A 55,723-nucleotide genomic window follows, 5' to 3' on the forward strand; every position below is an offset into this window, starting at 1 on the left:
GATCGACCTCCTCGTCCGGCGCCACCCCGAAGAGGAGCTCAACCCGGCACTCGCCGCGGCTCACCTCGCGACGGTCCTGCGCCTGCTTTTCCAGGAGGTCTTCGACCGGACCCTGGAAAACGGGGAAGCCATCGTCGACGAGCTGTGGCCCATCGCGGAACAGGCCTTCGACCAGCTGGAACCGGTCTTCGGGAGGTACTAGCGCGCGGCGCCGGCCGGCCGCGAAGTCCGCAGTTCCGGCTCCGGCGCGCCCTGCACCTTCAGCACGCGCATCTCGCGCACGTCCCGGGCGTCCGACGGCGCCAGCAGCGCGGAGAACCGCCGTACCAGCAAGGCCGTCAGCACGGCCAGCGCGACCGCCGACAGGTCGGTCAGCGCGACCAGGACGACGCTGTCCGCCATCGACTGCACGTCGTCACGGAAACGCCAGGCGATCGACACGCCCAGCAGGATCCAGTTCAGCAGCCAGGCACCCCACCACACGAGCACCTGCCGCGACGGCTTCGGCCGGACGTCCCGCGCGCGGCCCAGCACCGCGTGCTCCAGCTCGCCGACGACCGACAATGCCAGCGGCAGGTTCGCCACCGGCACGAGCACGCCGACCAGCACCTGCCACAGCGGCCGCGGCGGGTCGTCGCCCGACACTTCCGCCGCCGCCTGGCGCGCGACCAGCAGCCACCACAGCGACAGCCCCGCGGGCAGCAGCGCGAGGATCGAGGCGAGCAGGCCCGCGGCCAGCACGAAGCCGTCGGAGAACGCCACCACCGAGCGGGACAGCGCGGAATCACGGCCCTGGACCAGCAGCACGTACCGCCAGATCTCCGCACCGGCCGCGGCCAGGGCGAGCACCGCGAACGCGAAGAGGACGACAACCACGCTGCGGCTGAGCACCGGCACCCGGTCGATCGGGCGGATCTCGTCGGACGCCGTGCCGGGCACCGACGTCGGGCGCCGCCAGACGAGGTTCGGGAACCCCCAGCGCGGCGGCACCGGGTACGACGGCGGGCCGAGGTACGGCTCGGGCGCGACGACGCGGCGGCGTGGCCACGCACCGGGCGGCGGGGTCGCCACCCAGCGCAGCTTCGGCCGGTACGCCGGACGGCGGTGGTAGGGGTAGGGCTCCGGCTGGGCGGCCAGTGTCCGGCCCTGCAGCTGCTGGGCGGACGGCGGCGGCGCCTGGCGCGGCCAGTACCCGGGCGGGTACGGCTGCCCGGCGGGAGGCTGCCCCGGGTGCAAGGCTAGATCACTTCGGGTTCGATGCCGGGGTGCTCGCCGACCATCGGACGGCCTTCGCGCTGCCACGCGCCCATGCCGCCGGCCACGTTCACCGCGTCCCAGCCGCTCTGGTTCAGCCACGCGGCCGCGCGCGCGGACCGGCCGCCGCTGCGGCAGATCACGTGGATCGGCTGGTCGTCGGGCAGGTCGGCCAGCTCGCCGACGCGGGCGGGCAGCTCCCCCATCGGGATGTGCACCGCGCCGGGCGCGTGCCCGGCGGCCCATTCGTCGTCTTCGCGGACGTCGAGCAGCACGAGGCCGTCCTTGGGCAGGTCGCGGACCTCGGCGGTCGGCAGTTCAGCAGGGCTCACCACGATTCCCATGCTGCCATGCGGAGGCGTTGCCCGCGCGTGAGGTAGCCGATCACCCGTGCGGTTCCGGGCCGCACGCGTGATTGGGAGGCCATCACGCGTGATTGGAGGGGCGACACGCGTGATGGGGAGGGCGACACGGGTTACTTGCGGTGGCGGCCGCGGCCGGCGACGCGGGTTTTCTCCTCGGCTTGGCCGAACCGGGCGACGGCCCGGTCGCGCATGAAGCCGAGCGGGTCCGGGGCGTGCAGCCGGAGCATGATGTCGTGGACGTGCTCCGGGCGGCCGTACCCGGTCACGCGGCTGACCAGGTACGTCGTCACGAAGGCGGCCGGCACGGTGATCAGCGCGGGCTGGTTGACGAACCAGGGCGCCCAGCCGCCGGTGTAGCCGCTCACCACGTTGACCACCAGCGCGGCCAGCACCAGGCCGCCGCCGACGAACATCCCGGCCAGCGCGCCCGGCCAGGACAGCTTGCGCCACCAGATGCCCAGCACCAGCAGCGGGCTGAACGTCGACGCGGCGAGGGCGAACGTCAGCCCGATCGACAGCGAGATGTCATCCGGCCGCAGCGCGACCGCCAGCCCGATCGGGAACAGCGCGACCAGCCCGGCCGCCACCCGGAAGTCCCGCACCCGGCCGGGCAGCAGGTCGGTCGAGACCACCCCGGCCACGCTCACCAGCAGCCCGGACGTGCTGGACAGGAACGCGGCGAACGCGCCGGCCGCGGTGACCGCGCCGAGGATCTGGCCGCCGACCCCGGGCAGGATCGCCGAGGGCAGCCGCAGGATCGCCGCGTCCGTCTTGCCGGTCACCAGCAGCTCGGGGACGTACATCCGCGACAGCGCGCCCAGCAGCGTCGGGAACAGGTAGAACAGCCCGAGCAGCAGCAGGACGTGCACGGTCGTGCGGCGGGCGGCCTTGCCGTCCGGGTTGGTGTAGAAGCGCACCAGCACGTGCGGCAGGCCCATCGTGCCGAGGAACGTCGCGAACATCAGCGAGTACGTCTGGAGCAGGTCGGTGAGGCTGCCGGAGGCCGGGTGCAGCCAGTCCGCGTTGTCGGCGACGGAGTCGGCGACCACCGGGACCGGCGTGCCGGCCATGAACTTCAGCTTGGTGCCCTCGGACACCGTGTGCGGCGCCAGCGGGGTCCAGTGCGTCGGCCCGGCCGCCGGGCCGTTGTCGGTGCGGCCGTAGGCGTAGAGGTAGGTGTCCGCGGTGACGCGCAGGGTGACGTCGGTCTGCACGTCGACCGTGGTGTCGGTGACGAACACCGGCGGCGCGGGGGCGCCGAGCGGCCGGAACCCGTCCGGGCTGCCGCCGGTGAAGAAGACCACGCACAGCACGAACGCCGGCACCGCGATGGCGAACAGCTTGAGCCAGTACTGGAACGCCTGGACCACGGTGATCGCGCGCATCCCGCCGGAGATCACGTTGACCGTGACCACGACCATCACCGCGATCGCGCCCGCCCAGGCCGGCACCGGCAGCACCGTCGCCAGGGTCAGGCCGGCGCCCTGCAGCTGCGGGGCCATGTACAGGATCCCGATGAAGACGACGAACGCCGTGGAGAACCGGCGCAGGCCCTGCGAACCGAGCCGCATTTCGACGAAGTCGGGCAGCGTGTAGGCCCCGGACCGGCGCAGCGGGGCCGCCACGAACAGCATCAGCGCCAGGTAGCCCGCGGTGAAGCCGATCGGGAACCACAACGCGTCGGCGCCGTCCTTGAGCACGATTCCGGCGATGCCGAGGAACGAGGCCGCCGACAGGTATTCGCCGGAGATCGCGGCGGCGTTGCGGCGGGAGCGCACGGTGCGCCGCGCGACCAGGAAATCGTGCGTGCTCGTCGCCGACCGCGAGGAGCGGAGACCGAGGTAGGGCGTCACCACGGCGACCAGCACGATGCCGGTCAAGGCCCACGGGTTCAACTGCACGGGAGGAATCCTCGCACGAGCGGGCGCGAAACTAGTTTTCGATCATGTCCACGAACGCGCGTTCGTTGCGTTCGGCGAGCCGGTTGTACCAGATTCCGACACCGAACAGGAATGGGAACGGCAGCACGCCGAGAATCAGCCAGGCCACCGGGATGCCCAGCAGGCTGGCCCTGGAGAACCCGGGCACCAGGTAGAACAGCACGGGCAGGGAACCGAAGACGCCGACGACGAGCAGGGCGAGCAGCAACGCCGTGCGCAGCTGCACCTTCACCAGGTGGTCGCGGACGAGCAGCTTCCCCCAGCTGGTCTGCTCCTCCAGCTCGACCCGGGCGCGCAGGGTGCCCGCCCCGCGGCGCGGGTCGGCGAGGATCACCCGCTCCCGCTTGGGTTTCGCGTGGTGTTCCGGCTTCGGCGGCGGCTCGTTCTCCGGCGCGGGCGGCAGGTGCTCGACGACGGCACGCTCCGCCGGCTGCGGCAGCGGCCGGGGACCGCGCCTGCCGAGGGTCGGGTCCGGCTCTCGGACGCCGTTGGCGCGGCGCTCGTAGAAGTCGTCGGTCATGGGCCGGTCCCGGCTCAGCCGTTCCGGCCCGAACCGACCAGCCGGTCCTTCAGCGCGCGGGTGTGCCGACGGCTGACCGGCAGCACCTTCTCCTCGTTGCCGATCACGACCTGGTAGCCGCCCTGGCCCATGCGCAGCTCGGTGATCAGCGGCAGGGCGACCAGGAAAGACCGGTGGATGCGGACGAACCCGGCCTTCTCCCAGCGCTCCTCGAGCTGGGCGAGCGGGATGCGGACCAGGTGGCTGCCTTCGGTGGTGAACAGCCGCGCGTAGTCACCCTGCGCCTCGACCCAGCGGACCGACGAGCGCGGGATGAGCTTGGTCGTCCCGGCCAGCTCGACCGGGATGACCTCGTCGTCGTTCTTGACCGGCTCGCCGCCCAGCGCGCCGGGCGGGGGCGCCGCGGCCGCGGCGAGCTTGTCGATCACGCGCGTGATCGCGCGGTCGAGGCGGTCCTGCTGGTAGGGCTTGAGCACGTAGTCGAGGGCGCCGAGGTCGAAGGCGTTGACCGCTTCTTCGGCGTGCCCGGTGACGAACACCAGCGCGGGCGAGGGCCGCAGCGCGGCGAACACGCGCGACATCTCCATGCCGGACAGGCCGGGCATGTCGATGTCGGCGAAGACGGCGTCGACGATCGGCAGGCCGCGGTCCTTGCGCTCGCGCAGCCGCGGGTCGTCGGTGGACAGCAACCGCAGCGCCTCGGAGGCGTCGATCGCCGGGAACACCTTGGCCACGTGCGGGCTGTTGCGCAGGCAGTGGACGAGTTCGTCAAGACCGTTCGGCTCGTCGTCCACGGCCAGGACCACGAGCTTCCGGGTGTCATCGTGAGCACTCACAGTGAAACGCATCCTGCCCATTGCCGAGTGCAATGTCCAGCCCCCGTCTGCCTGATGTGGGAAGACCCGCGGCCGGGGCCGCGGGCCCCCTCCACTCAATGCACGAAGGTGAACCAGTTCAGGTTCACGAAATCCGCGGGCTGACCACTGGTGAACGTCAGATACACGTTGTGCACGCCGGTCACCGCGCTGATGTTCGCCGGCACGGTCCGCCAGCTCTGCCAGCCGCCGGTGTTGCCGACCGCGAAGCTGCCGATCGGCGCGTTGGACCGGCTGTCGAGCCGCACCTCGACGAGCCCGCTGACGCCGGCCGCCGCCCCGGACGCGACGCGGGCCTGGAAGTTGGTCGCCGCGCTGCTGCCGAAGTCCACGTTCGGGTAGAGCGCCCAGTCGCCGTTGGCCACCGCGCCGATGTTCTGGCCGCCACCGCTGTCGGAGGTGGCCTCGGTGATCACCCCGGACTGCTGGCTGAACGACTCGGCCTGGATGGTGCTGTAGGCGCTGCCGCCGCCGGAGGGCGGCGTGGTCGTGGTCGGCGGGGTCGTCGTGCCGCCACCGCCGCCGCGGGTGGTCACCGTGACGTAGTCGACGACCATCGGGTGGCCCGGCACGATGCCCGGCCCCGGCGTCGTGGTGCCGGAGTTGTTGTTCGGGAACGCGCCGCCGATGGCGAGGTTGAGCAGCACGAAGTAGCCCTGGTGGGACGTCATGTTGGCCCACGTCGTCGCGTCGAGCTGGTTCTGGCTCACCGAGTGGAACTGCTGGCCGTCGACGAACCAGCGCAGCACCTGCGGGCTGGTGCTCGCGTCCCATTCGAAGCGGTAGGTGTGGAAGGCCGACTGGCAGCTGCTGCCCGGGCAGGCGCGGTTCGCCGGGAGCCCGGTCGTCTCGTTGCACGGGCCGCCCGGGTTGACGCCGCAGTGCAGGACGCCCCAGACGGAGTTGATCCCGTTGACGTTCTCCATGATGTCGAACTCGCCGATGGCCGGCCAGTTCCACCAGTTGCCGCGGTAGGGGCCGCCGAGCGCCCAGAACGCGGGCCAGTAGCCGAGCGCGGCCGCGCCGGTGACGTTCGGCATCTGGATCCGGCTTTCGATCCGCATGACCCCGCCGGACGGCGGCTTGAAGTCGGTGCGCTGGGTTTCGATCCGCGCCGACGTCCAGTTGCCCGCGCTGTCGCGCAACGGCGTGATGCGGAGGTTGCCGGCACCGTCCTGCGAGAGGTTGCTGGTGCTGGCCGTGTAGTTCTGGATCTCCCCGGTGCCCCAGTTGGCGGGGCCGCCTGGGTAGCTGTGGCCGGTGTCGACGATCCAGTTGGCGCTCGAGGGGAGCGTGCCGGCCCCGCCGGTGAAGTCGTCGGCGAAGACCGTGGTCCAGCCCGATTCGGGCGGCGGGATGGACGCCGCGGCGGGCAGCGTGAGGGGGATGGCGATGAGCGCGGCGCCGAGCACCGCACCGAGGGCGAGTCTGCGGGAGTGGGGCATCGGGGACGACCTCCTTGTCGACCGGATTTGTTGCCGTTCACAACAAAGCCCGTCGACAAGGAGACCTGACACCCCACGGTGATTCCAGAGGCGTTACCGGGGTTGAGTGATTCAGGTCACAAACTCTGCCCGGAAGTACTCGAATCGGACATCGACGTCAGAGGCCGAACCGGGACCACGCCGCCTTCTGCGTCACCGCGTCCAGGACCGCCGACGCGGCGGCCGGGGCACCGAGGCCCAGGCGGGCCAGCAGGGGCTTCTTCGGCTCGGCCACCGAGATTTCCGCGTCCGGGTAGCGCTCGGTGATGATCTGGCGGAGGCTGCCCAGCCCGTCGACCAGGCCGAGTTCGGCCGCCTTCGCGCCGAGCCAGACGTCGCCGGTGAACAGGTCTTCGGTGTCCGTCAGGCGGTCGCCGCGGCGTTCCTTGACCCAGTTCACGAACAGCTCGTGGAGCTGGGCGTGCATCTTCTTCAGCCACTCGACGTCTTCGGGCTTCTCCGGCGAGAACGGGTCCAGCCGCGACTTGTTCGCGCCCGCCGTGTGCAGGCGGCGCTCGATGCCGAAGCGCTCCAGCAGGCCCGTGAAGCCGAAGCCGCCGCTGATCACGCCGATCGAGCCGACCATCGACGTGCGGTGGGCGTAGATCTCGTCGGCCGCGCAGGCCAGCCAGTAGCCACCGGAGGCGGCGACGTCCTCGCAGAACGCCAGCACCGGCACGCCCTTCTCGTCGGCCAGCTGGCGGATCCGCTCGGCGACCAGCCCCGACTGCGTCGGCGCACCGCCCGGGGAGTTCACCAGCAGCGCGACCGCCTTCAGCCGCTCGTGCCCGAACGCCCTGGTCAGCGCCGACTCGACGGCGGCCAGGTTGATCGCGCCCCTGGCCAGCGGTGACGGCGACGGCGTGATCACGCCGTGCAGCTTCACCACGGCCACGACGTCCTTGCGCTCGACCCGGTCGGCGAGCACCGGGATCCGCGAAGCCAGTTTGTCCGTAACGCTCATACCGCCAGGCTAGCCGGATTTTTCGGGGGTCCGGGTGGCGAAGCCCCCGGCCCGTGGCGGAGCCCCGGATGTCACAGCCGGGATTCAGCCCATGGGGAGGATGCCGGAGCGGGTGCCGTTGACGCCGTTCACCTCGGCGCCGTTCAGCTGGGCGGGACCGCCCTGGGCCGGCACGTCGGCGTCGCCCGTGTCGTTGTCGGCGCTGTAGTCCGGCATGTTCGGCCGGACGCCCGGGACGAACTTCGGGACCCGCAGCGTCACCTTCATGCCTGCCCCGGGCGCGGTCTCGACCATCACCGCGTAGTCGCTGCCGAAGACCTGCTGCATGCGCTGGCTGATGTTGCCGAGCCCGACGTGCGCGCCGGTGCTGTGCGCGTTCTTGACGTCACGCAGCCGCCGCGGGTCCATGCCGATGCCGTCGTCCTCGACGCTGATCAGCGCCTCCGTGCCGTAGTCCTGCGCGATCACCGTGACGCAGCCGCCGCTGGGCTTGCTGGCCAGTCCGTGCTTGACCGCGTTCTCCACCAGCGGCTGGATGATCAGGAACGGCACGACGACGCTGAGCACCTCGGGCGCGATCTTCATCCGCACCTCGAGCCGGCCGCCGAAGCGGGCGTTCTCGATGGTGAGGTAGCGGTCGATGTTGCGCAGCTCCTCGGCGAGCGAGGTGAACATGCCCGACGTCCGGAACGAGTAGCGCGTGAAGTCGGCGAAGTCCTGAAGCAGCTCTCGCGCCTCTTCGGGGTCCGTGCGGATCAGCGCGGAGATGGTGTTCAGCGCGTTGTAGACGAAGTGCGGCGAGATCTGGGCCCGCAGCGCCTTGATCTCGGCCTGCTGGAGCTGGTGCTTCGACTCGTCGAGCCGGGCCAGCTCGAACTGGGTGCAGACGAACTGGGCGACGGCGTCGGCCATCTGCACCAGCCGGCCGCGGGTCCGGCCGACGACGATCAGCGCCGCCTCGGTCTCGCCCTCCACCAGCAGCGGCACGATCACCGCGGTCTTCATCCGGCAGGTGCCGCGGTGGTTGCACGGCATCCGGTCGTGCGCGACGACCTCGCGGCGGTGCTTGCGGATGGCCGCGCCGATGGCGTCGACGAGGTCGACGTAGTGCTCGTTCGCCTCGCCGTCCCAGGACAGCAGCGTGCCTTCGCTGTCGGTGATGCCGACGGCAACGCAGTCGAGCATCTGCAGCAGCTGGGTGGTGATCTTGTCGGCGGCGTCCTCGTCCAGGCCCGAGCGGAGGTTCGGGGCCGCCTTCGACATCCGGTGGACCGCCTGCAGCATGGCGTCCTCGACTTCACTGCCCGGTTTGCGCAGTTTTACGACAAGGACGATCACCGTGACGCCGAGCAGCGCCACAAGGACCCACGGGACGATCTGCGCAAGCGGGAACCCGGACACGGCGTCCATGCTCTGCGCTCGACCGACCGGGTGCAAGGCCTGATCCCACTTTCTGTCCAACAGCGATGACCGAGAGTTGACGAGACCCTACCGAGCGTCCGGAAGCGGCTACTTCAGCAGGCGCGACATCCGGCGGTCGGCCAGCGGCTTGCCGCCGGTCTGGCAGGTCGGGCAGTACTGGAACGACTTGTCGGCGAAGGATATTTCGCGGATCGTGTCGCCGCAGACCGGACACGGCAGCCCGGTCCGCGCGTGGACCCGCAGGCCCGACCGCTTCTCGCCCTTCAGCCGGGCCGCCTTCTGCCCCACCGACCGCTCGACGGCGTCGGACTCGATCTCGTGGATCGCCTCGGCGAGCGTCTCCAGCGCGCCGTCGTCGAGCTTGCCGATCGTGGCGTACGGCGAGAGCTTCGCACGGTGCATGATCTCGTCGGAGTAGGCGTTGCCGATCCCGGCGAGCAGCGACTGGTCGGTCAGCGCCCACTTCAGCCGGGTGTTCTTGCTGGCGAAGAGCTCACGCAGCTGCGCGGCGTCCACGGCCAGCGCGTCCGGCCCCAGCCTCGCCACGCTCGCGATCTCCTGCGGGTCCTTGACGATCCACACCGCCAGGCCCTTCTTCGTGCCCGCTTCGGTGAGGTCGAAGCCGGGCCCGGTGGCGGACTCGAGGTGCACCCGCAGCGAGATCGGGCCCTTCCCCGGCTTCAGCGGCGCCGCGGCGAGGCCGTCGGACCAGCGCAGCCAGCCCGCGCGGGCCAGGTGGACGACCAGGTGCAGGTCGCCGGCCACGACGTCGAGGTGCTTGCCGTGGCGGGTCGCGCCGGTGATCTCGCGGCCGTGCAGCGCGGTGTACGGCGGGGTCGCCGTCTTGAGCACGCTCAGCGATGCGACATCGATGCGGAAGATCGTCCGGCCCACGGCGTTCTCGCGCAGGTGGTGAGCCAGTGCTTCGACCTCGGGTAGCTCGGGCATGGCTCCATTGTCCTACTCGACCGGGTGAAGCGGCCCGTCGAAGTCCGGCAGCGAGTGCCGCTGGATGGTCTTCGAGATCTTCTTGACCTCGCCCTGGACGGTGAACATGCCACGGATGGTGCCGACCCAGCGCTCGGACGGCCGGTCGCCCGTCACGTCGCCTTCGGTCTCCGCGACCACGGTCCACGGGCGGCGCAGGATCCACCGCAGTGGGAAGAACAGCACCACGAGCAGCAGCGCCAGCAGCACCCACGCGGGCACGTTGACCTGGTCGGGTGTCCACACGATGAGGATCACCGCCAGCAGGGCCGTGACGACGATCATCGCGATCCCGGGCCCGTAGCTGCCCGCGACGTCGTGCTCGAAGTCGTCGGCCGTCGCCGGTGCGCGCCATTCCATCTGGGCACGGACCACCCAGTCGCGGCCGTCTTCGCCGCGTACCAGCCGGTTCATTCAGTTGCCTCCCGGGGCGCCCGCAGGGTGAGCGCCTCAACGGTACCGTGCCGGGGCTCACCCGCGCGAGGGAGGAACCGGACATCTCGCCCGGCGGAGGACATCACCGCTGATCAGGAACCCGACGGCGCGGCCGCAGCCGGATCCGCCGGTTCGCCCGACCCGGTGACGGCCGATGCGCCGGCCGGGCACGGCTTCTCCGAAGTCGGCGTCACGGTAGTCGGTGTCTCCGCGGTGGGTGTCTCGGTGGGCGGCGTTTCCGTGGTCGGCGTTTCCGTGGTCGGCGGCTCGGTCTTCCCGGTCTCGTCGTCCTTCGGTGCGGGCTTGTCCGCCGCGTCCGACGACGGCCCCGGTTTCCCGGTCGGCGACACCTCGGGCGCTTCGGCGTCCTCCGGCACGGGCTCTTCGGTGGACTCGGTCGTCATCGTCACGTCGGGCCTGGACGTCGTGTCCAGCCGCGGCGACGTCGCCGGGTGGTCGGTCGCCATGAACGTCGACGACGTGAGGTCCTCGCGCGGGACCGGCTGCTCGCCGTCTCCGGCCACCTCGCCGACCGGGACGTCCCCGGCCACCGGCAGCTGCGGCACCTCGTTCGCGGCGGCCTGCCGCTCCCCGCCACGCGCCCGCGGCGGCACCGCGCCACCGGTGCCCCGGCCGTTCAGCACGCCGATGCCGATCCGCGGCTCCGGCGGCACCTGCGGCGGCGGCTGGTGGTGCGTCTCCGACGGCGGCACCACGATCAGCTCGGGCGCCCCGCCGGGCAACCCGATGTCCTGCACCGGCCCGGACCCGAACAGCACCGGCCCGGCCGCGACGCCGACGGCACCGACCGCGGCGGTCGACGCCAGCGCCAGCCCGATCTTGACCTTCGAACCGACCAGCACGCCCTTGACCGCGGCACCCAGGCCGGCCAGCACCCCGCTGCCGCCCGCCGACGCGGCGGCCGGCACCAGCAGCACCAGCACCCCGGCGTGCGCCCGCAGCGACGAACAGACGTCACGCAGCTCGTCCTGGGTCGCGCGGCACGACGAGCAGCCGACCAGGTGCGCCTTGATCCGCTCGGCCTCGGCACCGGTGACGCTGCCCGCGGTGAACCCGCCGAGCTTCTCGACCACGGCCCGGCACGAATCCGGCCCGCGGCTCACCGAAAGGTGCGCCTGCAGGTACGCCGCACGCAGCCCCTGGCGGGCCCGGCGGGCCAGCGCGGCGGTCGCGTTCGCGCTCAACCCGAAGTGGGGAGCGACCATCGCGGGCTGCTCGCCCTCGACCTCGGTCTGCCACAACACCGTCCGCCAGCGCTCCGGCAGGCTGGTGAACGCCGTCGTGATCAACGTGTGCTCGGCCGTGCGGGCGTGCGTGTCGGCACCCGCCCCGGCCCGGAAGGTCAGTTCGTCGTCGGAGACCGGGACGTCCCGGCGCGCACCGTGCCACTCCCACGACACCCGGCGGGCCACGGTGAGCAGGTAGGCGCGGACGTAGTCACGGGGACCGGCACCCCGGCGGAGCGCCTGCAGCACGCGGAAGAACGTCTCCGCGGTGATGTCCTCGGCTTCGGACCGGTCGGCGGCCAGGCTCTGCGCCAGCCGGCGGACCGCGGCGGCGTGCAGCTCGAACAGCTCCCCGAACGCGGCGTCCTCGCCGTTGCGCAGCCGTTGCAGCAGTGCCTGCTCGTCGGATTCCGAGGCCGCTGGTGGCGGCACCGTGCCCAGCTCGGTCATCCGGCCCGGCACCTCCTCCCCGAAGGTCTCCCCATTCGGTCGAATGGAGACACCATACGGAGCGAATCAGCCGTCGTCACCCCTTGTACGCCAGCTGTGACACCGAAGCACCGGTCCGACGGGAGGGGACCCCGGTGACAGACCCCTCACGCCGACGGTATAGAGTTCTCCCCATCAGCAAGACAACGCGGATGTAGCGCAGCTGGTAGCGCATCACCTTGCCAAGGTGAGGGTCGCGGGTTCGAATCCCGTCATCCGCTCGCAAGCAAGAGGGCTGTATCGGAAAACACACCGGTACAGCCCTCTTGCTATTTCACCCAAGGGGCTGAGGCCGGACCCCACGGTGTTCGCGGGGCCGGATCAGAGTTCGTAGGTGTCCAGGACCGTGGGGGCCACCGGGGTCAGGTGGGGGTCTTCGCGCTCGGTCACCTGGCCTCGGGCCATCCGGTAGACGCGGAAGTTGTTGTCGTTCTCCGTGTCCTGGTCGTCCCACGTGTAGAGCAGGCCGTAGGAGCCAGGGGCCAATTCGCCCGCGCGGGTGAACAGCGTGAGCAGTTCGGCGGCCTGGCCGCCGTGCTTGTCGAAGCCGCCGAAGTGGAGCATGGGGATCCCCGCGCTCCAGCGGAGGTCGACCAGGTCGAGTTCGGCCGCGTCGCGGATCGCGCGGTGCACGCGGTCGACCAGGCGCTCCAGGAGCGCCGCGTCGTCGTCTCCGCTCGCGGTCGCCTGGATGGTCACCCAGCCGTGATATTCGAACACCCGCAGAACGGTAGCAAGAGATCGGCAGCGGGTTCAGCGGGCCAGCGCCGACGGCTTCCCGTCTCGGCGCAGCACGTTCTCCAGCACGCCTTCACCCAGCCGCTCGAACGCCGGCACCAGCTTCTCGCCGAACACGCAGAGCGTCCGCTCCCACGGGTGGCCGAGCGTGCCGAAGGAGAAGTCCGACGCCAGGAACAGGTGGTAGTCCGCGCGCGGGAACACCGGCACCGGCCAGCGGGCGCTCCCGGACATCAGGTGCGGCCGGATCCGGTAGGACTGGTGCTGCCAGTGCAGCGCCCACATCCAGTCATCCGGGCCGCACACCTCGCGGAACGCCGCCAGCGCGATGCCCGCGAGCAGGTGCTCTTCGACCGCGTACGGGCCGAGGCGGAACTCGGCCGAGGCGCGGTCCAGGTCCCCCGGCGAAAGGTCCCAGGTCCGCGACGGCACCGGCTCGCGGAAACCCGGCCAGGCGTTGGCGTAGGTGCTCGGCCAGAACGCCAGCTTGTCGTAGACCCAGTACCAGGCGGGCTCGTCGACGACGCGGGAGACGGCTTCCCAAGCAGCATTCACGGTTGAGACCTTCGAGTCGGCCAGGCGCGGAAGAACACGCGAAAGCTTCGTGTTCGGCCTCCGCTTTGTCCAGTCCCCGTCCGCCCGCCGCGAACTGTGTCACTCGTCCGGGTGGGTTCTGCCAAGTTGTCACCATGCGGGTCCTCTTCGTCCACGGCGCGTTCGTCCGCGACGGCGCCTGGTGGTGGCAGCCGACGGCCGACGTACTCGCCCGGCACGGTCTGCGCAGCTCAGCGGCAGTGCTGCCGAGTTGCGAGGCCGAGCCGCGGGGCGATCTCCACGACGACGCGGCGGCCGTCCGGGCCCTGCTCGACGGCTCCGACGAACCCGCCCTGCTCGTCGGTCACTCGTACGGCGGCATGGTGATCACCACAGTGGGCGATCACCCCGCGGTCCACCGGCTCGTCTACGTGACGTCGTTCCTGCCGGACGTCGGCGAGGCACTCGCGGACTTCGGGACGGGCGAGCCGTCGCCGTGGCACCTCAGCCACGGCGACGGCACCGCGAGCGTCCGGGAAGAGTTCGTCCGGCCGCTGTTCGCCCAGGACTTCGACGACGCCACCTACGCCGCGGCCGCCGGCCGGCTCACCGCCCAGAACGAGGCGGTGTTCGGCCAGCCGGCGACCCGGGCGGCGTGGCGGACCGTCCCGTCGACCTACCTCCTCTGCGGCGAAGACCGCGCGACGCTGCCCGGGACCCAGCGGGCCCAGGCGGCGCGCGCCACCGACGTCGTCGAGCTGCCGGTGGCGCACCACCCCTTCGTCACCCGGCCGGACCTGGTGGCCGAGGTGCTGCTCAGGCCGCGTCCCACAGGGTGAGGAACGCCGACGCCTCGCTGCGGGCCCAGGGCCGCAGCCGGGCCCGGTCACGCGCCGAGAGCTGGTACTCCTTCGCCCGCCGGACGTCGATCACCAGTGCCTCCCCACCGGGCAGGATGTCGGGCATCGCCTGCTCCAGCACCCACAGCGCGAGCTGCGCCGAGTCCTTCGCCAGCGGCTCCTCCTTGAAGTAGAGCCAGGTCGCGTAGCGGCGGCCGTCGCTCTTGCGCAGCCCCATCTGCGGGCTGACGCCGATTTCGAGCTCCCCGATCCGGCACCGCCCGCGGCCGACGTCGACCAGCTTCGGCGACTTCCGGCCGAGGTACCGCAGCCAGCCGTCGGCGATCGCCGCGTAGTGCGGTTTCGTCCGCTCGTCGGCGGCGTTGACGAGGGCGCGCAGCGCGACTTCGTCCTGGTTCGCCGCCCGCCCGGACCGGACCGCGTTGGCCGCCCGCCGGTAGTAGTTGAACGCCGCCCGCGCCGGATCTTCGTACTGACGGCGCTGCCGCCGGACGAACGACGACCGCGACGGCCCGGAACTCGCGCTGTAGCCCACGAACGTGGACAGGGTGATGTAGGCCATGGCCCTGCCTTCCTCCATCACGCCACCCGCGGACGCGGGCGGCATCTCCCCTGGACAACGCCAATTTTAGAACATATGTACGACAGTTTTCGGGGTCCTGAAGGGTGACGCGGCGGAAGTCTCCCCAAATCGGCGGTCGTGCGCTAAGTTGCCGATCAACCTCAAACCGCAACCTTGCCGGTCGGCAGGACGTGCCAGACTGATGCCCCGAACGGTGGATGGGGGTCCCAAAGGATGAGCTGGCAGGACGAGCTGCGCCGTCTCGACGCGGATCTTGCCGCGGGGCGCATCGGCGCCGCTGACCACCGCAAACAGCGGGACGAGCTGCTCGCCCAGGCGTCCGGGGCCACCGTGGCGTCACCAGTGCCCTCGCCGTTGCGCCGTCCGGGTGAAGGCTGGCGGAGCACCAACCCGGCGAACCACCCCGCGCCGTCCCAGCCCGCGCCGCCGCCGCAGCGCATCGAGTCGCCGCGGTACGCGCCGGCCACGCCCCCGCCACCCCCCGCGCCGCCTCCGCCGTGGCAGCGCACCGGACTGCCGAAGACGCTGTCCGCGGCCCAGGTGCAGGCGATCCCCGACCACATGACGACCGCGCCGAGCCCCGCCGACATCGTCCCGACCCGCTACCTGCAGGTCGACGGCCCCGGCGAGCAGGAGTTCGGCCGCCGGTTCCCGCCGATCACGCCCCCGGGGGGCGAGTCCGCGCCGCGGCCGCGCGACGCCGAGCCGGCGACGCCGGCCGGCAAGCACCGGTTCCTCTCCGGCGACGGCGAAGAGGACGGCTCCTCCCGGCGGACGTGGCCGTTCATCGCCCTCGGCGTGCTGGTCGTGCTCGCGCTGATCGGCGGCGCGACGGTGTGGCTCGGTGACGACGAACCGAAGTCCGACGCCCTGTCCACCCTCGTGCCCACGCTGCCGCAGCCGCCGGCCGCCGCCGCCCAGCCGCAGCTGGAGGACCAGGTGCCGCCGCTGCCCGGCATGCAGTACGCCGGCAGCTCGACGCTGTCACTGGCCAAGGGGCTCGACCTCAACCTGTACCCGAAGGAAACCGCGCAGATCTTCTCGCAGCACGGCGTCACGCAGCTGGTCTACCGCGGCTCGTCCACCGGGGACCTGGGCTACCTGGCCTTCGCGGTCCCGACCAATTCGCCCGAGGACGCGAAGGCCGTCGTCGACTACCTGCGTGCGGCCGCGAGCTCCGGCGGCTTCTCCCCGCTGGCCGATGACGACAAGGTCGTCACCGGCCGCAACGGCGACCGGCGGATGGACGGCACCTGGTACACCTCGGGCAAGGTCGCCATCGTGCTGTGGGTGTCCCAGCCGTTCGGGAAGAACCGCAACGAGCTGAAGGCCGGGCTGGACAACGCGCTTTCGGTGTTCCAGAAAGCGCTGCCGCCCAGCTGATCAGGCCGGCCGGTCGAGGAGACCGGCCAAGGTGTGGCGGGCGACGTCGGCTCCGAAGAGGCGGTCCACCACGGACTTGCCCGCTTCGGACAGCCGCTGCCAGAGCTTGTCGTCCTCGAGCAGCGTGACGATCTCCTCGGCGAGTTCCTCGGCCGACGCGCCGACGAGGACGTCACGGCCGTGCGTGAGGTGCATGCCCTCGGTGGCCAGCGGCGTGGCGACGACGGGCACTCCGTAGGCGAGGCTCTCGCCCAGCTTCCCCTTCACGCCGGCGCCGAAGCGCAGCGGCGCGACGACGACCCTGGCCTCGCCGTACGCGCTGTCGAGGTTCGGTACCCAGCCGCGGACGACCACGCCTTCGCGGGCGAGGTCGAACACCTCCTCCGGCGGGTTGCTGCCGACGATCCGCGCCACGGCGTCCGGACGGCGGCGCCGCACGAGCGGCATGATCTCGGTGGCCAGCCAGCGGGCCGCGTCCCGGTTGGGCAGGTGGTCGAAGCTGCCGACGAAGAGCACGTCCGCGCGCCCGTCCGGGACGGCGAGCGCGCCGTCGGCGTGGTGCACGTTGGACAGCACCTCGACGCGCGCCGACGGCACGAGCTCACGCAGCAGCGCACGCTCCACATCGGACACCGTGAAGGTGACGTCGGTGGCGCGGGTGAGGCCGAGCTCCGACTCCCGCAGCACTTCCGCCCGCCGCCGCAGCGTCAGCTCTTCCCGCGTGTCACCGAGCCGGGCGGCCAGGTCGGCCTGCCGGTTGAGCCGGACGAAGTGGAGGTCGACGGTGTCGTAGGCGATGACGCAGTCCGGCGCGTGCTCGCGCACCTGCTCCAGCAGCTGCCAGGCGACGTGCGGCCGCGAGAGGATCGCCAGGCGCAGGTCGGGTCCGGCGTCGCGGAGGAACTCCTGCTGCTCGCCGAGTCCGGTCACCACCGTGACGCCCGCCTGGTACAGCGCGTGGGCGTACGGCTCGGGAAGCGCGTTGTTGAGCGGCATGAACACAACCCGGTGGCCGAGGCCGACGAGCAGTTCGAGGATGCGGAACATCCGCACCGAGCCGGAGTCCTTGTCCGGCATCGGCACCTGGTGGTCGGCGACGAGCACGGTGCCGCCGCGGTGGCCGTCCTGCGTCCGCTGGCGCCCGGCCCAGACCGCGCGCGGGCTCGCCTCCGGGAAGTGGTCGCGCAGCTGGACGCTCCACTTCTCGACGAAGACCCCGCGGTTGAGTTCCTGGTGCCGCTTCACACCGGACGAGACGTCCGTGCCGTTGGTGATGCCCTCGTGGTGCACGACGACCGACGCGGGCTGGACCACCGTGCGGAACCCGGCCGCCCGCACGGCGAACGCCAGGTCGGTGTCCTCGTAGTAGGCAGGCGCGAACCGCTTGTCGAAGCCGCCGATCCGCTCGAAGAGGTCACGCCGGACGAGCAGGGCCGCGCCCGAGCAGTAGTCGACGTCCCGCACGGACTGGAACCACGGCGTCTCCGCCGACTGCAGCCTGCCGTAGTTCCAGCCGGTGCCGTCGGCCCAGATGATCCCGCCGCACTCCTGCAGCCTGCCGTCCGGGTAGACCAGCTTCGACCCGACGAGACCGACGTCGGGGCGCGACTCCACCACGGCCACCAGCTCGTCCAGCCAGCCCGGCCGGACCTCGGTGTCGTTGTTGAGGAACATGATGTGCTCGCCGCGGGCGTGCTCGGCACCGAGGTTGCACGCGCCGACGAACCCGAGGTTCTTCGGGGCGCGGACCAGCCGCACCCCCGCGCAGCCGGCGACGCGGTCGGCCGAGTCGTCGCGCGAGGCGTCGTCGACGACGATCACCTCGAACGGCGTCGACGGCAGGTGCCGCTGGATCGAGTCGAGGCAGCCGCGGGTGAACGGCCAGTTCCCGTAGACCGGGATGACGACGCTGACGATCGGCTGGTCGCTGGTGGTGACCGCGACCGGCCCCGGCACCGGCGGGGTGACCGGCAGCGAGCCCGCCTGGCGCCCGAGCGCCGTCTCGTAGAGGTCGCGGCGGCGCGTGCCGCGCGGGGCGAACTTCTCGATCGACCCGCGGTACTTGCCGATCACCCGCTGGGCGATGGCGGACGTCTCGGCGCGCAGCTTCGCGTTCTCGGCGGCGAGCCTGCCGATCGTCTCGTTGAGCCCGGCGTTGTTGCCCGCGAGCCACTCCAGCCGTTCGCTGTCGTAGCCGTTCTTGCGCTTGAGTAGGTGCAGCTCGTCGGAGGCGCGCCGCCGCTCCTCGCGGGCGCGCTCCGCCTGCTCGATCGCCTCGTCGCGCTCGGCCGCGGCCCGGCGTTCGGCGGCGGTGACCTCGGCCAGCTCGGCGGTCAGCCGGCTCTCGGCCGCCGCCGCGCGCTCGCGCTCGGCTTCGGCGCCGGCCAGTTCGGCACGCAGCCGCCCGGTTTCGGCCGCGGCGCGGGCGACCAGCGTCAGCTTCGGGTCGACGAGCGCGGACGTCGAGGGCACCTCGACCGGCTCGGCCGACGCGACGGAGACGAAGTAGGTGTGCGGCGCACCCGGCTCGACGACCCAGCCATCACCCTCGCCGGGCTGCAGGGTCAGTACCTCGGCGCCCGCTCCGGCACCGCCGTCGTGGATCAGCGAGCCGACGGCGACGTTCTGGCGCAGCACGACGACGTGGGCGAAGCTGCGCGACAGCAGCGACCGGAACGCCGGACCGGTGAGCTCGTGGACGTGGTACGGGTTCTCGTTGCCGTGGTCGTGGCTGTAGACCTCGGTGTCGGGCGTGCTGCACAGGAACACCCCGCCCGGGGCGAGCCGGTTGCGGACCAGCTCCATCAGCCGGTCCTGCTCCTCGACGTGCTCGATCGCCTCGAAGCACGTGATGACGTCGAACTCTTCGCCCTCGAGCGCCGACGGGTCGGTGATCGACCCGACTTCGAAGCGCAGCCCCGGGTAGGCGCGCCGGGCGTGTTCGACGGTCACCGGGTCCAGCTCGAGGCCGACCACCCCGGTGGCCGAGCGGGCCATCAGCGCGCTGCCGTACCCCTCGCCGCTGGCCAGGTCGAGCACGCGCTTGCCGGCGGCGAACCGGGCCGCGAACGCGTAGCGGTGGTAGTGCTCGTAGATCACCTGGAGGTCGTCGGTCCACGGCACGCACCGCTCGCCGGTCCACTCGATCAGGCGCTCACCGTTCGTCCCCTTGCCCATGGCGGGCAGATTAGCCGCCCGACCAGGGCCGCCGGGGCCGCCCTCACCTTTCCAGCAGCCGCAGCCCGACCAGGATGTAGGACAGCGTCCGCCGATCGGCGCCGGAACCGGCGGTGATCGACCAGTCGGCGTCGAGCGAGAACCGGACCTGCCGGTGCGCCGCGATCCGCACCGGCACGACCTGCTCGACGAGCCCGGGCCCGACGTCCGCCTTCGCCACCGCCTCCCCGTCGACCGCGATCGTCACGCTGCCGTGGTCGGCGGAGTCGTCCGGCAGGTAGGTGCGCAGCTCGACGGCCTCGACCGCGGCCGTGGTCAGCAGCGGGAACTCGGCCGACGGGCCGGCCCAGTCGTCGTGCTCGACGCCGTTCATCCGGCCGGTCACGACGCCGGCCCCGCCCACCAGCCGTTCCCCGGGGTTCCCGCCGGGCCGGAACGAGACGCGGCCGGCGGGGTCGACGACCCGCGTGTCGCGCACCGACCGCTCCGGCGTCCGCGCACCGTGCACCCGCAGGGGCTGCGGCGCCGGGTGGAACAGCGCGGTGAGGTGCGTCGGGCTGACGATCCCGAGGTCGACCAGCGTGTCGTCGAGATCGCCGAGGTGGTCGAGCAGCCGCACGTCGGCGGGGTCGGCCAGGTCGAGGTTGGGCCCGTAGATCCGGTCGACGAACGGGTCGATGACGTTGGCGTAGGGCAGGAAGAGGCTGGGGTGCAGGTACTCGAGCAGCACCGGCAGGACGTCCTGGGCGCGGATGCCCTCGAAGCCGTCGGCCGCGCAGTCGATGTCGACGAACCGTTCGTCGACCTCGCCGGTCAGTGCGTTGCGGCGCAGCCGCGCCGGCAGCGTCGCCCAGATCCGGTCGACGACCTCCAGCGCCTCGGGCCAGCGGCGGTGGCCGTTGCGGCCGATCATGTCGTGCACGACGAGCACGCCGTCGGGGTCAAGCCCGTCGCGGATCTGGCCGTAGAGGTGTTCGAGGTCGAGGACGTGGTGCAGGGCCTGGAACCCGACGACGACGTCGTGCGCGGCGTCCGCGCGCCAGGTGTTGAAGTCCGCGGTGATCAGCTCGACCCGATCGGCGACCCCCTGCTCGCGGGCGGACGCCTCGGCGCGGGCCTGCATGTCGGGGTTCAGCTCCAGCAGCCGCAGCCGCACGTTGTGCTGCCCCGATTCCGCCAGCGTCCGCAGCCAGCCGAGCTCCTGGTCGCCGTTGCCGCTGCCCAGGGAAAGCACGACGACGTCCCGGTCGAGCCGCTGCGCACGGGCGCCGATTTCGCCGGTGATCAGCTCGCCGATGCCGGGGACGCCGAGGGCCTGGAGCTTGGGCAGCATGTGCCGCGCGGACCAGTGGTGCGCCGACTCCGGCAGGTTGCCGTGCACCTCGACCTGACCGGCGAAGGTCTCGCGTTCCCTGGCCAGCCGCTGCTCGTAACCGGGTCCTCGCCCACCGCTCATCGCACGTTCCCGCTTCCCCGGATCCGGCCGGTCCGGCCCCGCCCGGCGCTAGGATACGACCGTGCCCTCCCGCCTCCGTCCGCAGTCGCCTGCCGACGCGAAGCTGCCGCAGACGCCGGAGTCCTGGCTCCCGAACGAGCACAACCTCTACCGGCCCCGGCACAGCAGCCGCCAGCGCACGGCGCTGACCTGCGCGATCGTCTTCTTCCTCGCGCCGGTCCTGCTGTGGGTCGCGGGGGTGCAGCCGACCGCGTTCGAGAACCGGCCGCTGCGGCCGTTCCCGAGCCTCGGCGACGGCTGGAACTTCTTCCCGGAACTCACCGGCTGGGCCACCGACCACCTGCCGCTGCGCCAGGTCGGTGTCCAGGCGGCGGACCAGATCAGCACCGGCGTCTTCGGCGACCCGCCGGGGTCCGGCCAGGGCACCAACCACGGCACGGTCGGCGTCGACCAGGGCCAGTCCGGCACCGGTGACGTCCCCGGGTACGTCTACCCGCAGGTCATCCCGGGCAAGGACGGCTGGCTCTACCTCGGCGAGGACGTCAACGCGAAGTGCCGTCCGGTGATGGACCTCGACCACGTCGTCTCCGCGCTCCGGCGGCTGCGCGGGGCGGTCGAGAGCTCCGGCCGGAAGTTCGTGCTGGTCTTCGCGCCGGACAAGTACACCCAGGAGCCGTCACACCTGCCCGACGACTACGTCGGCAAGGCCTGCGCGCAGGCCAGGACCACCGCGTTCTGGAACCGGGTGCCGCGCGAGACGGGCGCGCTCGACCTGCGGCCCGCGCTCGCCGACGCCGAGCAGCGGCTGGGCCGGTCGCTCTACGACCCGAACGACACGCACTGGTCGTACGACGGCGGCCTCGTCATGACGTACGCGCTCGGCCAGGCGATCGCGCCCGGCAGCACGGTGAACTGGCGCGCGGCGCCGAACGGCGTCCGGCCGTGGCCCGCCGACCTCGCCCGGCTCCTCGGCCGCACCGAACAGCGCAGCCTCCCCACCTACAGCCTGTCCACCGACGGCGGCCAGGACCGCGCGCGCTACATCGCGAGCGACTTCCGGTCGCCGCTGCGCCTGACGCAGCCCGACGGGGCCCGGCCGGCCGGCTCGCTCCGGCCGAGCATCGGGATCGTGGCCGACTCCTTCACCCAGTTCGCCACGCCGTTCCTGGCCGCGACCTGCCAGGACGTCACCATCGTGCACAGCGACACCGTCGGGCAGAGCAACGTCGAGCAGCTCGCCGAGCTGTTCGCCGACCGGGACGTGGTGACGTTCGAGTTCGTCGAACGCAGTGTCACCGGCGGCTCTTCGGCGCTGCTGCGGGACCAGACGATCGACGAGCTGGCGAAGGCACTGGCCCGGCACCCGCGCTGACCTCGACGGCCGGACCGTCTCACATCGGTGACGACGGGGTGGTGGCCGCCGGCGGGTGAGCCCACCCGTGCACAATGACTGCGTGCGGCCCGGGTCTTCGGCCGCGAGGCAGCACGTTCGCATGGTTCGGGGACGACTACCCGAAGGGGGTACCAGGGGTGACCTGGCAGGAAGATCTGCGCAGGCTGGACGAGGAGCTCGCGGCCGGCAGCCTGACGGCGGACGAGTACCGGATCCGGCGCGATCGCGTGCTGAGCATGGCCGTCACGAACGCCGACGGTCCCCAGCAGGCACCCGCGCAGCCGTCGTCCCCCTCCGCCGCGGAGACGCAGATCATCCCGCCGGTGGCCCCGCCGGGGAAGCAGCCGGACTCGAGCGCCTCGGCCGAGGCCACCCAGATCGTCTCCTCGGCCGACGCGAGCGGCGAGCGCACCCAGGCCGTGCAGCCGTGGCAGCAGCAGAACTCCCCTTCGGGCGGGTTCCCGCAGCCGATGCCGCAGTACCAGCAGCCCTACAGCCAGCAGTCGCCCGCCGGCGGGTTCCCCGCGCCGCAGCACCCGCAGCAGAACCCGTGGGGCCCGGCCCAGCCGGATGCCGCCCCGCCGTGGGGCGGCTCGGACTTCCCGCCGGTGAACCCCTCGACCAACGCCGAGTGGATCAGCCAGGGCCCGGAGACGTTCCAGACCCAGCCGTCGTCCGGCAAGGGCAAGAAGATCGCCTTCGCCGCGCTCGGGCTGGTCGTGCTGGCGGGTCTCGGGTTCGGCGTCTGGGCGCTGTTCATCAAGGACAACGGCACCACCCCGGTCGCGCAGCAGAGCACCAGCCAGCAGCCGCCGCCGGTGCCGACGAGCAAGCCGCTGCCGGAACCGCCCGCCGCCAAGGCCGAGCCGAGCGACAACTCCTCGGCGCTGGCCACCCCGCCCGGCAAGACCCGGGCGGGCGGGGGCACGTTCGACATCGCCAAGCTGGAGGCGGCGAAGTTCCTGCCGACCACCGTCGTCGAGCGGCTCAAGACCGGCGGCATGACGGAAGGCCTGCTCAAGACCTCGACCGACGGTGACGTCACGCTCGGCCTGTACGCCCTCGAGATGCCGAACCCGCAGGCCGCCACGCCGGTCGCGCAGGAGTACGCGAACGCCCAGCAGGAAGGCGGCCTGACCGCCGCGCGCGACCTGTCGCTGCACGGCGTGCCGGTGTTCGCCACGCCCGACGGCGGCCAGCAGTACGTCTACCGCGCGGTGTACGTGCTGTACAGCCGCGTGATCATCGTCGACGCCTACGGCCCGGACAAGGACAAGGCGCTGGCTTCGTTCAAGACGCTGCTCAACTCGCAGGTGCAGAAGTCGCCGCCCACCGAGCGGACGAACAGCTGACATGACGCTGGAGAAGCGGCTCCGCCGGATCGTCAAGCGGTACGCGGTGGCCCGGAAGTCCTACGACGACCTGACCATCCGGGCGGACCGGCTGTCGGCGCGCTACGACCAGCTGTCCGCGCGCTACGAGAGCCTGATGAACCACCACGACGAGCTGCAGGCGCGGCACGCCGAGGTCCTCCAGGAGAAGCAGGCGTTCGAGGAGCAGTACCGCACCTGGGTGCCGCCGGGGCACTTCTACTCGCCGTTCGCGTCGAAGGAGGAGATCGGCGCCCGGGCGGCGTCGATGTTCGACATCGACGCCCGGCCCGCGGCGATCGACCTGCGGGAAGCGGAGCAGGTCGAGCTGTTCGGCGCCCTCGCCGACCTCGCCGGCGAGCTGCCGTTCACCGCCGAGCGCAGCGAGGAACACCGCTACTTCTACGAGAACACCGCGTACTCGTGGTCGGACGCGATCATCCTGCACACGATGCTGCGGCACCTGCGCCCGAAGCGGATGATCGAGGTCGGTTCGGGTTACTCGACGGCGATGACGCTCGACACCGCCGACGGATGGCTCCCGGAGCTGGAGCTGACCTGCGTCGAGCCGTACCCGCAGCTGCTGCAGAGCCTGTTCCGGCCCGGGGACGAGGACCGCGTCCGGGTGCTCGGCCAGGCGGTGCAGGACGTCCCGCTGGAGACGTTCGCCCAGCTGCAGGCCGGTGACGTGCTGTTCATCGACTCGACCCACGTGGTCAAGGCCGGCTCGGACGTCAACTACCTGTTCTTCGAGGTCCTCCCCCGGCTGAACGACGGCGTCTGGGTGCACGTCCACGACGTCTTCTTCCCGTTCGAGTATCCGATGGACTGGCTGGTGGAAGGGCGGGCGTGGCAGGAGGACTACCTGCTCCGCGCGTTCCTGATGTACAACCGGCGGTTCGAGATCCGCTGGTACCAGCAGTTCATGTGGGCCCACCACCGCGACCTGCTGGAAGGCCGCGTTCCCGAGCTGGCCGGCAACTCCGGCGGCAACATCTGGCTGCAGAAGGTCGCGGAATAGCCCGAAGGTGTGACTTCCGCCGTGTCGGTGAACGCCATCCCCCTCTCGGACGCCTACTGAGCAGAGCATCGGCCGGGAGAGGAGGCGCCGTGATCTGGATCTGCCTGGTCGGTGTCCTCGCCGTGGTGTTCCTGGTGCGCGCGGTCCGCGTCGTGCGCCGGGTCAGGCGGGGCGACGCGGTGTGACGAGCCCGGACTCGTAGGCCAGCACCACCAGCTGGGCGCGGTCGCGCGCGCCGATCTTCGTCATGATGCGGCTGACGTGCGTGCGCGCGGTCGCCGTGGAGATCACCAGGTGGGCGGCGATTTCGTCGTTCGACAGCCCGCCCGCGACCAGGCCGAGCACCTCGCGCTCGCGGTCGGTGATCTCGCGGACGGCGCCGGTGTCGATGCGCCGGTGTTCCGGGCGTCCGACGAATTCCTGGATCAGCCGGCGGGTGACGGTCGGCGCCAGCAGCGCCTCCCCGTCCGCGACGACCCGCAGCGCGCGCAGCAGCTCGACCGGCTCGGTGTCCTTCAGCAGGAACCCGCTGGCGCCGGCGCGCAGGGCTTCGTAGACGTACTCGTCGACGTCGAAGGTGGTCAGGACCAGCACCTTCGTCCCGGCGAGGTCGGGGTTCGCGGTGATCCGGCGGGTGGCTTCGAGGCCGTCGACACCGGGCATCCGGATGTCCATCACGACGATGTCCGGCTTGTGTTCGACCGCGCCGGCGACCGCCTGCTCGCCGTCGCCTGCCTCGCCGACGACCTCGAAGCCGTCCTCGGTCTCCAGCAGCACGCGGAACCCGGCGCGAACCAGGACCTGGTCGTCGGCCAGCAGGACGCGGATCATGCTTCCCCCTCGATCGGTAGCTCGATGCACACTTCGAAACCGCCCTCGACCGGCCCGGCGGTGCACCGGCCGCCGAGTGCGGCGGCCCGTTCGCCCATGCCCCGCAGCCCGTGGCCCGGCGTCGGCTGGGCGGTGCCGCGGCCGTCGTCGCGCACCCGCAGCGTGAACGTCCCCGGTCTTCGCTGGAACCGGACCTCGACGTGGTTCGCCTGGTCGGCGTGCCGGACGACGTTGGTCAGCGACTCCTGCAGGATCCGGTAGGCGGCCGCGTCCACCGGGGCCGGGAGGGTGCCGGGCTCGCCGTGGACCTCGACCGTGAGCCCGGCGTCGCGGGCGTGGTCCAGCAGCTCACCGGCCTGGGCGAGGCTCGGCGCGGGTGCCTTGTCCTGCCCCGAGCGCAGCACGGCCAGCGTGGCGCGCAGGTCGTTGAGCGCGGACGCGCTGGCCGCCTTGATGTTGAGCAGCGCCTCCTTCGCCTGCTCGGGCCGCCGGTCGGCGACGTGCGCGGCGACGCCGGCCTGGACGTTGATCATGGCGAGGCTGTGCGCGACGACGTCGTGGACCTCACGGGCGATGCGCAGGCGTTCCTGCTCGGCGAGCCGGTGGCGGTGCTCGTCAGCCTGCGCGCGACGGGCGGCGAGCGCGTCGAGCTGGTACCGGACGGCGGTGCCGATGCCGATCACCGCGATCAGCCAGACGACGAGGAACCCGGCGCCGACCGCCAGCGCGAACGACCCCGACGTCAGGAAGTGGGCCAGGAAGAGGACGCCGAGCGCGGAGGCACCGGTGATCCCGGCGGTGAGCGGGCCGCGCTGCCGGGTGAGCAGGAACAACGCGACGGTCGGGACGACGATGATCGGGCCGCCGGGCAGCCCGGAGGCGTAGTAGCCGAACGCGGACGCGGTGGTGACCAGGAAGATCGTGAGCGGGAAGCGGTGGACGGCCAGCAGCGTCAGCCCGGTGGCCACCAGCCACGCGGCCGCGAGCGGCGTCATCGGCGGAGCCCCGGGCTGCCAACGCGACGAACCGCTGGTCGCCCCGAGCACGAACACGGTGACGACGACGGTGCGCACCACGCGTCCCACCCAGGGCGGCCATCTCATGCCGCGAAAACTACCGGGCACGGCCGGTCCGCGCGTCCGCCCCGGAGCGCACGGCCGGCGTACGTCGTCAGGCGGCGACCTCTTCGCTCGTCACTAAACGCTACAGAGTTACCTGGCCCGGTGCCAACAAGGAATCTAAGGCCCTCTCGCAGCCCCGCCAGGTCAGAAATCGCAGGTGAAAGGGGGATTCACATGGCAAATGACTTGTGTTCACCCCGTCACAGTCAGTAGTTCTACAGGATGTTGCCAACAATCAGAATAACGGAGTGCAATTGCATCAGCGTACTAAGCAAATGTTGTGCACTAGCACACCAAGTAAAACATCAGTACCGGCGATACGCACCCAGACCCCAGGCCATCCGACCAGCAGCTTCACCCCAGGACGACCCACACCCGGAATTACTGCTCTCACCAGTCGGAATGGTGGTTCCATAATGACGGCCGATGTGTTTAGAGTGGCCCGACCGAACGCAAGGAATGATCCTCGCCTTGTAACGACGTCAATGATCGCTGCGACTTCGAAACTGGCGGCACTCGAGGGACTGGCCCCGGATGAGCAAGATCCAGGGCCAGCCAGGCTCAGGAGAAGATCCTGAGCACCCCGTCCACCGCCTGAGCGATGGCGACCACTACCTGCGCCACGGTCACCACGCGCCGGGCCTTCTGGGCCCGGCGCCCTTCACCGTGCTGAGATTCCTTCCGCTCCGAAGCGGGATCGTCTCCCTCCGGGACGGCGTCGTCGCCTTCGGAGTGGTGCTTGCCCATACCTGCGTTCTCCTATCTCTCGGTGTTCGACCCCCCGTACGGGACGCGGTCGAGCAACCGCCGAGACAGCACGCCGGTCGGCCAAAGCAACCAGACCTGAAGGTCCGGAACCTCAGAGCGCCGGCCCTCGCAGGAGGACCGGCTCGCGATTAGTGACGTTACGTAAGTGCGGCGATGATGGGAAATCGTTGGTGTGTGACCTGTATCACCATATTGACCCAGTCGAGCACTCTCGTCGGGCATAAGTGCAGCTCAGAGCGACGCTCGCGGCAAAAAGTGACAAAACCTGGTCAATCACATACCGCCACATTGGCCTCACCCGAACGCAGGCAAATAGTCCATCTGGGCGACCTGAAATAACCGGACGCTCATTACGTAAATGATTCAGGTTCCTGCGGGGCATTCAGTCGAACACGAGGGGCAGCTTCGCCGCGGTTTCCTCGTCGGCCGGGGTGTAGGTCGACATGGTGATCTCGGAGCGGCGGCCGTAGTAGAGGTAGGTGAAGTTGAACTGCAGCAGCCCGACGTCCGGGTGCAGGTAGCGCTTGGTGCGGATCGGCTCGGAGTTGACGTCGTGGTGCGGCCACAGCTCGGCGAACAGCGGCGACTCGGCCTTGAGCCGCTTGACCAGCTGCTTCCACGCCGGCTCGGCGACGTGGTCGGCCATCGCCGCGCGGAAGGAGGCGATCACGCGTGGGATGTTCGCGTCCCAGTCGAGCATCCGCCGGCGCCACTCGGGGTTGAGCAGGCACTGGACCAGGGTGTTCCGGTCGCCGAACGGGATGGCGTCGACGTCGCCCATCAGCCAGGTGTAGCCGCGGTTGTAGCCGAGCAGGTCGCAGCGGGCGTTGCGGATCGCGACCGGGTACGGCTCCAGCTTCTTCAGCATGAGCTCCATGGCCGGCGTGATGACCTGGCAGTCCTTTTCGCCCTCCGGCGCGGGCGCTCCGGCCAGCCGGAAGAGGTGGACGTGCTCGTGCGGGTCGAGCCGCAGCGTGCGGGCGATCGCCTGCAGGACCTGCTCGGACGCGTTGATGTCGCGACCCTGCTCGAGCCACGTGTACCAGGTGACCCCGACCCCGGCGAGCTGCGCGACCTCTTCGCGGCGCAGCCCCGGCGTCCGGCGGCGGCCGACGATCGGCAGGCCGACCTGCTCGGGCGTGATCCGCTCGCGACGGCTGCGCAGGAACCTGGCCAGCTCCTGGCGGCGCAGGTCGGATTCGACGGCGGTGGTCATGGTGCCAGGATGGCACGCTCCGGAAACTGGTACCAGGTAGTGCCTGGTACCTGGATAAACAACAACTGGTACCAGTTTCCCAGCGGGTCGATCGTAGTACCCATGACCACGACCTCCCTTGCGCCGAGCACCACCGGCGCCCTCGCCCGGCCGGGACTGACCCCCGCCGGCCTGGTCACGGTGCTGCTGGGGGCAGCACTGCCGATCATCGACTTCTTCATCGTCAACGTCGCACTGCCGACGATCGACGCCGATCTGCACGCGTCCACCGCCACCCTGGAGCTGGTGGTGGCGGCCTACGGCATCGCGTACGCGGTGCTGCTGGTGGTCGGCGGCCGCCTCGGCGACTCGTTCGGCAGGCGGCGGCTGTTCATCACCGGACTCTGGTTGTTCACACTGACGTCCCTGGCCTGCGGAATCGCCCCGACGGCCGGCACGCTGGTGGTGGCCCGCGCCGCGCAGGGGGCGGCGTCGGCCCTGCTGCTGCCGCAGGTGCTGTCGATCATCCAGGCGACGACGTCGGGCGAGCAGCGCTCACGCGCGCTCGGTCTGTTCGGCGCGACGGGCGGCATCTCGACGGTGGTCGGCCAGCTCCTGGGCGGCGGGCTGGTGGCGGCGGACCTGTGGGGCACCGGCTGGCGGCCGATCTTCCTGGTGAACGTCCCGATCGGCCTGGTGGTGCTGGTCATGTCCCGCAAGCTGCCGGAGAGCCGCGCGCACAACCCGCTGGGCGTCGACCGGCTGGGGACGGCGCTGCTGGCCGTGACGCTGCTGTCGTTGCTGGTCCCGCTGATGGAGGGCCGCGCACTGGGCTGGCCGGTGTGGACGATCGCGCTGCTGGTCGTGTCACCGTTTTCCGCGGCGGCTTTCGTCCACGTCGAGCGCCGGCTGGAGCGCCGGGGCGGGACGCCGTTGCTGCCGCCGTCGGTGATGAAGCTGCCGAGCGTCCGGCGCGGGCTGATGGTGGCGGTGCCGTTCTTCGGCGCGTTCGGTTCGTTCATGTTCGTGTTCGCGATGACGCTGCAGGAGGGCCTGCACTTCGGCCCGCTGGGCGCGGGCGGCGCGCTGACCCCGCTAGCGGTCGCGTACTTCACGGTGTCGATGCTGAGCAGCCGGTTGGTGGCGCGCTACGGCCAGAAGGTGGTCCCACTCGGCGGCGCGATCACGGCGCTGGGCATGGTGGCGCTGCTGTGCACGACGCTGTCGGCCTGGCCGCACGTGACGATCCTGGATCTGGCCCCGTCGATGGTGGCGATCGGCGTGGGCAACGCGCTGGCGATGACGACGTTGTTCCGGATCGTGCTGTCCCACGTGCCGACCGACCTGGCCGGGGTGGGGTCGGGCGTGATGACGACGAACCAGCAGACATCGCTGGCGCTGGGGGTGGCGACGCTGGGGAGCCTGTACGCGGCACTGTCGGGTTCGCTGGGTTCGCGCGACGCGTTCGTAGTGGTGATCGCCGTGGTGGCGGTCCTGGCAACGGTGGTCGCGATCACCGGACGGCGGCTGCCGGACCCCCGGGTGTGAGGGCGGAGAGGAAGGCGGACCACGCGGCCGGCGGCACTTCGAGTGCCCCCTTTCCCCGGCGGTGACCACGTGGTCACCGCCGGGGAAAATCTTGGAAGTTCACCCGTCGGAAAGTGCGGGCGCCGGACGACGATGTAAGCGTGACGGAACCTCGGGTGCGATCGGACCCGGCCTTCGCGCTGCTCGGGCTCTACGAGACCGCGCTGCCGGAGGTCTACGGGTACCTGCTGTCCCGGTGCGGTGATCGCACGCTTGCCGAGGAGCTCACCTCCGAGACCTTCCTCGGGGCGGTCGCCGCCTGTCGCAAGGAATACGCACCTCCAGTGAGCACCGGGTGGCTGATCGGCGTTGCCCGGCACAAGCTCGCCGACCACTGGCGGCGCAAAGAACGTGAGGAACGCGGGCTGCGGCTGGTCCACCACAGTGAACCGGACGTCGATGACCCCTGGGACGAGCAGCTCGACGCCCTGCGCGCGAGACAGGTGCTCGACTCACTGGGGCCGCACCACCGGGCCGCGCTGACGCTGCGGTACGTCGACGGCCTCGGGGTTCCCGAGGTCGCCGGCCACCTGGGGCGCAGTGTGCACGCCACCGAGGCGTTGCTCGTCCGGGCGCGGGCCGCGTTCCGGCGCACTTACCAGGAGAAGGAGGGTCGCGATGCCTGAGCCGTTCGACGCGCTGCGCCGTCCCTCCGAGCGGGTCGCACCCGACCCGGACTTCGCCGCCGAACTGCGTGACCAGCTGCGTCGCGCCATCCTGAACGGAGCCGACATGACCACCACCGAAGCGCCCGCGGCCGCCGCCGAACTGCGCTCGCTGACCCCTTACCTGGCCGTTTCCGACGCGCGGGCGGCGCTCGACTTCTACGTCGACGTCTTCGGCGCGGTCCGCCGCGGCGACCCGATCCTGATGGACGACGGCCGCGTCGGGCACGCGGAGCTGGCCATCGGCGACGCGGTGCTGATGCTCGCCGAGGAGTACCCCGAGATCGGGCACGTGGCGCCGCGTGAGGGTGGGGCGTCGGTGCGGGTCGAGGTGCCGGACGTCGACGCCAGCGTGGCCCGCGCGCTGGAGCTGGGCGCGACGCTGATCCGCGCGGTGAGCGACTCGCCGTACGGGCGCGGCGGCTCGTTCCGCGACCCGTTCGGCCAGCGCTGGCTGGTCTCGCAGGCGGCCACCCCGGCTGCGGGCCCGAAGCCCGCCCGGCATGGCGAAGCCATGTACTTCACCTTCCAGGTCCCGGAGGCCGAGCCGGCGAAGTCGTTCTACGGCGCGGTGCTCGGCTGGCAGTTCACGCCGGGCTCGGTGTCCGACGCGTGGGGGTTCGCCGGCCCCGGTCTCGAAGGCGGGCTGTGGGCAGGCGACCGGCAGGTCGGCTGGAAGCTGATGTACGCGGTGGACGACCTCGAGGCGGCCTTGGTGCGCGTCCGCGAGCAGGGTGGGCAGGCCGGGGAAGTCGAGAACCACCCGTACGGGACGACCGCTGACTGCACCGACAACCAGGGCATCGAGTTCTGGCTGTGGGAGAAGCCCTAACGCCCCGCCGCGTAGCCCTGCATTCCTCGCGCGTTCGCCGCCGCTCGCAGAAGGCCGTTGGTGCGGGAAACCGCCGACAAACGGCCCAGCGACCAGTCGCCCGCGTCCACTATCTGGTGGCCGCGGGCGCGGAGGGCGTCCAATGTGGACTTGCCCAGCCGCGACTCCAGCACCAGCTCGCGGGGGTTCCACGCGCGTGGGTAGAACGAGCTCGGGAACGCCGTGGTGTGCCAGGCCGGGGAGTCGATCGACTCCTGCAGGTTCAGGCCGCCGTACACGTGGGCCAGCCAGAAGCACAGCTGCCACTGGTCCTGCTGGTCGCCGCCCGGGGTGCCGAAGGCCAGGGTGGGGACTCCGGCTCGCAGGGCCAGCGACGGGGACAGCGTGATGCGCGGGCGCTTGCGCGGCTCCAGGGAATTCGGCAGGCCCTGCTCCAGCCAGAACATCTGGCCGCGGGAATCCAGGCAGAAGCCCAGCGACGGGATCGTCGGGCTCGACTGGAGCCAGCCGCCGGACGGGGTCAGCGACACCAGGTTGCCCGCCGCGTCGACGACGTCGAGGTGGACCGTGTCGCCGCGGGTCTGGCCCTGGGGGCCGACCGTCGGCTCGCCCGTGGCGCCGGCGCCCGCTTCGATGCCCTGCAGGGAGTCCAGGATGGCCGGGAGACGGGCCGGGCCGCGGGCGTCGCCGGGACGGAGCGAGGGGGACGCCGTGTCCGTGATCAGGGCGCGGCGGGCGTCCGTGTACGAGGGCGAAAGGAGCACGTCGAGGGGCACGTCGGTGTCGCCGTACCAGGCCTCGCGGTCGGCGAAGGCCAGCTTCGCCGCTTCGGTGGCCAGGTGCACCGTGCGTTCCGTCGGGATTCCCTCCACATAGGACAGCTCGTCGCGGAAGCCGTGCAGCAGCAACGCCTGCTGCAGCAGTGCTGGTCCCTGCGTCCAGCCGCCCATCTTGACCAGGCGCCAGTCGCCGACGTCGACGAACGCCGGGTCCTCGTACGTCGCCGACCACGAGGCCAGGTCGTCGCCGGTCAGCAGGCCCGCGTGGTCGCGGCCGGAGTCGTCGCGGAACGCGGTGCGGCTGAACGCATCGATCTCTTCGGCGACGAACCCCTGCGACCAGGCGCGGCGGCCCGCGTCGATCTGCGCCTCGCGCCCGGACGTGGACTCCGCTTCACGCAGCAGGCGTTCCCACGTCTCGGCCAGCGCCGGGTTCCGGTGCAGGCCGGCCGCGGGTTTGCCGTCCGGCATCCAGAGCGCCGCCGACGTCGGCCAGTGCTCGGTGAACAGCCGCGACACCGCCTGGATGGTGTCGCTGACCCGCGACACCAGCGGGACGCCGTTGCGGGCGTATCCGATCGCGTACTTCAGCACCTCGCGCAGCGGCTTCGTGCCGTAGTCGCGCAGCAGCAGGAGCCACGCGTCCCAGGCGCCCGGGACGGTCGCCGGGAGCAGGCCGCTGCCCGGGATGAGGTCCAGCCCGAGCGAGGCGAAGTGCGACGACGTGGCCCCCGCGGGCGACGGGCCCTGTCCGGCCAGCGCCCGCGGGGTCGGGTCGTCCGCCGTCACGAAGAGGCCGGGTACCTGCCCGGCCGGGCCGCACAGGTGCGGCTCGGCGACCTGCAGGACGAAGCCGGCGGCGACCGCCGCGTCGAACGCGTTGCCGCCGTCCTCCAGCACCGCCATCCCGGTGGCCGAAGCCAGCCAGTGCGTCGATGCCACCATCCCGAAGGTGCCGGTCAGCTCCGGCCTCGTCGTGAACATGCCCCGATAGTACGCAACGCTAACGAATTACCAAGTGGCCGGACGACGCCGCTCCGGCTCGTACGGCTGCGTGATGATTTCCATCCCGTTGCCGCCGGGATCGAGGAAGTAGACGCCACGGCCGCCGTGGTTGTGGTTGATTTCGCCGACCTGCTTCCCCATCGGATCGGCGTGGTAGGTCACGCCCGTTTCGACGAGCCGCGCGAACACGGCGTCGAAGTCGTCCTCCGGGATCAGGAAGCAGTAGTGCTGCAGGCGCAGGTCCTCTTCGGGGATGGTCGCGAAGTCCAGCCGGACGCCGTTGCGCGTCTCGACGGGGACGAACGGACCCCATTCCTCCCCGACTTCGAGGCCGAGCAGGTTCGCCAGGAATTCGGCGGATTCCCGGTTGTTCCGGGACGGGACGATCAAGTGGTTCAATTCAACGGAAACGGATACTGACACGGTTGAAATGCCTCCGGGGCACTCCCGCCACCTCCATGCCTCACCCAGCCGGTGACCGACACGCGATGCCGTGCTGATCACCCTAGCGGGCAGGACACCGTCAAGACACCTTGATTTTCGCCGCCGCCCGCGGCCGCCCGACGCCCTGCCAGGACAGCCCGGCGTCCACGATCACCCGCGGGTCGAGCAGGTTGCGCGTGTCGACGACGTCGATGCCCTCCATGAGTTCGGCCATCGCCGCCCAGTCGAGGTGCTTGAACTCGGCCCATTCGGTCAGCACGACGACGGCGTCCGCGTCCTTCGCGACCTGGTAGGCGTCGTCGACGACGGTCATCCCGGCGATCTCGCCGTCGACCGCCGGGTCGTAGGCGATCAGCTCGGCACCCAGCGCGCACAGCACCGACGAGACGGCGAGCGCGGGCGAGTCGCGCAGGTCGTTGGTGCCCGCCTTGAAGGTCAGGCCCAGCACGCCGATCCGGGCGCCGGCCAGCGTCCCGCCGACCGCGCCGGCGATCTTCGCGACGATCCGGTCACGCTGGGCGAGGTTCTCGTCGATGGCCGAGGTCAGCATGGTGAAGTCATAGTTCACCGACTCGGCCACCTTGACCAGCGCGCTGGTGTCCTTGGGCAGGCAGGAGCCGCCCCAGCCCGGGCCGGGCTTGAGGAACGTCCGCCCGATCCGGCGGTCGTAGCCCATCCCCTCGGTGACGAGCTCGATGTCCGCGCCGAGCCGTTCGCACAGCTCGGCGATCGAGTTGACGTAGGACAGCTTGAGCGCGAGGTAGCAGTTGGCCGCGTACTTCACCAGCTCCGCGCTCGCCGCGTCGGCGACGACGACCGGCGCGTCGAGCTCGGCGTACAGCTCACCGACCCAGCGCGCGGCCGCCAGGTCGTCCGAGCCGACGACGATCCGGTCCGGGCCCAGGAAGTCGGCGACCGCGGTGCCTTCGCGGAGGAACTCGGGGTTCGACACCACCGGCACGTCGGTGCGGCCGACCAGCTCCCGGATCCGCTTCGACGTGCCGACCGGCACGGTCGACTTGGTGACCAGCGCACAGCCGGCGGGCAGGACGTCCTTGATCTCGGCGGCGACGGCTCCGACCGCGCGCAGGTCGGCGGAACCACCCGCGCCCATCGGCGTCGGGACGCAGAGGAACACCGCCTGCGCGTGGCGCACCGCCTCCCGCGCGCCGACGACGAACTGGAGCCGCCCGGCCGCGAGCCCGCGGTCGACCAGGTCGGCGAGGCCGGGTTCGAGGATGTCGACGCGGCCGGCGGCCAGCCGCGAGACCTTCGCGCGGTCGACGTCCACGCAGGTCACGAAATGCCCGAGACTCGCCAGGCACGCCCCCGTGGTCAAGCCGACGTATCCGGTTCCTACCACCACGATGCGAGCTGGCGTCATGCTGCTGAAGGTCTCAGCCGGACGTGACCACCGCGCTAACGGAAACAGACGGGCCCGGAAGCGGTGAGCGAAGACACGAACCCCGCCGATGCGAACGAGCGTTAACCTGGGTCGGCGAATCGGACCAGGCGAAGGGAACGGCACAGATGCAGATCACGGACACGGCGGCGCTCGTCACGGGCGGCGCGTCGGGCCTCGGCGGGGCCACGGCCAAGGCGCTCGCGGCCAAGGGCGCGCGGGTGTTCGCGCTGGACCTGGCGTCGTCCATCGAGAAGGCCGAGCAGATCGACGGCATCACCTACGTCGAGGCCGACGTCACCGACGTCGAGCAGGTCGAGGCGGCCGTCGCGACGGCCGCGGGCTCCGGCGTGCCGCTGCGGACCGTGGTGAACTGCGCCGGCATCGGTCCGTCCGCGCGGATCCTGTCCAAGAAGGGCCGCCACGACCTCGCGCTCTACGCGAAGGTCATCCAGATCAACCTCGTCGGCACGTTCAACGTGCTGACCATCGCCTCCGAGGCGATCGCCAAGACCGAGCCGCTCGAAGACGACGCCCGCGGCGTCATCATCAACACCGCGTCGATCGCCGCGTTCGACGGCCAGATCGGGCAGGTCGCCTACTCGTCGTCCAAGGGCGGCGTCGTCGGCATGACCCTGCCGGCCGCCCGCGACCTGGCTTCGCACGGCATCCGCGTGCTGACCATCGCGCCGGGCATCGTCGACACCCCGATGCTCGCCACGGTCAGCGACGAGTTCCGCGCGTCGCTCGCGGCCGGCGTCCCGTTCCCGAAGCGGCTCGCGCGGCCGGACGAGTACGCGCAGCTCGCGCTGTCGCTGATCGACCACGACTACCTGAACGGCGAGGTCGTCCGGATGGACGGCTCGCTGCGGATGGCCCCGCGCTGACCCACCCCGCCGGGGCACGGGCTCGTGCCCCGGCGGTCGTGGCTCAGCGGGTCAGCCGGACCTCCAAGCCGATGCCGTCGGCCGTGATCGAGCAGCCGCCGAACGCGCTCTCCGCGGCCAGCGTCTCGAACTGGGCGGCCGTGAACGCGCGGCGGCGCAGCCACCCGAGCGTCTGCCGGACGGTGAACCCGGCGACCACGCCGACGTGCATGCCGGCGACCTCGCGGTCGATGTCCGCGCCGGTGGCCTCGTGGTTGAGGTCGTGGATCACCGCGTAGCCACCCGGCCGCAGCACGCGGTGCATCTCGTTCAGCGCCGTCACCGGCTGCCGGAAGTTCTTGAACGCGGCCTGGCAGACCAGGAAGTCGAACGACTCAGCGGCGAAGGGCGCGTGCGTGATGTCGCCCTGGCGGAAGTCGACGTCCGGGCCGTTCTCCCTGGCGATTTCCACCATCGTGTGACTGATGTCCAGCCCGGTGACGCGGAAGCCGCGCTTCGCCAGCTCGACGGCGAAGAAGCCGGGGCCGGGCGCCACCTCGAGGACCTCGGCGCCCTCCGGCCAGCCCGCGGTGACCTGGGCCGCCTGCCGCCGGTACTGCGCGAGCTGGGCCTCGGTGCCGCGGTTCTTGGCGTACCAGCGGGCCTGGAACCCCTCCATCTCGGGCAATTTGTGCTTGCGGGTCGTCTCCATGGATCTCTCCTCTTCGGTTGAGCCGAACCGAAGAGCCACCCGGTTATCCTTGCGGTGCCACCTCGTGACCGGGCGTGCTCGGTTCGGGGTCGAGGACCCCGGGCGGTGTGCCAGCACCTCCCGGGGTCCGTGCTATTTCTCCACGAGCTCCCCGAAGTCGTCGGGGAGCTCGCCGGTCTCGTGGAAGCGCCGCCAGGCGTCGATGCCCGGCAGGGTGCCGCTGGTCAGTTCGTCGAGGAAACCGCGCACCCAGCGCGCCTCAGCCTCCGTCATCGCGATGTCGTACTCGACCTCGATCAGGAAGATCCGCGGCATCAGCGGCCGCAGCTGCTCCAGCACCGCCCGCTGCTTCCCGGCCCGCTCGTCGAGCCGGGCGAGCCGCTCCCGCAGCTTGCTGATCGCCTGGTCCGGCCCGAGGACGCCGATCAGCGACAGCCCGGAGCGGAACCGCGGCGGCTCCGGGTCGAGCGTGCCGACGAGCTCGCGGACCCAGTCCTCGAACTCCGCGCGGCCGGCCGGGGTGATCCGGTAGACGGTCCGCTCGGGGCGGCCGCCGTCCTTCACGCTGCCGACGGCCTCGACGAAGCCGTGTTTCTCCAGGTTGGCGACGACGGTGTAGAGCGAGCCCCACTTGATCGGCAGGTCCTCGTCCTTGCCGCGTTCCTTGAGCACGGTCGCCATCTCGTACGGGTGCATCGGGCGTTCCGATACGACGGACAGCACGGCCAGGCCCAGCAGGTTGCCGACCTTCCGCCGCTTCATGCTCGACTCCTCGTCTACGAATACTCGTACACGAGTATTACGCAGGACGTGTCAGCAGGCAAGTGTCTTAGTCGACAAAACACCTCAGAGGTCGAACATGTACGGCACTTCGGCCTGGGCCCGCGCGTCGATCCACTCGCGCAGCGCCCGCGTCGCGAGGACGTCGTCCTCGTTGTAGCGCAGGAGCCGTTCGCGCTGGTCGTCGTCCGGCTTCTCGCCGTCCATGCCCACGGCGTCGCGGTACCAGCGCATCGACGCCTCGCCGCCGGCCTCCGGGTCGCGCCAAGAGAAGCCGGCCACCGGCGCGATCACCTTCAGGCCCTTGCCGTGGGAGCACAGGAACTGGTCGGTGACACTGCGGAAGAGGTCCACCCACTGCTCGGAATCCACAAAGGACTGGATGTCCTTTTTCGACGGGACGCCGGGGTGGTCGCCGAACCGCTCGACCGAGCCGAAGAGCCAGCGGTTCTCGGCGAGCGCGTTGTAGCAGTAGGCGCGGAAGGTCAGGCCCGCCGCTTCGGTGCGCTCGCGGACGTCGGTGAGCCAGGCCCAGAACTCGGCGAAGGAGCGGGCTTCGTCGTCGGTGGGCAGCGGGTCCCACGTCGCGAAGGCGCGGTAGCCCTGCGGGACGCCGATGTCGGCGCCGCTGAGCAGGCAGCCCCAGAGGTACGCGCCGGCGTCGCCGAAGCTCTCCATGTCGACGTCGACCTCGACGTCGGCGCGCGGCACCTCGACCCGGCCGACCCGGCGGACCAGCGTCAGGTCGGCCAGCCAGGCCCGGGCGAGCACGACGGCGTCCGGGAAGCTGACGCCGGTCCAGTTCACCTCCGGCGATTCGCCTGCCGGGTCGAGCGCGGCCAGCTTGTCCACAGTGGACACGCCGGCCCGGCGCAGCTCGACGGCGTCCTCGCCGCGCACGACCAGGCTGACGTCGCGGGTTTCGTTCAGCACGACCTCGCAGGTCGGCCACCACGGGCAGCGCCGGCACTCCAGCACGCGCGACGGCTCGGCGAGCGGCTCCTCCCCGTTCGCGGCGGCGGTCGCGATGGCCAGCCGGTCGGCGAAACGGGCCTGGTACTCGGTGAGCGCGGTGCGCCCGCCCGGCCAGGTGGCGGCGGTGAGGTCGTGCCAGACGACGACGTCGGCGTCGAGGCCGATCACGCCGCCGAGGGCGTGGCTCTCGTCGGCCTGCCCGAGCGTCTGCAGCATGCGGCGGACGTGCACGAGCCGGAGCTGGTCACGCGGCTGCGACCGGACCTTGCGGCCTTCGTCGGCCTTGCGGTGCCCCGGGTCGAGGTCGGTCAGCTCGGTGACGACGGCGCCGGCACCGCGGTCGGTGATGCGGTGGCGCACGACGAGCACCGGGACGTACCCGCGGCCGCTGCGGACGAGCAGGTCGACGCCGCCGCGCCGGTGCCCGGCCGGGTCGACCGGCAGCAGCGCGCCCCAGATGTAGCGGGCGCCGTCGGCGAAGGCCTGCAGCGTCTGCTCGACGCGCTCGTGGGCGGGCAAGTCCCGGTCGATCTTCACCCAGTGGTCGTCGTTGGCGGCCACCAGCCGGGCGGCGATGTCCTCGCGGTGGGCGGTGGCGTCGGCGATCCGCTGCTGCGCGGTGGGGTCCGGCGGCGAGAGCGGGACCTCGCGCATGGCGGGATCGTGCTCGAGGTGCACGCGGCGACGGCAGCGGCTGACCGCACCCGCGTCGAGTACCACCTCGGTGTTCATGGAGATCACTCTAGATTCCCACGGCCGAGCCGACATGCCCGCCACCCAGGCGACCAGTAAGTTCGACGTCGACACGTCGCAGGAGGTGCCATGGCGCGCAAGGCCAAGGTCGAGGGTGAAGCCAGGTTCACCCCTAAGAGGGCGAAGAACGCGGTCGCGGTGGCCAAGGTGCTCGGCCCGGCGGTGCTCCCCGTGGCGGCACCGCTGGCGGTGCGAGCGGCCGGCGCGGCCAGGGAGGCGTACGACCGCTACCAGGCGCGCAAGCTGGGTGTCTCGGTCGACCGGCTGGGCGAGTACACCGGCCGGGGCGCGGCGCTGCACGCACGAATCGCGGGGGTGGCCGACGGCTGCCGCGACCTGCAGAAGTCGGAGAAGGCTTCGGAGGCGGACCGGGAGTTCGCGCGGGACGCGATGGGAACGCTGGAGCAGCTGTCGGCATCGGTCCGGGCGGCGGAGCGGATGCCGGCGGCGCGACGGAAGTCGGTGCACCGGGCGGTGGCCGGGGAGCTGGAGCGGCTCGAGGGGCAATTGCTGAACCGGCTCGGCCTCTGACAGCACCGGCCGGCACCGCAAAACTGTCGGTGCCGGCCGGTAGCGTAGAGAACGGGGGGGGGCGCCCCCGCGGGCTACTGGATGAAGCCCTTCTTGACCATCCAGTCGTGGGCGACCTTGCCCGCGTCCTTGCCGTCGACGTCGACCTGCTTGCACAGCTCGACCATCTGCTCGTTGTCGATCGCCGCGGTCACCTTCTCCAACGGGCCGCGGACCTCCGGGTGCTGCTTCAGCCACTCCGTTCGGAGCGTGGCCACCGCGTTGTACTGGGGGAACGCTTTCTTGTCGTCCTCCAAAACCCGCAAATTCAGCCCGGAGATCCGGCCGTCCGTGGTGAAGACCTCGCCCACCGGGCAGGTTCCGCTCGCCACCGCCGAATAGATCGTTCCGATGCCGAAGTTCTTCACCGTCGGGTTCTGGAAGCCGTACGCCTTCACCGCCGCCGGGAAGCCGTCCTGGCGGCTGGTGAACTCCGTCTCCAGGCAGAACACCGCCTGGTCCGGCTTCTGCTTGATGAACGCCGCCAGGTCCGACGTCGTCTTCAGGTTGTTGGCCGCGCCGTACTTCTCCGTCACCGCGAACGCGTACTGGTCGTTCAGCGGCGAATAGTTGAGCCAGGTGACGCCGAACTTCTCCTCGTCCGCCTTGGCCGTCGCCTCGTACTGGGCCTTCTCGCCGCCCGGGACCGGGAGCTCGTTGCCCTGGTAGTTGATCCAGCCCGTGCCCGTGTACTCCCACGTCACGTCCGTCTGACCCGACAGCAGCGCCTGCCGCGACGAGTTCGACCCCTTGATGTCCGACAGGTCCACGACGTCCGCGCCCGCGGCTGTCAGGGCCATCTCGGCCATGTACGCCAGGATGATGTTCTCGGTGAAGTCCTTCGACCCCACCGTCACCTTCACCCCCTGCAGGGCCGGGATCGGCTGGATCGAGCCGGGTTTGATGTCGTACGGGACCGCCTGGTTGACCGTCAGCCCGCAGGACGACAACGTCACGCCCAGCAGCGCCACGACGGCCAGTCGCCGGAGTTTCATCGCAGTCCCTTCGGTCCGAAGTACTGTTCGGCGACCGCGCCCAGCCAGTCGACCAGCAGGGCCAGCGCGACGGCCAGCACCGAGCCGGTCACCAGCACCGGGGTCAGGTTCAGCTTGTAGCCGGTGTCGATGAGCAGGCCGAAGCCGCCGGCGTTGACGAACATGCCGAACGTCGCCGTGCCCACCGCCAGCACCAGGGACGTGCGGAGGCCGGCCAGGATCAGCGGGACGGCCAGCGGGAGCTCGACGCGCCACAGCACCGCGCCCGCCGACATCCCGATGCCGCGGCCGGCGTCGATCAGGGCCGGGTCCACCTGCTGGATGCCGACCATCGTGTTCCGCAGCACCGGCAGCAGCGAGTAGAACGCCAGCGGCAGCGCCGCCACCCAGATCCCGCCGGTCGAGCCGGTGATGATGAACCACAGCACCAGCACGCCCAGCGCCGGCGCGGCCTGGCCGATGTTGGCGACGGCCAGGAAGATCGGCGCCAGGAACCGCGCCCACGGCCGGGTCACCAGTATCCCGAGCGGCACCGCGACCAGCACCACGATCGCCGTCACCACGAGCGTCATCAGCAGGTGGTCCCACAACGCCGTGAGCAGCGTGGACGCGTTGAGCGTCTCCTTCTCCGTCGCGTTCAGCCCGCTGGAGAACACCGAAACCAGCGTCACCGCGACGATCACCAGCACGGCGACCGGCTGGGCGAACAGCCGGACGCGTTCGGCGCGCCGCGAGCCGGACTCGGTGCTGAAGCCGGTGTCGACGGCCGCCGTCATGCGGGCACCTCTTCACCGTTCGTGTGCTCGTCGCGCAGCTGCTGGATGGTCGCGATCACCGTGTCCAGCTGGATGGTGCCCGCGTACTCGCCGCGCGCGCCGGTGACCGGCACCGACCCGCCCTCGGCGAGCATCGCCTCGAGCGCGTCCTGCAGCGTCGACTGCAGGCTGACGATGTCGCGCAGCGGCTTGCCGAGGTCGGCCAGCGACGTCGCCGACGTGAGCTCCCGGACGTGCACCCACCGCGTCGGACGGCGGCGCGCGTCCAGCACCAGCGCGAAGTGCTTGCGCGACGACTGGAGCTTCTCCCGCACCGAAGCGGGCGACTCGTCGACGGTCACGGTGAGCGCGTCCTGCTGCAGTTCGACGTCGCGGACGCGCAGCAACGTCAGCTGCTTCAGCGACGCGCCCGCGCCCACGAAGCCCGCGACCGTGTCGTCGGCCGGGTTCGCCAGGATCGCTTCCGGGGTGTCGTACTGCAGGATCGTCGACTGGTTGCCGAGCACCGCGATCTTGTCGCCCAGCTTCACGGCCTCGTCGAAGTCGTGCGTGACGAACACGATCGTCTTCTTCAGCTCGCTCTGCAGCCGCAGCAGCTCGTCCTGCAGGTTGCCGCGGGTGATCGGGTCGACCGCGCCGAACGGCTCGTCCATCAGCAGCACCGGCGGGTCCGCGGCCAGGGCCCGCGCCACGCCGACGCGCTGCTGCTGGCCGCCGGAGAGCTGGCGCGGGAAGCGGTCGCGGAAGTCGGCCGGGTCGAGCCCGACCAGGTCCATCATCTCCTCGACCCGGTCGTTGACCTTCTTCTTGTCCCAGCCGAGCAGGCCCGGCACCACCGCGATGTTCTGCGCGACGGTGAAGTGCGGGAACAGCCCGGCCTGCTGGATGGCGTAGCCGATGCGACGGCGCAGCGTGTCGACGTCGAGCTTCAGCGCGTCCTCGCCGCCGATGGTGATCCGGCCGGACGTCGGCTCGATCAGCCGGTTGATCATCCGCATGGTCGTGGTCTTGCCGCAGCCGGACGGGCCGACGAAGACGACGATCTTGCCGGCGGGCACGACCATCGAGAAGTCGTCGACCGCCGGGGTGCGGGTGCCGGGGTAGCGCTTGGTCACGTGCGCGAGCTCGATCTCGACGCCGGAGACTTCCTCGTTCTCAGCCACGGACACCCCTAGAGACGGTCAAGCGCTTGATCAGGACGTAGACGCCGTCGAGCAGCAGGGCGAGGATGACCACCCCGACCGTGCCGGTGACGGCTTGGTTGAGGGAGTTCGTGCTCCCCGCGTTCGTGAGCCCGGAGAAGACTTCAGCGCCGAAGCCGGGGCCCTTCGCGTAGGCGGCGATCACGGCGATGCCCATCAGCATCTGCGTGGCCACCCGCATGCCGGTGAGGATCGCCGGCCAGGCCAGCCGCAGCTCGACCCGGGTGAGCACGCCGAAGCGGCTCATCCCGATGCCGCGCGCGGCGTCGGTGACCGCCGGGTCGACGCCGTCGAGCCCGACGATGGTGTTCCGGACGATCGGCAGCAGGCCGTAGAGCACCAGCGCGATCACGGCGGTCGTCGGGCCGAGCCCCGAAATCGGGATCAGCAGGCCCAGGAGTGCGAACGACGGGACCGTCAGGATCGTGCTCGCCAGCGCCGTGGCCACCGCCGAGCCGATCGGGCTGCGGTAGACCGCGACCCCGATCAGCACGCCGAGGACCGCGGCGATGATCGTGCACTGCACCACCATGCTGGTGTGCAGGTAGGCCTCCAGCCACAGCTTGCTCGCCCGGTCGGAGATGTAGTCGAAGAGGTTCATCCGTGTCCGCTCTCCCGCCCTTCGCGCCGGCCCTTCACCCGAACGGGCTAGTTCCTGACCGACGGCTCAGTACCCACGCAACAACTGTTCGAAACCCCCTGTCTCCGGCCCACCGTGGCCCAGTCGGCCCGGATCGGCAACAGATCGCCTGAACCACGGCGGCCCGGGGCCCGTGAACTCGGTGTGTGCTCACTTCACGGGATCACACGCTCACGCCGGAGCAGGTCCCTTAGGCTGCTCCTCATGAGCGATCCGGCACGGCGTCCCGCCGTGCTCGGCGCTACCCGTGGGATATTGCTGGCCGTGAGCGCGGGCACGCTCTCCGTCACGGCACACCGGATCGCCGACGGCGGCCTGCCGGACCCGGCGATGACCGTCCTGCTCACCGGGCTGTTCGGCTGGACCGCGGCCGCGCTCGCCCGCAAGGCGCGCGGGCCGGTCGCCACGATCGCCCTGCTCGGCGCCGCCCAGCTGGTGATGCACCTGCTGCTCACCACGCTCGCCGGCCACCACGACATGTACGCCGTGCCCGGGCCGAGCGGGCTCGCCATGACCCTCGCGCACGCCGTCGCCACGGTGCTCACCGCGCTGCTGCTCGCCCACGCGGACACGATGCTGCTCACGGTGCTGGCCGTGCTGCGCGCGATCCTGCCGCGGCTGCTCACCCCGCTGCCGGTGCCGTCCGCGGCGCCCGCGCTCGTCCCGGCCCGCGCGGCCGGTCCGGACCACCTCGTCGGCGTCGACCTGCGCCGGATCCGCGGGCGGCGCGGCCCGCCCGCTCACTCCTGAAACCCAGCTCGTCCCCCGAACCAGCGGACCCCCGAGTCCGCTGTCCCTTCTTGTGTTCATCAGGAGTGAACCCATGTCCCAGCACGTCTTCAAGCGCGCCGGTTTCCTCGCCGCCACCGTCGGTGTCGCCGGTCTCCTCGGCACGGGCGTCGCGTCCGCGCACGTCACCGCCAACGTCTACGGCCCGCAGCCCACGAAGGGCGGCTACGCGGCGATCGTCTTCCGCGTGCCCAGCGAGGAGAAGGACCCCGTCACCACGACGAAGGTCGTCGTCGACTTCAAGGCGGACTACGGCATCGGCTCGGTGCGGACCAAGCCGGTCCCCGGCTGGACCGCCCAGGTGACGAAGTCGAAGCTGCCCGCCCCGATCACCAAGGACAACGGGACGCAGATCACCGAAGCCGTCACCGCGGTCACCTGGACCGCGCAGCCGGGCAGCGAGCTCAAGGCCACCGACTACCAGGAGTTCTCGGTGAGCTTCGGCCCCCTGCCGAACGTGGACCAGGTCGAGTTCCCGGCCCACCAGACCTACAGCGACGGCAAGGTCGTCGACTGGAACCAGGCGACCCCGCCCGGCGGCGAGGAGCCGGAGCACCCGGCCCCGGCCGTGAAGCTGGCCGCCAAGTCCGAAGGCGACGAGCACGGCATGGCCGCGAACACCGCCACCACCACCGGGGAGCACACTGAAGCCGCGGCGGCGTCCGACAGCACGGCCCGCTGGCTCGGCGGGGCAGGCCTGCTCGTCGGCGCCATCGGCCTCGGCGTCGGGGCCGGCGCGACCATCCGGGCCCGCAAGGCCACGGCCAAGTCGGGAGGCAACAGCTAAATGCGCGGTGTGCTCGTCGCGCTGGCGTTGACCGCGGTGGCCGTGCTCGGCACGGCCACCCCGGCGCTGGCGCACAACGTGCTGATCTCCTCGGACCCGGCGAACGGCTCGTCCGTGGCCGCCGGCCCGGCGAAGCTCAGCCTGACCTTCGACCAGTACGTGCAGGGCGCGGACGTCAACCAGATCGCGGTGACCGGACCCGGCGGCGGCCAGTGGGCCGAGGGGCCGATCACCGTGGTGAACAACGTCATCAGCGCGCCACTGCGGCCACTCGGGCCGGCCGGGAAGTACACCGTCGGCTACCGGGTGCTGTCCGCGGACGGCCACCCGGTGACCGGGGAGCTCAGCTTCACCCTGACCGCGGCGGGCACCGGCACGCCGGCGACCGTCGACGCGGCCCGGTCGCCGGGCGGCTCCTCGTCGGCGGCGCCGCAGTCGTCGTCCACCGGGGTGCCGATCTGGGTCTGGATCGCCGGCGCCGTCGTGCTGCTGGCCATCGGGCTGACGGTGGCCCTGCGCTCCGGCGGCAAGATCGAAGAGAAGAACTGATGACCCAGGCCGAGACCGCCGCGAAACCCCGTTATTCGACGCTGCTCTGCGTCGTGACGGCGGGCCTGCTCGGCGCCCTGATCGGCGTCGCGCTCATGTCCACCACGCCGGTACCCGGCGTGGTGGAGCCCAGCGCGGTGGTCTCGGCGGCCATCCCGGTCGTCCGGGTCCTGCTCGACCTGGCCGCGGTCACCACCATCGGGCTCGCGCTGCTGTCCGTGCTCGTCGGCTACGACCGGCCGAAGCTGACCGAGCCGGTGATGCGGCTGGCCCGCCCGGCGGGAGTCGCGGCGGCGCTGGTCTGGGCGACGGCCGCGGTGGTCGCGCTGATCCTGCAGACCGCGGAGTACAAGCCGGGCTCGCCGACGCTGGCGGCGTCCGACATCGGCCGGTACATCGCCGACGTCGGCGCCGGGAAGGCGCTCGTCATCGTCGCCGTGCTGGCGCTGGTCCACGCCGGGATCGGCGCGCTGGCGCTGCGGTTCGGCGAGAAGGTGCCCGCCGAGGTCCGCGTCGGGCTCGGCCTGTTCGCGCTGCTGCCGCTGCCGGTCACCGGGCACGCGTCGAACTGGAACTACCACGACTACACGATGATCTCGATGGAGCTGCACGTCATGAGCGCCGTCGCCTGGACCGGCGGGCTCGGCGCGATGACCGTGCTCCTGGTGGCGAACCGGACGCTGCTGGCGCACGCGCTGCCGCGGTTTTCGAAGCTCGCGACGCTCTGCCTGGTCCTCTCGGCGGCGACCGGGCTGTTCAACGGACTGGTCGAGATCTCGCTCAACCCGACCATCGGCTTCTGGGCGGCCGTCTTCACGACGCCGTACGGGCAGCTGCTCGTGCTGAAGCTCGTCTGCACCGGCGTCATCGCGGTGCTGGGAGCGAACGTCCGCTGGCGCCTGATGCCGCGGATCGTCCGGCACGACCGGACGGCACTCGCCGCGTGGGCGACGCTCGAGCTGACCGTGATGGGCCTGGCGTTCGGGTTCGCCGTCGTGCTGACGCGGGCGCCGGTCGTCGCGTCCTGATCGTCGTCTCCGCAGGTGAGAGCCGGTTGGACGTCACGGCGAGTAGCTGCAACTTGCGCATTGGAATGAGCGGTGACCCATTAGGGGCGACCGGTCGGACCGAACTTTCTACCCAGAGCGGGCCGCCTTTCGGATACGACGAACGGTCATTTGCCGTCGGCGAATGCACGTGCAGGCTGTGGTTCCGGTCACACGAAGTGACAGATGACGGTCAGCGGTAACGCGTCCACCGCGAGTCGGTGCGCCCGTTCCGGAGGTCGGTCAACCGGCGGTAGAGCTCCGGGCGGACCTGCGGCCGGCTGCGCAGGATCGGCAGCACGCTGGTCGTCAGCTTCAGCTCGCGGATGCCCCGGAGCACGGCGAAGCCGGGCCAGGACGTCACGTCGAAGCCGTACGCCGCGGCGAACGTCCGGTAGCGCACCGGCGGGTCGCCGAACCGCTCGCGGCCGACCGCCAGCGGCGTCAGGTCCCATTCCGGCGGGCCGACGCACGAGGAATCGAAGTCGCAGAGGACCGGGCCGTCCGGGCCCGGGATGACGTTGCCGGGGTAGGCGTCGCCGTGGACCAGGCCCCTGGGCAGCGGAAACGCCAGCTCGGCCAGCTCGGCTTCGAGCTCGGCGCAGCGGTCGAGCAGGAACTCCCGGTCGGCGTCGCCGAGCTCCTCGGCGTCGGACACCCGGGCCCGCACCGCGGCGAACGGCGCCCACTCGGCGAGGCCGGGCGGCGGGGCCAGCGCGTGCACCTGGCGCAGCAGCCGGGCGAGGTCGAGCGACGTCGCGGCCCGGCCGATGCTCGGCACCTGGTGCCACACGGTCACCAGGTGCCCGCCGACCTCCAGCGGCTGCTCGATGCCGTCGACGAGCCGGATCGCGGGGACGCCGTGGTGCTCGAAGTGCCGGGCCACCCGCACGACCGTGCCGACGCGGTGCCGCAGCTGGGTCGAGCCGACGATCCGAATTACGAACGGGGCCGTGACCAGCGCGTACACCGCGTTGTTGGTGAACCGCAGCAGCCGCGCACCCGCCGGGTCGAGGCCCAGCAGCGCGCTGGTCCCGGCCAGCACGACACACAGCTTCTCCGCGGTGAACCGGCCGTCCAAAACCGCGCCGGCGCCTTCGGCGTCAGGCGGCGTAGAAAGCGTGGAGGCGGTCGGCGAGGTCACGGGCGTCGGCGTTGTTGCGGCGGCGCTCGGCCTCTTCCTGCAGCGGCCGCATCCGGTCCTTGACCCGCTCGGACTTGATGCCCTCGGCGCAGTCGATGGCCTTGCCGCCGACCTTGGCGCCGTGGTCGAGGTCGCCGTCCAGCAGGTGGTTGGTGGCGAGCGCGCTCAGCATGAAGGTCTTGGAGCGGGCCATCTCGTCGTCGTAGGACTCGACGGCCCTGGTCAGCGCGGGGATCGCGTACTTGGTGTGCTCGGCGTTCTTCTGCGCGAGGACCGTGTGGACGGTGCCGACCATGGCGTAGACGTCGGTCTCGGTGAAGAACTTCACCCACGACTCGGCTTCGGCCAGGTTGGCGCGCTCGAACTCGTCCTTGCTCCGGCCGAGCAGCTTCACCGCCTGCTCTTCGTTGCCCATCATCGCGTAGGCCCAGGCCTCGTTGGCGCAGAGCACGGAGACGGCCAGCTCGGAACCGCTTTCCTGGGCGGCGATCTGGCCCAGCTGGAACAGCTTCAGCGCGTCGTTCGGGGCGTCCTGGTGCAGGTAGACGCGGCCCATGCGGTAGAGCACGTTGGCCACCAGCGGGTGGTTGTCACCCTGCTTGGCCAGGTCGAGCGCGTTCGCGAAGTGGCCGCGGGCGGAGTCCATCAGCCCGGTGTCGAACGACGTCCAGCCGGCCAGCGAGTGGAGGTCGGCGAGCGCCACGTACAGCCGGTTCTTCACCATGTCGGTGCCGTGCGCTTCGAGCATCTGCTGGCCCCAGGACAGCTGGGCCACGACGGCGTCGCGGCAGAAGCCGCCGCCGTACTGGTAGTCGAGCGCCCGGAGCGCCCGCGTCGCGGCTTCGACCTGGCGGACGTCGGTCATCCCGATGCGCCCGGGCGCCGGCGTCCTGGCCGGCCCGGCCGCCCAGGTGCCCGATTCCGGACCGAACACCGCCGCACCCATCGTGACCTGGGCAGCGTGCGCGAGGAACCTCCGTCGCTTCACGGACTCGTCCTCCTCAGCCTGCTGGCCGTCGGCGGAGCCGACGACCCGTATCGCCGTGGCCTCGTCGTAGGCGAGGCCCATGTACCCACGGGGGACGCCCAGGCCATCGGCGATCCTCGTGAGCACGTCGTAGGCCATGACCTGGCGACCCTTGAGGATCTCCGACACCTCGGACTGGGATTGGCCGGTCATCGCGGCGATCTGGCGCTGCGAGACACCGTGCTTGCGCAGGAGCCGGTACACGGCGCTGATCTCGCGTGACGCGAGAGCCGTTCTCATCTCCGGCTGCTCCCACGCGTCAGCGGGAACTGCGTGGCTCTGCCGGGCTTCGGCACTGCCACCGTTACTGGCGTCCATCGCGCCCCCTCCACTGTCCGGTCGGGCGTCTGTCAAACAGCGTAGGCAAACCTGCGGAACCGTGTGAACAGCCGAACTGGTGCCCTGATCGGTCGGGGCGAAGTTCGCTGACCGCTTACCGTGGAACCGCGCCCAGTCACCGCTATGACGCCGATTCCACCTTCTATCGCACCCGGTTTCACCTCACTGTAGTTGTCAGATCTCCGTCACCGGCCGCACACCGGTAGCGATCACGGAGAGCTACGAAAACCGCAGCGTTGTGACAAGGCGATGTTGCAGAAGGCATCTTCGGAGACTTTCGACAGAGCGGAGAAGGGCGTGGAGTTCGTGGACTCGTTCGCAGGGGGACATGCCGGCACGGCCACCCGCGCCGTGCGGACGGCGATGGTCTCCCCCGCCCCCGCCGTCCGCCCCGTCACCCCGGCCGCCGCGGTGGACCCCCGCACCGCGAGCGTTCGCCACTACGAGGGCGGTCAGCTCGTGTGGCGCGTGCAGTGCGGCGACCTCATCAGCCGCGAGCGTGCGGTGACGGTGTTCGTCGAAGACAACCAGGTGGTACTGGTCTCGCCTCCCGGTGAGACCGCGCGGTTGACGTCCGGCCAGCTCGGACAGCTGCGCGCCGCGCTCAACGAAGCCGCCAAGATGGCGGAAAGGTAACGGTGAGCTGACATGGATCAGGTACTCGGGCAGGTCCTCCGCAACGCGGTCTGGGAGCGCCTCGACATGCTGACCGACCTGGCGAACCGCGCCGACGCCCAGTCGCTCGTCTCGGTCGCGCGTTCCGAACTGCCCCGGCTGACCGAGGCGTGGCGCGCGATGCTGAAGATGCACGAGCCCGACGAGCGCGGCGACTGCCCGACCTGCTCGACCCGGTGGCACCGCTGCAAGGCGCCGTGCTCGGTCTGGCAGGTCGCGCACGAACACCTGGTGGCCGGCGGACTGGCCCCGCAGCAACAGTCCGCGACGGACCGGCGCCTGCAGGGCCGCCGCAAGAGCCCCGTCACGGCCCACCCGGCGCCGCCCACCGCGGCCGAGACCACCGGTCGCCACGCGTTGGTGAACCCGCGCCGAGCGGTCACGGCCTGACCCCCAAGACCGGCGAGCCACGGCCGGCCGATCGCCCCATCGGACCCGTGTCGGCACTCGCCTCGGCCGAGGGCTGTTTCGCCCGCACCCCCGAGCAGCGCGAACCAGTCCTCGGCCAACACCCCGGTCCCCACCGCGATTAATCGAAAAATTTCCGCGTTAGCCCTAGCCCAGGCGGTAATCCCCCGCTAGATTGATCAACACACGAAGCAGCGATCATGCAGGTGATCGCGCTCGTGGCTCGCCGTTGAGCGGCCCCCGAATTCCGCGGGCCGGTGCCGTTGCACTCCCCTCCCCCGACCGGCACCGGCCCGCGGTTCCAACTCCTAGCGCACCGCCTTCACGCGCAGCACGAGCACCGACGCCAGGAGCGTCGCGATCGCCGAAGCCGCGAAGAGCCCCGGATAGCCGCCCAGGTAGGTGAGCACCAGCGGCGTCACCAGCGGGGCCACCACCTGCGGCAGCGAGTTCGCGATGTTGATGATCCCGAAGTCCTTGGCGCGGTTCTGCGCCGCCGGGAGCACCTGCGTCAGCATCGCGAGCGCGACCGCCATGTACGCCCCGAAACCGACCCCGAGCAGCGGGGACGCGGCGAGCGCGACCGGCCAGTTCTGCCAGACGACCAGCAGCAGAGCGGCCAGAGCCATCACCCCGGACGCCAGCAGGACGTACGGCTTGCGCCGTCCGGACTTGTCGGAGAAGTGCCCGGCGAGCGCGGCGCCGGCGACGAGCGCGACGCCGTACAGGCCCATCATGATCAGCAGGCCGTTTTCCGGGTCCGGGTAGTGCACCGCGTCCTGAAGGAAGAACAAGAGGTAGAGCGTCCCGAACGCGTTGCCGAGGTTGATCATGAAGTGGCAGCTCCAGGCCCACGCGAAGTCGGGGTACCTCCGCGGGGAAACCCAGAAGTCGCGCAGCACCTGGCGCAGCACCCACGGCGGGCGGAACTCGACCGGCAGCCGCGCGTCCGGCGTCCGGAGCACGAAGAACGCGGCGCCGACGAGCACGATCCCGGCGCAGACCGCGTAGGCCAGCGGTAGGCCCGCGATACCGAGCACGACGACGACCACGACCGCGCCCAGCACCGTCCCGAGCATCTGCGCGATGCCGACCAGGCCGCCGACCACGGCCAGCTGCTGCACCGGAACGCGGTCGGGCAAGGCCGCCATCAGCGCGGCGAGCATGCCGTTCAGGCCGCCCTGCACGAGGCACCAGCCGGCGATCATCACGGCGACGTTCGGCGCGAGCGCCAGCACCGCCAGCCCGACGGCGGCGACGAGCGCGCCGCCGACGGTCCACGGGTGCCGCCGTCCGAACCGGGAGCAGGTCCGGTCGGACAGCAGCCCGATCGCCGGGTTGGCGACCAGCGCCACCGCCGCGCCGAAGCCCATCACCAGCCCGAGCACGGTTTCCTTGTTCACCTGGTCGAGCAGTTCGGCCTGCTTCGGCAGCAGCACCTGGATCGGCGCGTAGACACCGAGCCACAACGCGATGTTCGCGAAGAACAGCAGGCTCATCCAGCCGGGCCGCACCCGCGTGGTGGGCTCGGCGAGCGCCTCCGGCGGGGTCTCGGTCGTTTCACTCACGCGCCGGCCCGATTCGTTCGCAAGCTCACTCATGCCGCACCAGCTTCCGGTACCAGTGGAACGAGTCCTTCGGCGTCCGCCGCAGGGTCTCGTAGTCGACGTGCACCAGGCCGAAGCGCGGCGCGTACCCCTTGGACCACTCGAAATTGTCCATCAGGGACCAGCAGAAGTAGCCACGGACGTCGACACCGGCGTCCATCGCCTCGCGCAGCGCGACGAGGTGGCTGTGCAGGAAGTCGATGCGTTCGGGGTCGTGGACCCCGCCGTCTTCGGCGACTTCGTCGGCGAAGCTGCAGCCGTTCTCGGTGATCTGGATCGGCGGGAGCTTGTCCTGGTAGCGGTGGTGGAAGTCGAGCAGCAGCTCGCGCAGGGCGTGCGGGACGATCGGCGAGGCGTTCGTCGTCATCGGGTAGCCCTCGATGTCGCGCAGCTCGAAGGGCAGCGGGTTGTCCGGCCCCGGCTTGGCGACCCCCTGCGGCTCGTAGTAGTTGACGCCGTAGAAGTCGAGCGGCTGCGCGATGGTGGGGAGGTCGTCGGCGAACCCGGCGGGGAGGTGCGCGTGCAGCTGTTCGGGGTAGGTGCCGAGCAGCATGGGGTCGGCGTAGAGCCGGTTGAGCAGCGCGTCGAGGTAGTCGGCGGCGTCGTGGGCGTCGTCGTCCGCGGGCCAGATGGGCGAGTGGTTGTTGGCCGTGCCGATGTTCGTGGCACCGGCGGCGCGGAGGGCCTGGACGGCGAGGCCGTGCGCGAGGTTCTGGTGGTGCGCGGTCGGGATGGCGTCGAGCAGGAGGACTTTGCCGGGCGCGTACTCGCCGATGCCGTAGCCGAAGATGGACATGACCATCGGCTCGTTGAGCGGAATCCACAGTTTCACCCGATCGGCGAAGCGTTCCCCGATGATCTGGGCGTATTCGGCGAAGCGCTCAGCGGTCGCCCGGGAGAGCCAGCCGCCCTCGTCTTCGATGGCTTGCGGGGTGTCCCAGTGGTAGAGCGTGACGGCGGGGGCGATGCCGGCTTCGCAGACGGCGTCGATCAGCTTGTCGTAGAAGCCGAGGCCTTCGGGGTTGGGGGCGCCGTTGCCGTCGGGCTGGATCCGCGGCCAGGCGATGGACATCCGGTAGGCCCCGACGCCGAGTTCCGCCATCAGCGCGATGTCTTCCGGGTAGCGGTGGTAGTGGTCGGCGGCTACGTTTGCTTGTTCACCGCGCGCGATCTTGCCCTCGGTCGCGGTGAACGTGTCCCAGATGGACGGTCCGCGCCCACCTTCGCTGGTGGCGCCTTCGATCTGGAACGCCGATGTCGAAACACCCCAGAGGAAGTCGGGCGGGAAGTTCGGGTTCTGCACCGGCTGCTGACCCCTTCGTCAGGGCACCCGTACGGGTGAACATGAAAAGTTCTCATATACTAGGTCGTCACTCGTCCGTGGGGAAGCCCGTCGGCACGATAAAGTCCCAGATCAGACGAGGAGGAGCGCCGTGTCCGACATCCAGGCCGCGAAGGTGCCGGCAGAAGCCACCCCCTTACGCCGCCAGCCGGTCCAGCAGCGAAGCGCGAAGAGGGTCGAGCAGATGCTCGACGCGAGCGCGGCGTTGATCGACGAGCTCGGTTACGACGCGCTGACGACGACGCTGATCGCCAAGCGGGCCGGGGTCGCCGTGGGTTCCCTGTACCAGTTCTTCCCGGACAAGAGAGCGGTCGTCCAGGCGTTGACGGCCCGCAACCTCGAGCGCTTCGTGGGCGCGGTGAACGAGCGCCTCAAGCAGCTGGGGCCGGAGCACTGGTGGGACGTCGTGGACTCGATCCTCGACATCTACCTGGAGATGCACCGCACGGTGCCGGGCTTTTCGAAGGTCCACTTCGGCGACATCATCGACCGGCAGTTGCTCGACGAGACGCGCGACAACAACGCGGTGATCGTGGATTCGCTGACGGATCTGGTGGCCACGCAGGTGGACCGGCCGGTGGAGGATCTGCGGTTCGCGATCACGATCGCGAACGAGGTGGCTGACGCGTTGATGAAGCTGGCTTTCCGGCGGGAGCCGAGCGGGGACGAGAAGATCGTGGCTGAGGCGAAGTACGTGGTTAAGGGGTATCTCGCGGCTCGGTTCGGGGAGCGGTCTTAGCTGTCCACAGGAGTTGTCCACAGTTCGGTGTAGCTGTGGACAACGTTGTGGTTCCGGGGTGGGTTGTCGGTGGGGGCCGATAGACTGGACGTGGGGACGCCCCCAGGGAGGGCGGGGGAGTTTGTCCGGGCCCTGGCGGCTGCGGCGCACATGCCGGACCGCGGCGATCGCAACGCTGAAGCAGAACCGGCACACCGCCCAGACCTCCCCGCAACCCCGATCCGAAGCCAGAACACGGCCGGCAGTGCCGGGTCAAGGCATCTTTCCCGCCTTGACGCGGTACTGCCGGCCGTAGTCACAATCGGGCTTCGGGGTGGCGGGCACCGAGCCGCGAGCGACGCACGAACGGCTGGTGGATGAGCGCCCAGTAATAGGGTCACCCGGGCTGGGGGCGGCGGGGCGACCCGCGGGCTACAACAGTCCTGATCATGCGGGACGGGAGCTGGTGTGGGGGCAGTGGTCGACGAGTTGGCGCAGGTGCTCGGGCCACCGGACATCGATCCGGTACCCGTCCACTGGGTGGCGGTCGAGCGGCAGCTGGGGCTTGCGCTTCCGGGTGACTACAAGACCTTCGCTGATCGCTATCCCGCCCTGTTCGTCAACGAGTACCTGCGCCTCAACCGGGAGCAGTGCTCCTGACTCACCGAAGGGCAGCCCGAAGACTTCCTGCTCGCCTCCTGCCGCGGCGAGCTGGCGCACGACTTCTACGGTGAGCTCACCGGGCCACTGAACAAGATCGATTTCTTCCGCTGACTCAGCCGAAGTTCTGGTGCTCGCCGCGGTAGGTGGGGACTGTTCGCTCGACTCGGTCGCCCATCACCAAGTGGTAATGGGTGAACCTCTCCGCCAGCTCCCCCGCCTTCGCGTGACGCAACCAAACCCGGTCGCCCAGCTGCAGATTTCGGGCCGCTCGGCCCGTTACCGGGGTCTGGACTTCGCCCGCTCCCTCGAAGCCGAGGAACTTCAAGCCCGTCGGCAGGTACGGCGTCGGCTGGCGGGAAGGTCCCGTGGGGCCTGAGGCGATGTAGCCGCCCGAGTAGAGCGTGGCGATCCTGCGGGTCGGGCGGCGGACCACCGGCAAGGCGAACAGCGCCGCCGGGCGGGGCTTGAACCTTGTGTAGGCGTCGAAAAGCGTGGGGCCGATCAAGCCCGAGCCCGCCGCTATCTCCGTCACCACCGCGTCCGCGCCCGTGGACTCCAGGCTGCCCGTTCCGCCTCCGTTGACGAACTCCAGGGGCGTCACCGCCTGGACCGCGCGGACCGCGGCGCCGCGGCGGCGGGCCAGCTCGGCCGCCGATCGGCGTTGCATCCAGCCCACCACTGCCCTCTTCGCCCGGTTGCCGGACGCGTCACCGAGGCCGGCGATCTGGCCCTCGTACGCCATCACGCCCACCAAGCGGAAGCCCGGGCGGGCCAGCACCTGCTGGGCGAACGCCGCCGCCTGCTTGGGGGTGAAGATCGGGGACCGGCGCGTGCCGACGTGGATGCCCGGCAGGGGGCGCCAGGATGCGTCCAGCTCCAGGCACACGCGGATCTCCGGGTGGCTGTGGCCGAGCGCCGCGTCCACCAGGTCGAGGTGCTCCGGCGAATCCACCATGATCGCGATCGCCGCGCGAGCCTTCTCGGATGCGGCCAAGCGGCGGAGGGCTTCGTGGTCGGCCGTCGGGTACGCGACGACGATGTCATCGGTCGTGCCCAGCTCCGCGTGCCAGATCGCTTCCGCCAGCGAGTAGCACATCAGGCCCTCGAAGCCCGGCATCATCAGCGCCCGCTCCAGCAGCACCCGGCACCGCACCGACTTGCTGACCACGCGGATCGGCTTGCCCGCCGCGCGGCGGCGGAGGTCGGCGGCGTTCGCGTCGAAGGCCGCCAAGTC

General features: G+C 71.0%; 54 protein-coding genes and 1 tRNA gene (2 of these 55 only partly in view). 20 read left to right on the forward strand and 35 right to left on the reverse strand.

Translation table 11 applies throughout. The annotated features are described in order from the left end of the window. Positions 1 to 202, forward strand: partial view of a TetR/AcrR family transcriptional regulator gene (locus ABZX11_RS00540; RefSeq protein WP_354908554.1) — the end only. It extends 389 nt beyond the left edge of the window; the window shows 202 of its 591 coding nt (coding positions 390–591); its start codon lies off the left edge, out of view; it ends in the stop codon at positions 200 to 202. On the opposite strand, the gene ABZX11_RS00545 is transcribed toward ABZX11_RS00540, so the two are convergent. The 11 genes from ABZX11_RS00545 to ABZX11_RS00595 all read right to left on the reverse strand — a co-directional run bounded on the left by ABZX11_RS00545 (position 199) and on the right by ABZX11_RS00595 (position 11,943). Then, positions 199 to 1,236, reverse strand: a complete 1,038-nt coding sequence (locus ABZX11_RS00545) for a DUF4328 domain-containing protein (RefSeq protein ID WP_354908556.1) — start codon at positions 1,234 to 1,236, stop codon at positions 199 to 201. The genes ABZX11_RS00540 and ABZX11_RS00545 overlap by 4 nt on opposite strands. A gap of 2 nt (positions 1,237 to 1,238) precedes the next feature. Continuing rightward, complete coding sequence (locus tag ABZX11_RS00550) at positions 1,239 to 1,598, reverse strand: rhodanese-like domain-containing protein (protein ID WP_086847539.1); 360 nt, start codon at positions 1,596 to 1,598, stop codon at positions 1,239 to 1,241. 131 nt (positions 1,599 to 1,729) lie between these two features. Continuing rightward, positions 1,730 to 3,520, reverse strand: a complete 1,791-nt coding sequence (locus tag ABZX11_RS00555) for a cation acetate symporter (protein ID WP_176173732.1) — start codon at positions 3,518 to 3,520, stop codon at positions 1,730 to 1,732. Positions 3,521 to 3,551: 31 nt separating this feature from the next. Continuing rightward, on the reverse strand, positions 3,552 to 4,079 hold the full coding sequence (locus ABZX11_RS00560) for a hypothetical protein (protein WP_354908558.1): 528 nt from the start codon (positions 4,077 to 4,079) through the stop codon (positions 3,552 to 3,554). Positions 4,080 to 4,093: 14 nt separating this feature from the next. Next, on the reverse strand, positions 4,094 to 4,927 hold the full coding sequence (locus tag ABZX11_RS00565; RefSeq protein ID WP_033261013.1) for a LytTR family DNA-binding domain-containing protein: 834 nt from the start codon (positions 4,925 to 4,927) through the stop codon (positions 4,094 to 4,096). An 83-nt stretch (positions 4,928 to 5,010) separates the two neighbouring features. After that, positions 5,011 to 6,399 carry a glycoside hydrolase family 16 protein gene (locus tag ABZX11_RS00570; protein WP_354908561.1) on the reverse strand — a complete coding sequence of 463 codons (1,389 nt, stop codon included), beginning with the start codon at positions 6,397 to 6,399 and terminating at the stop codon, positions 5,011 to 5,013. Positions 6,400 to 6,556: 157 nt separating this feature from the next. After that, on the reverse strand, positions 6,557 to 7,402 hold the full coding sequence (locus ABZX11_RS00575) for a S49 family peptidase (RefSeq protein WP_354908564.1): 846 nt from the start codon (positions 7,400 to 7,402) through the stop codon (positions 6,557 to 6,559). Between the two features lie 84 nt (positions 7,403 to 7,486). Then, complete coding sequence (locus ABZX11_RS00580; protein WP_176173736.1) at positions 7,487 to 8,812, reverse strand: histidine kinase; 1,326 nt, start codon at positions 8,810 to 8,812, stop codon at positions 7,487 to 7,489. Between the two features lie 99 nt (positions 8,813 to 8,911). Next, on the reverse strand, positions 8,912 to 9,772 hold the full coding sequence (locus tag ABZX11_RS00585; protein ID WP_354908567.1) for a DNA-formamidopyrimidine glycosylase family protein: 861 nt from the start codon (positions 9,770 to 9,772) through the stop codon (positions 8,912 to 8,914). A 12-nt stretch (positions 9,773 to 9,784) separates the two neighbouring features. After that, positions 9,785 to 10,225 carry a DUF983 domain-containing protein gene (locus ABZX11_RS00590; RefSeq protein ID WP_086842855.1) on the reverse strand — a complete coding sequence of 147 codons (441 nt, stop codon included), beginning with the start codon at positions 10,223 to 10,225 and terminating at the stop codon, positions 9,785 to 9,787. 113 nt (positions 10,226 to 10,338) lie between these two features. Continuing rightward, on the reverse strand, positions 10,339 to 11,943 hold the full coding sequence (locus ABZX11_RS00595; protein ID WP_354908570.1) for a sigma-70 family RNA polymerase sigma factor: 1,605 nt from the start codon (positions 11,941 to 11,943) through the stop codon (positions 10,339 to 10,341). 187 nt (positions 11,944 to 12,130) lie between these two features. On the opposite strand from ABZX11_RS00595, the gene ABZX11_RS00600 reads away from it, so the two are divergent. Further along, positions 12,131 to 12,203 (forward strand) — tRNA-Gly (locus ABZX11_RS00600). Positions 12,204 to 12,303: 100 nt separating this feature from the next. Here the strand turns inward: ABZX11_RS00600 and ABZX11_RS00605 are convergent. Beyond that, complete coding sequence (locus ABZX11_RS00605) at positions 12,304 to 12,702, reverse strand: immunity 7 family protein (protein ID WP_176173739.1); 399 nt, start codon at positions 12,700 to 12,702, stop codon at positions 12,304 to 12,306. A 33-nt stretch (positions 12,703 to 12,735) separates the two neighbouring features. Next, positions 12,736 to 13,275 (reverse strand): DUF2716 domain-containing protein, encoded by a 540-nt coding sequence (locus ABZX11_RS00610; protein ID WP_176173740.1) that lies wholly within the window; start codon positions 13,273 to 13,275, stop codon positions 12,736 to 12,738. 134 nt (positions 13,276 to 13,409) lie between these two features. Here ABZX11_RS00610 and ABZX11_RS00615 point away from each other — a divergent pair, with 134 nt between their 5' ends. Further along, positions 13,410 to 14,093 carry an alpha/beta hydrolase gene (locus tag ABZX11_RS00615; RefSeq protein WP_354908573.1) on the forward strand — a complete coding sequence of 228 codons (684 nt, stop codon included), beginning with the start codon at positions 13,410 to 13,412 and terminating at the stop codon, positions 14,091 to 14,093. On the opposite strand, the gene ABZX11_RS00620 is transcribed toward ABZX11_RS00615, so the two are convergent. Continuing rightward, positions 14,071 to 14,676, reverse strand: coding sequence for a hypothetical protein (locus tag ABZX11_RS00620; protein WP_354909183.1), 606 nt, complete (start codon positions 14,674 to 14,676; stop codon positions 14,071 to 14,073). The genes ABZX11_RS00615 and ABZX11_RS00620 overlap by 23 nt on opposite strands. Before the next feature lie 234 nt (positions 14,677 to 14,910). Here ABZX11_RS00620 and ABZX11_RS00625 point away from each other — a divergent pair, with 234 nt between their 5' ends. Beyond that, positions 14,911 to 16,080 carry a hypothetical protein gene (locus ABZX11_RS00625; RefSeq protein ID WP_354908575.1) on the forward strand — a complete coding sequence of 390 codons (1,170 nt, stop codon included), beginning with the start codon at positions 14,911 to 14,913 and terminating at the stop codon, positions 16,078 to 16,080. On the opposite strand, the gene ABZX11_RS00630 is transcribed toward ABZX11_RS00625, so the two are convergent. Both ABZX11_RS00630 and ABZX11_RS00635 read right to left on the reverse strand, forming a co-directional pair. Beyond that, a complete protein-coding gene (locus tag ABZX11_RS00630; protein ID WP_354908578.1) occupies positions 16,081 to 19,257 on the reverse strand; it encodes a glycosyltransferase in 3,177 nt (1,058 codons plus the stop codon). It lies immediately after the preceding gene. Positions 19,258 to 19,300: 43 nt separating this feature from the next. After that, positions 19,301 to 20,713, reverse strand: coding sequence for a class I SAM-dependent methyltransferase (locus tag ABZX11_RS00635; RefSeq protein WP_354908581.1), 1,413 nt, complete (start codon positions 20,711 to 20,713; stop codon positions 19,301 to 19,303). Between the two features lie 61 nt (positions 20,714 to 20,774). Between ABZX11_RS00635 and ABZX11_RS00640 the strand changes: the two genes are divergently transcribed. The 3 genes from ABZX11_RS00640 to ABZX11_RS00650 all read left to right on the forward strand — a co-directional run bounded on the left by ABZX11_RS00640 (position 20,775) and on the right by ABZX11_RS00650 (position 24,497). Next, positions 20,775 to 22,085, forward strand: a complete 1,311-nt coding sequence (locus ABZX11_RS00640) for a hypothetical protein (RefSeq protein ID WP_254897045.1) — start codon at positions 20,775 to 20,777, stop codon at positions 22,083 to 22,085. Between the two features lie 158 nt (positions 22,086 to 22,243). Further along, positions 22,244 to 23,458 carry a DUF1707 domain-containing protein gene (locus ABZX11_RS00645; RefSeq protein WP_176173745.1) on the forward strand — a complete coding sequence of 405 codons (1,215 nt, stop codon included), beginning with the start codon at positions 22,244 to 22,246 and terminating at the stop codon, positions 23,456 to 23,458. A 1-nt stretch (position 23,459) separates the two neighbouring features. After that, positions 23,460 to 24,497 carry a class I SAM-dependent methyltransferase gene (locus ABZX11_RS00650; RefSeq protein ID WP_176173746.1) on the forward strand — a complete coding sequence of 346 codons (1,038 nt, stop codon included), beginning with the start codon at positions 23,460 to 23,462 and terminating at the stop codon, positions 24,495 to 24,497. Positions 24,498 to 24,659: 162 nt separating this feature from the next. Here the strand turns inward: ABZX11_RS00650 and ABZX11_RS00655 are convergent, their stop codons facing one another. The 4 genes from ABZX11_RS00655 to ABZX11_RS00670 form a co-directional block, all read right to left on the reverse strand. Further along, positions 24,660 to 25,328 carry a response regulator transcription factor gene (locus ABZX11_RS00655; protein ID WP_176173747.1) on the reverse strand — a complete coding sequence of 223 codons (669 nt, stop codon included), beginning with the start codon at positions 25,326 to 25,328 and terminating at the stop codon, positions 24,660 to 24,662. Beyond that, entirely contained in the window at positions 25,325 to 26,431 is a 1,107-nt protein-coding gene (locus ABZX11_RS00660) for a sensor histidine kinase (protein WP_354908584.1), read from the reverse strand. Before ABZX11_RS00660 ends, ABZX11_RS00655 begins: the two co-directional genes overlap by 4 nt. 579 nt (positions 26,432 to 27,010) lie before the next feature. After that, a complete protein-coding gene (locus tag ABZX11_RS00665; RefSeq protein ID WP_354908586.1) occupies positions 27,011 to 27,196 on the reverse strand; it encodes a hypothetical protein in 186 nt (61 codons plus the stop codon). A 403-nt stretch (positions 27,197 to 27,599) separates the two neighbouring features. Beyond that, on the reverse strand, positions 27,600 to 28,433 hold the full coding sequence (locus ABZX11_RS00670; protein ID WP_176173749.1) for a helix-turn-helix transcriptional regulator: 834 nt from the start codon (positions 28,431 to 28,433) through the stop codon (positions 27,600 to 27,602). A gap of 102 nt (positions 28,434 to 28,535) precedes the next feature. On the opposite strand from ABZX11_RS00670, the gene ABZX11_RS00675 reads away from it, so the two are divergent. The 3 genes from ABZX11_RS00675 (at position 28,536) to ABZX11_RS00685 (ending at position 31,496) form a co-directional block, all read left to right on the forward strand. Continuing rightward, a complete protein-coding gene (locus tag ABZX11_RS00675; protein WP_354908588.1) occupies positions 28,536 to 29,960 on the forward strand; it encodes an MFS transporter in 1,425 nt (474 codons plus the stop codon). A gap of 140 nt (positions 29,961 to 30,100) precedes the next feature. Beyond that, positions 30,101 to 30,625, forward strand: a complete 525-nt coding sequence (locus ABZX11_RS00680) for a sigma-70 family RNA polymerase sigma factor (RefSeq protein ID WP_354908591.1) — start codon at positions 30,101 to 30,103, stop codon at positions 30,623 to 30,625. Then, positions 30,618 to 31,496, forward strand: a complete 879-nt coding sequence (locus tag ABZX11_RS00685) for a VOC family protein (protein ID WP_354908593.1) — start codon at positions 30,618 to 30,620, stop codon at positions 31,494 to 31,496. The genes ABZX11_RS00680 and ABZX11_RS00685 overlap by 8 nt, the downstream gene beginning before the upstream one ends. On the opposite strand, the gene ABZX11_RS00690 is transcribed toward ABZX11_RS00685, so the two are convergent. The 3 genes from ABZX11_RS00690 to ABZX11_RS00700 form a co-directional block, all read right to left on the reverse strand. Next, positions 31,493 to 33,259: a gamma-glutamyltransferase gene (locus ABZX11_RS00690; RefSeq protein WP_354908596.1), complete on the reverse strand. Its 1,767-nt coding sequence runs from the start codon at positions 33,257 to 33,259 to the stop codon at positions 31,493 to 31,495. The genes ABZX11_RS00685 and ABZX11_RS00690 overlap by 4 nt on opposite strands. Positions 33,260 to 33,286: 27 nt before the next feature. Further along, entirely contained in the window at positions 33,287 to 33,670 is a 384-nt protein-coding gene (locus ABZX11_RS00695; RefSeq protein ID WP_254897048.1) for a VOC family protein, read from the reverse strand. A gap of 133 nt (positions 33,671 to 33,803) precedes the next feature. Continuing rightward, positions 33,804 to 35,108, reverse strand: a complete 1,305-nt coding sequence (locus ABZX11_RS00700) for a UDP-glucose/GDP-mannose dehydrogenase family protein (RefSeq protein WP_354908598.1) — start codon at positions 35,106 to 35,108, stop codon at positions 33,804 to 33,806. Positions 35,109 to 35,254: 146 nt separating this feature from the next. Here ABZX11_RS00700 and ABZX11_RS00705 point away from each other — a divergent pair, with 146 nt between their 5' ends. Continuing rightward, on the forward strand, positions 35,255 to 36,013 hold the full coding sequence (locus tag ABZX11_RS00705) for an SDR family NAD(P)-dependent oxidoreductase (RefSeq protein WP_176173757.1): 759 nt from the start codon (positions 35,255 to 35,257) through the stop codon (positions 36,011 to 36,013). Between the two features lie 43 nt (positions 36,014 to 36,056). On the opposite strand, the gene ABZX11_RS00710 is transcribed toward ABZX11_RS00705, so the two are convergent. From ABZX11_RS00710 to ABZX11_RS00720, 3 genes are all read right to left on the reverse strand, one after another. Beyond that, positions 36,057 to 36,704 (reverse strand): class I SAM-dependent methyltransferase, encoded by a 648-nt coding sequence (locus ABZX11_RS00710; RefSeq protein WP_354908602.1) that lies wholly within the window; start codon positions 36,702 to 36,704, stop codon positions 36,057 to 36,059. A gap of 132 nt (positions 36,705 to 36,836) precedes the next feature. Next, positions 36,837 to 37,466: a PadR family transcriptional regulator gene (locus tag ABZX11_RS00715; RefSeq protein ID WP_354908605.1), complete on the reverse strand. Its 630-nt coding sequence runs from the start codon at positions 37,464 to 37,466 to the stop codon at positions 36,837 to 36,839. 84 nt (positions 37,467 to 37,550) lie between these two features. Next, positions 37,551 to 39,191 carry a TM0106 family RecB-like putative nuclease gene (locus tag ABZX11_RS00720; RefSeq protein WP_354908607.1) on the reverse strand — a complete coding sequence of 547 codons (1,641 nt, stop codon included), beginning with the start codon at positions 39,189 to 39,191 and terminating at the stop codon, positions 37,551 to 37,553. A gap of 90 nt (positions 39,192 to 39,281) precedes the next feature. Here ABZX11_RS00720 and ABZX11_RS00725 point away from each other — a divergent pair, with 90 nt between their 5' ends. Beyond that, a complete protein-coding gene (locus ABZX11_RS00725) occupies positions 39,282 to 39,743 on the forward strand; it encodes a DUF6474 family protein (RefSeq protein ID WP_354908610.1) in 462 nt (153 codons plus the stop codon). Positions 39,744 to 39,817: 74 nt separating this feature from the next. On the opposite strand, the gene ABZX11_RS00730 is transcribed toward ABZX11_RS00725, so the two are convergent. From ABZX11_RS00730 to ABZX11_RS00745, 4 genes are read right to left on the reverse strand one after another with little or no spacing between them, the layout of a single operon-like run. Further along, complete coding sequence (locus ABZX11_RS00730) at positions 39,818 to 40,777, reverse strand: glycine betaine ABC transporter substrate-binding protein (protein ID WP_354908612.1); 960 nt, start codon at positions 40,775 to 40,777, stop codon at positions 39,818 to 39,820. Further along, positions 40,774 to 41,553, reverse strand: a complete 780-nt coding sequence (locus tag ABZX11_RS00735; protein WP_176173763.1) for an ABC transporter permease — start codon at positions 41,551 to 41,553, stop codon at positions 40,774 to 40,776. Before ABZX11_RS00735 ends, ABZX11_RS00730 begins: the two co-directional genes overlap by 4 nt. Next, entirely contained in the window at positions 41,550 to 42,716 is a 1,167-nt protein-coding gene (locus ABZX11_RS00740; RefSeq protein WP_176173764.1) for an ATP-binding cassette domain-containing protein, read from the reverse strand. Before ABZX11_RS00740 ends, ABZX11_RS00735 begins: the two co-directional genes overlap by 4 nt. Then, the gene (locus ABZX11_RS00745) at positions 42,709 to 43,356 is read right to left on the reverse strand and encodes an ABC transporter permease (RefSeq protein WP_176173765.1); all 648 of its coding nucleotides are present in this window, start codon (positions 43,354 to 43,356) and stop codon (positions 42,709 to 42,711) included. The genes ABZX11_RS00740 and ABZX11_RS00745 overlap by 8 nt, the downstream gene beginning before the upstream one ends. A 294-nt stretch (positions 43,357 to 43,650) precedes the next feature. Here ABZX11_RS00745 and ABZX11_RS00750 point away from each other — a divergent pair, with 294 nt between their 5' ends. From ABZX11_RS00750 to ABZX11_RS00765, 4 genes are all read left to right on the forward strand, one after another. Next, a complete protein-coding gene (locus tag ABZX11_RS00750) occupies positions 43,651 to 44,145 on the forward strand; it encodes a hypothetical protein (protein WP_354909185.1) in 495 nt (164 codons plus the stop codon). Positions 44,146 to 44,218: 73 nt separating this feature from the next. Then, positions 44,219 to 44,971 carry a YcnI family protein gene (locus tag ABZX11_RS00755; RefSeq protein WP_176173766.1) on the forward strand — a complete coding sequence of 251 codons (753 nt, stop codon included), beginning with the start codon at positions 44,219 to 44,221 and terminating at the stop codon, positions 44,969 to 44,971. Beyond that, on the forward strand, positions 44,972 to 45,520 hold the full coding sequence (locus tag ABZX11_RS00760; RefSeq protein ID WP_176173767.1) for a copper resistance CopC family protein: 549 nt from the start codon (positions 44,972 to 44,974) through the stop codon (positions 45,518 to 45,520). Continuing rightward, a complete protein-coding gene (locus ABZX11_RS00765; RefSeq protein ID WP_354908617.1) occupies positions 45,520 to 46,548 on the forward strand; it encodes a CopD family protein in 1,029 nt (342 codons plus the stop codon). Before ABZX11_RS00760 ends, ABZX11_RS00765 begins: the two co-directional genes overlap by 1 nt. 211 nt (positions 46,549 to 46,759) lie before the next feature. Here ABZX11_RS00765 and ABZX11_RS00770 read toward each other — a convergent pair whose 3' ends face one another. After that, the gene (locus tag ABZX11_RS00770) at positions 46,760 to 47,647 is read right to left on the reverse strand and encodes an aminoglycoside phosphotransferase family protein (protein ID WP_354909187.1); all 888 of its coding nucleotides are present in this window, start codon (positions 47,645 to 47,647) and stop codon (positions 46,760 to 46,762) included. Between the two features lie 22 nt (positions 47,648 to 47,669). After that, positions 47,670 to 49,055 (reverse strand): helix-turn-helix transcriptional regulator, encoded by a 1,386-nt coding sequence (locus ABZX11_RS00775; RefSeq protein WP_176173769.1) that lies wholly within the window; start codon positions 49,053 to 49,055, stop codon positions 47,670 to 47,672. A gap of 318 nt (positions 49,056 to 49,373) precedes the next feature. On the opposite strand from ABZX11_RS00775, the gene ABZX11_RS00780 reads away from it, so the two are divergent. Both ABZX11_RS00780 and ABZX11_RS00785 read left to right on the forward strand, forming a co-directional pair. Then, the gene (locus ABZX11_RS00780) at positions 49,374 to 49,712 is read left to right on the forward strand and encodes a hypothetical protein (RefSeq protein WP_176173770.1); all 339 of its coding nucleotides are present in this window, start codon (positions 49,374 to 49,376) and stop codon (positions 49,710 to 49,712) included. A gap of 12 nt (positions 49,713 to 49,724) precedes the next feature. After that, positions 49,725 to 50,141 (forward strand): hypothetical protein, encoded by a 417-nt coding sequence (locus ABZX11_RS00785; RefSeq protein ID WP_176173771.1) that lies wholly within the window; start codon positions 49,725 to 49,727, stop codon positions 50,139 to 50,141. A gap of 326 nt (positions 50,142 to 50,467) precedes the next feature. Here ABZX11_RS00785 and ABZX11_RS00790 read toward each other — a convergent pair whose 3' ends face one another. Together ABZX11_RS00790 and ABZX11_RS00795 are read right to left on the reverse strand one after the other, a co-directional pair. Further along, the gene (locus tag ABZX11_RS00790) at positions 50,468 to 51,727 is read right to left on the reverse strand and encodes an MFS transporter (RefSeq protein WP_354909189.1); all 1,260 of its coding nucleotides are present in this window, start codon (positions 51,725 to 51,727) and stop codon (positions 50,468 to 50,470) included. 25 nt (positions 51,728 to 51,752) lie between these two features. Next, positions 51,753 to 53,069, reverse strand: coding sequence for a GH1 family beta-glucosidase (locus tag ABZX11_RS00795; RefSeq protein ID WP_354908620.1), 1,317 nt, complete (start codon positions 53,067 to 53,069; stop codon positions 51,753 to 51,755). 130 nt (positions 53,070 to 53,199) lie between these two features. On the opposite strand from ABZX11_RS00795, the gene ABZX11_RS00800 reads away from it, so the two are divergent. Both ABZX11_RS00800 and ABZX11_RS00805 read left to right on the forward strand, forming a co-directional pair. Continuing rightward, positions 53,200 to 53,847, forward strand: coding sequence for a TetR family transcriptional regulator (locus ABZX11_RS00800; RefSeq protein ID WP_176173773.1), 648 nt, complete (start codon positions 53,200 to 53,202; stop codon positions 53,845 to 53,847). Positions 53,848 to 54,303: 456 nt separating this feature from the next. Next, positions 54,304 to 54,486 (forward strand): hypothetical protein, encoded by a 183-nt coding sequence (locus tag ABZX11_RS00805; RefSeq protein WP_354908622.1) that lies wholly within the window; start codon positions 54,304 to 54,306, stop codon positions 54,484 to 54,486. Positions 54,487 to 54,601: 115 nt separating this feature from the next. On the opposite strand, the gene ABZX11_RS00810 is transcribed toward ABZX11_RS00805, so the two are convergent. Next, positions 54,602 to 55,723, reverse strand: the 3' portion of a protein-coding gene (locus tag ABZX11_RS00810) for an amino acid deaminase/aldolase (protein WP_354908624.1). Its footprint extends 63 nt past the window's final position; only the last 1,122 of its 1,185 coding nucleotides appear in the window; its start codon lies off the right edge, out of view; it ends in the stop codon at positions 54,602 to 54,604.

Origin of the sequence: Amycolatopsis sp. NPDC004169 (assembly GCF_040610315.1) — a bacterium.
Taxonomy (GTDB): Bacteria; Actinomycetota; Actinomycetes; order Mycobacteriales; family Pseudonocardiaceae; genus Amycolatopsis.

Coding starts and splice junctions, on each gene's coding strand:
- ABZX11_RS00550 (WP_086847539.1), bottom strand. CDS start 1,598: ATGGGAATCGTGGTGAGCCCTGCTGAACTGCCGACCGCCGAGGTCCGC.
- ABZX11_RS00560 (WP_354908558.1), bottom strand. CDS start 4,079: ATGACCGACGACTTCTACGAGCGCCGCGCCAACGGCGTCCGAGAGCCG.
- ABZX11_RS00565 (WP_033261013.1), bottom strand. CDS start 4,927: ATGCGTTTCACTGTGAGTGCTCACGATGACACCCGGAAGCTCGTGGTC.
- ABZX11_RS00570 (WP_354908561.1), bottom strand. CDS start 6,399: ATGCCCCACTCCCGCAGACTCGCCCTCGGTGCGGTGCTCGGCGCCGCG.
- ABZX11_RS00575 (WP_354908564.1), bottom strand. CDS start 7,402: ATGAGCGTTACGGACAAACTGGCTTCGCGGATCCCGGTGCTCGCCGAC.
- ABZX11_RS00580 (WP_176173736.1), bottom strand. CDS start 8,812: ATGGACGCCGTGTCCGGGTTCCCGCTTGCGCAGATCGTCCCGTGGGTC.
- ABZX11_RS00585 (WP_354908567.1), bottom strand. CDS start 9,772: ATGCCCGAGCTACCCGAGGTCGAAGCACTGGCTCACCACCTGCGCGAG.
- ABZX11_RS00590 (WP_086842855.1), bottom strand. CDS start 10,225: ATGAACCGGCTGGTACGCGGCGAAGACGGCCGCGACTGGGTGGTCCGT.
- ABZX11_RS00595 (WP_354908570.1), bottom strand. CDS start 11,943: ATGACCGAGCTGGGCACGGTGCCGCCACCAGCGGCCTCGGAATCCGAC.
- ABZX11_RS00615 (WP_354908573.1), top strand. CDS start 13,410: ATGCGGGTCCTCTTCGTCCACGGCGCGTTCGTCCGCGACGGCGCCTGG.
- ABZX11_RS00620 (WP_354909183.1), bottom strand. CDS start 14,676: ATGGCCTACATCACCCTGTCCACGTTCGTGGGCTACAGCGCGAGTTCC.
- ABZX11_RS00625 (WP_354908575.1), top strand. CDS start 14,911: ATGAGCTGGCAGGACGAGCTGCGCCGTCTCGACGCGGATCTTGCCGCG.
- ABZX11_RS00630 (WP_354908578.1), bottom strand. CDS start 19,257: ATGGGCAAGGGGACGAACGGTGAGCGCCTGATCGAGTGGACCGGCGAG.
- ABZX11_RS00635 (WP_354908581.1), bottom strand. CDS start 20,713: ATGAGCGGTGGGCGAGGACCCGGTTACGAGCAGCGGCTGGCCAGGGAA.
- ABZX11_RS00650 (WP_176173746.1), top strand. CDS start 23,460: ATGACGCTGGAGAAGCGGCTCCGCCGGATCGTCAAGCGGTACGCGGTG.
- ABZX11_RS00655 (WP_176173747.1), bottom strand. CDS start 25,328: ATGATCCGCGTCCTGCTGGCCGACGACCAGGTCCTGGTTCGCGCCGGG.
- ABZX11_RS00660 (WP_354908584.1), bottom strand. CDS start 26,431: ATGAGATGGCCGCCCTGGGTGGGACGCGTGGTGCGCACCGTCGTCGTC.
- ABZX11_RS00665 (WP_354908586.1), bottom strand. CDS start 27,196: ATGGGCAAGCACCACTCCGAAGGCGACGACGCCGTCCCGGAGGGAGAC.
- ABZX11_RS00670 (WP_176173749.1), bottom strand. CDS start 28,433: ATGACCACCGCCGTCGAATCCGACCTGCGCCGCCAGGAGCTGGCCAGG.
- ABZX11_RS00675 (WP_354908588.1), top strand. CDS start 28,536: ATGACCACGACCTCCCTTGCGCCGAGCACCACCGGCGCCCTCGCCCGG.
- ABZX11_RS00685 (WP_354908593.1), top strand. CDS start 30,618: ATGCCTGAGCCGTTCGACGCGCTGCGCCGTCCCTCCGAGCGGGTCGCA.
- ABZX11_RS00690 (WP_354908596.1), bottom strand. CDS start 33,259: ATGTTCACGACGAGGCCGGAGCTGACCGGCACCTTCGGGATGGTGGCA.
- ABZX11_RS00700 (WP_354908598.1), bottom strand. CDS start 35,108: ATGACGCCAGCTCGCATCGTGGTGGTAGGAACCGGATACGTCGGCTTG.
- ABZX11_RS00705 (WP_176173757.1), top strand. CDS start 35,255: ATGCAGATCACGGACACGGCGGCGCTCGTCACGGGCGGCGCGTCGGGC.
- ABZX11_RS00710 (WP_354908602.1), bottom strand. CDS start 36,704: ATGGAGACGACCCGCAAGCACAAATTGCCCGAGATGGAGGGGTTCCAG.
- ABZX11_RS00715 (WP_354908605.1), bottom strand. CDS start 37,466: ATGAAGCGGCGGAAGGTCGGCAACCTGCTGGGCCTGGCCGTGCTGTCC.
- ABZX11_RS00720 (WP_354908607.1), bottom strand. CDS start 39,191: ATGAACACCGAGGTGGTACTCGACGCGGGTGCGGTCAGCCGCTGCCGT.
- ABZX11_RS00725 (WP_354908610.1), top strand. CDS start 39,282: ATGGCGCGCAAGGCCAAGGTCGAGGGTGAAGCCAGGTTCACCCCTAAG.
- ABZX11_RS00730 (WP_354908612.1), bottom strand. CDS start 40,777: ATGAAACTCCGGCGACTGGCCGTCGTGGCGCTGCTGGGCGTGACGTTG.
- ABZX11_RS00735 (WP_176173763.1), bottom strand. CDS start 41,553: ATGACGGCGGCCGTCGACACCGGCTTCAGCACCGAGTCCGGCTCGCGG.
- ABZX11_RS00745 (WP_176173765.1), bottom strand. CDS start 43,356: ATGAACCTCTTCGACTACATCTCCGACCGGGCGAGCAAGCTGTGGCTG.
- ABZX11_RS00755 (WP_176173766.1), top strand. CDS start 44,219: ATGTCCCAGCACGTCTTCAAGCGCGCCGGTTTCCTCGCCGCCACCGTC.
- ABZX11_RS00760 (WP_176173767.1), top strand. CDS start 44,972: ATGCGCGGTGTGCTCGTCGCGCTGGCGTTGACCGCGGTGGCCGTGCTC.
- ABZX11_RS00765 (WP_354908617.1), top strand. CDS start 45,520: ATGACCCAGGCCGAGACCGCCGCGAAACCCCGTTATTCGACGCTGCTC.
- ABZX11_RS00775 (WP_176173769.1), bottom strand. CDS start 49,055: ATGGACGCCAGTAACGGTGGCAGTGCCGAAGCCCGGCAGAGCCACGCA.
- ABZX11_RS00785 (WP_176173771.1), top strand. CDS start 49,725: ATGGATCAGGTACTCGGGCAGGTCCTCCGCAACGCGGTCTGGGAGCGC.